Below are 51,727 nucleotides of genomic sequence, written 5' to 3' on the forward strand. Positions count from 1 at the left end.
TTTTTATGTTACCTTTATTTTTGAGTTCTACAGAAATAAGTCAGGAAAATAAAAAATTAAGTGATAATGCTTTATCTTTTTATCTTGGATCTAAAACAGCTATTGATTTTATTCTTTTCTTTCAAAAGAAAGAAAAAATAAATATTAAAATATTTGACACTAAAAATGAAAAAAAAAGGATTACAAACTTTATTAGTTCATATGATTTATCTAAAATTCATGCTATTATAGGTCCTTTTTTTCGTTCTTCTTTAGAAGAAGTTGCCAAAAAAAACAATAAAATCCCTATTATTTCTCCTTTTATATCTTCTGATTATTTAAATTTTTATCCTAATATTATTCAAGCTGAAACACAAGATATTTATCTAATAGAACCTATTTTGGATGAAATTAAAATTCATCATAAAAAAAACAAAATAAAAATTTTGTATCTATTAGGAGAAGAACCATCCCAAAAAATAAAAAATTTTATAAAAAAACAATTATTACAATGTAATCATCATTTTAAAATTTTTTATTTGAAAAATAATTTCTATAATATTAAAAAAAATATACCTTTTTTTGCAATTTTTTTAGGAGGAGATCCTATTTTAGGAAAAGAATTTATTGAATTAATTAAAGGGGTTCCTGTCAAAAAAATTATTCCTTTTGGAATAGGTTATAATCATGTTTACTATCAGAATTTATCCTTATTAAAAGAACATAAATTTTTATTTACAACTAAATATCATTTTAGTCAAAATGACCAAAATAAAAGAAAAATGTTTTTTTTTATTAGGAAAAAACTGGGAAATCATTTAAACAAATACCAATTATTAGGATTTGATTTATCTTGTGATATATTATATAGACTTATTGAAAATCATAATTTATTTGAAATCATAGATAAAAGACCTTTTTCAGGATTGGTAAGCAAATATAAATATGAAAAAATTTCTGATACAGAAGGATATATAAATAGAGGATTATGGGTTATTCGTTTATATTAGAATTTTTTTCTAATATAAGGATTCGGTTTGTTGATATTTCCTATGTTTATTTTTTTCATTTGTATTTTTATGATTTGAATTTGTTCATGTAATAAACCAGAAATATCCATTTTTTTTGCTTCTAACAATAAATTTTCAGCTCTTTTTTTATTTCCTTTTGATAACGATACTATCGCTAAATTTAGTTTAGCAATAGCTATATTTTGTTTAAATTTTAATCCCGAATCTAAAGCTTTCTGCATATAATTTTCTGATTTAAAAATATTATTTTCTGAATACAAAATTCCATTCAAAAAATAATAATAAGCCATTTGATTTTTAGTTAATTGTAATTTAGGATATTTAATGTATCCTAAATATTTTTTGAATCCTTTCATATCCTTTTTTTGTATTTTAAAAAAAGCTAATAATAAAAATTCATTTCTAAAAATAAAAAAAATAGGAATTAAACTCAATAGAAGAAAGATATATCCATATAAATAATTTTTGTTTAAAAATGATAAAACAGATCCTAAAAAGATGAACATGGATAATCCCATTTTTGAATATTTACTCATAATTTACGGAATCAATATGTTTTTCTCTAATCCAATTCATAAGATCTTGATAATTTTTATAACATAAAGTATGTCCAGATTCATATTCTTTGTAAAATAAAGAAAATATTTTCTTTTTTTTTATAAATTTCAATCCTTCTTTTGCCCAATTTATAGGAATTATGGGATCATATTTTCCATGAGATATAAAAAATTCTAAATCGTATAAATGATTAATTTTTTGGGGTAATATGCGATGTTCTAAATATCCACTTAAAGCGATTACTTTTTTTATTTTATCATGATTTTTTAATGCTATCGCATAACTTAAAATTGCTCCTTGACTAAATCCACATATCCATATTGGATTTTTTTTTAATTGATACTCTTTTATGGCTTCATGTATAAAAAACGATATTTTTTCAATAGTATTTTTGGCTTGCATGATATTAATAAAATTTTTTTTATTATCAAAATCTATATCATACCAAGAATATTTATTGACCCCAATAGAATATATACCTTGTATCCCAATTAGAAAAAAATCTTTAGGTATCTCTTCTTGAAGAGAAAAAAGATCTTTTTCATTACTACCATATCCGTGAATCATTAAAAATAAAGTATTTCCATTTACAGATTTCTTTATAATATGTTTAATAGAAAGTTGATTTTTTAAAATCATAGAATATTTTTATTTATGAATTTTGTGTATTCTTCCATTTTCTATTTTCAGTTTTTCATCCGCCATATTGGCTAATTGAAGATTATGAGTGACGATTAAAAAAGTTTGTTTTAATTGATAATTAAGTAAAGAAAAAAAATTATGTAATTTTTCCGCATTTTTTACATCTAAATTACCAGAAGGTTCATCCGCAAAAATAATTTTGGGATCATTGATCAATGCTCTAGCTACGGATAATCTTTGTTTTTGACCCCCAGATAATTCTTCTATTTTATAATTTTCATATTTAGATAAATCTAAGTTTTTTAATAAATCTTTAGCTTTTTTTTTCACATATTTTTTATTTTTTTTGATAAACCCTGGTAAACAAATGTTTTCTAATACAGTAAATTCAGGAAAAAGTTGAGGTGTTTGAAAAATAAAACCTATTTCTTGATTTCTCAAAATAGAAAGCTCTTTATCTTTCATAGATAATATATCTTTTTTGTTAATTTTTATAACCGTTTTTTTTTTATTTATAGTCGGTTTTTCTAAAGTACCTAAAATATGTAATAAAGTACTTTTACCAGCTCCTGATTCTCCTAAAATACACACAATATTTCCTTCTTTTACCGTTATGTTTATTCCTCTCAAAACTTCATCTTTTCCAAAAGATTTATAAATATTTTTTGCCTGGATCATTTTATTGTAAATTTAAAATTCTTCTTTCTAAGAAACTAAATTAGAAAGATAAAAAAATGTTTAAATAATTTTAGTTTAAATTTACTTTAAAAATTATTTTCAATGAATTTACATGAATACCAAGGTCGAGAAATATTGAATTCATTTTCAATTCAGGTTCCTGATGGAATGATTGCCTCTTCTCCTGAAGAAGCTGTAGAAATAGCTAAAATTCTTTTTAAAAAAATTAAAAAAAATTCTTTAGTTATTAAAGCTCAAATTCATGCTGGAGGACGAGGAAAAGCTGGAGGTATTCAAATAGCAAAAAATTTGGATGAGGTTTATGAAAAGTCAAAAAATATTTTAGGAAAATATCTCATAACCCCCCAAACTTCTAGAAAAGGAAAATTGGTTCGTAAAATTTTGTTATCTGAAGATGTTTATTTTTATGAACCAAGTCCTCCCATTGAGTATTATTTATCCATATTATTAAATCGAGATATAGAAAAAAATATGATTCTTTATTCAAAAGAAGGAGGAGTTAACATAGAAGATCTTTCAAATAAAATATACAGAGAAGTCATAGATCCGATATTAGGGATTCAATTATTTCAAACAAAAAAAATTGGTTTCAATTTAGGTTTAGAAATAACCGAAAATGATAAATCTTTAAAAAATTTTAGTCTTTTTTTATTTTCACTTTATAAAGCTTACATTAATTGCGATGCTTTATTATTAGAAATTAATCCTTTGATTAAAACATTTAATCAACAATTTATTCCAGTTGATATAAAAATTGTTTTGGATGATAACGCTTTATTTCGTCATAAAAAATACGATTTGATACATGATCAAGATGATGTTAATATAATTGAACAAAAAGCAGCTAATGTCAAATTAAATTTTTTAAAATTAGAAGGAAATGTGGGATGTATGGTAAATGGAGCTGGATTAGCAATGGCGACTATGGATATGATTAAATCTTGTGGAGGAGTTCCGGCTAATTTTTTAGATATAGGAGGATCAGCAGATCAAAAACGTGTAGAAAAAGCTTTTGATTTAATATTAAAGGATAAATCTGTTAAAACAATATTAATCAATATATTTGGAGGAATTGTACGTTGTGATACCGTTGCAGAAGGTATTATTAATTATTTTTCTAAAATTGATCAAAATATTGAAATTCCCATTGTTGTTCGTTTACAAGGGACAAATGAAAAAGTAGCAAAAAAACTAATTCAAAAAAGTTTATTACCTATTTATTTTACTGATTCTTTGAAAGAAGCAGCAGATAAAATACAAGAAATTTTGCATCTAAAATAAGATTTATTGATTTTATGAATAAAATTTTTTCTGTATTATCTGAAAAATATCAACCTTTAAAATGGCATGAAGTAATAGGACAAAATGATATAATTTTTATTATAAAAAAAGCAATACAAGAAAATCGTTTATCCAAAATTTTATTTTTTTATGGTCCTGAAGGAGTAGGAAAAAATACATGTGCACGAATTTTATCAAATGAATTAAATTCTTTTTCAAAATTCGAAAATTATTATTCGAACAGATTTGAATTCAATGGAGTTTTAAATGATTCATTAAAAAATCTTGATAAGATTATCAATAAATCTCGTGTTGTTCCTAAAATAGGAAAATATTATGTATTTATTATTAATGATATACATATGTTTTCTCAATACTTTTTCAATTTTTTTATAAGATTCATAGAAGAAAAACATCCGCATATATTATTTATTTTTTGTGGAACAGAAGAAAGAAAAATTCCAAAATTAATTTTATCACGTTGTCAAGTTTATGATTTTAAAAGCATTTCTGCAAAAGAAATTTTTTTCTATTTGAAAATGATTGCGGAAAAAGAAAATATAAAAATAGAAAATGAAGCGTTATTGATTTTATCAAAATATGTCAAAGGTTCTATTGGAAAAGCTATTTATTTATTTGATAAATTAATTTTATGTAATAATTATAAAATATCAAAAGAATTTATAATTCAAAAATTAGGAATTATTGATATAAAATACTATTTTGAAATAGTAGATTATCTTTTAGATCAAAAAATTCATAAAATATTTATTTTATTAGATAAAATTTTACAAGAAAAAATTGATTTTTATGATTTAATTATAGGTTTAACCAAACATTTTAGAAATTTATTTTTATCTAAAAATCATGAAACAATTTCTATTCTAAAATTTAGAAAAGAGGTAATGTTTTCTTATATATCACAATCAAAAAAAATATCCTATTTTTTTTTAACAAATGCTTTGAATATTTGTCTTAAATTGAAAAAAGAATATGAAAAATTTAATCGAAATTGTAGATTAACAATTGAAATTTGTTTCATACAGTTGGCGTATTTATTTGATCATTATAAAAATAAAAATTCTTCTTTTATGGAAGAGAAAAAAAAAAATGAAAAAATTCAATTTTTAAAAAAAACTTGGATCAAGTTTGTACAGAAATTTTCTGTAAAAAAAAGCACTATTTATTTATATTTTTTGAAAAATGAAATACAGTTTCAAATAAAAAAAAATAAAATATTTTTTTTTGTTCCATCTAAATTAGTGGATCATAATTTTTTATTAATTCAAACACATTTTTTTAAATATTTTAAAGAAAAATTTAATAATCCACATTTAGAATTTGAAATTGTGAATAAGAATTCAAGTATAATAGAGCAATATTATCTTTTATATCATAAAAATAAATTAGTAGAAACATTAATAGAACGATTGAATTTAAAAATTTCTTCTTCTTAGATAAGACAAAAAAAAGAAAAAATTTTTATAAACGATTTTTTTTGCATAATATTTCTATTCAAACTACTACTAGTTTGTAGAAATAAAAGAAATATTTTATCTTTTTTTTATTTATAAAATATTTTTAATGATTTTAATTTATGATTCATCATTATTCGTCAAACAGTATAAAAAAAATTTATTTTTCTTCTACTTATTCCGATGAAGATATTGAAAATGATAGCTCTACTTCTTCTTATGGATCTGGAGGAAGTGGAACTGGTTCTGGTTATTATGGAGGATCTTCAATCAGAAGTAAAACTCCTGTTTTAGATAATTTTGGAAGAGATTTGAATTCTATAGCTATGGAAGGAAAATTAGATCCAGTAGTTGGTAGAGATAAGGAAGTTGAACGTGTCTCTCAAATCTTGAGTAGAAGAAAAAAAAATAATCCTCTTCTTATAGGGGAGCCTGGAGTCGGAAAATCTGCTATTGCTGAAGGATTGGCTTTACGTATTGTACAAAAAAAAGTTTCTAGAGTTTTATATAATAAAAGAGTCGTTGTATTAGATTTAGCTAGTCTAGTTGCTGGAACTAAATATAGAGGTCAATTTGAAGAAAGGATAAAGTCTATTATTAATGAATCAGAAAAAAATGCAGGTCTCATTCTTTTTATAGATGAAATTCATACTATGATTGGAGCAGGAGGAACTACAGGTTCATTAGATGCTTCTAATATATTTAAACCCGCTTTAGCAAGAGGATATATTCAATGTATTGGAGCGACTACACTAAATGAATATAGGCAGTATATCGAAAAAGATGGAGCTTTAGAAAGAAGATTTCAAAAAATTATAGTGCAACCTTCTTCTGAGAAAGAAACTATAGAAATTTTAAAAAATATAAAAGGAAAATACGAAAGTCATCATAACGTTATTTATACAGAAAAAGCGATAAAAGCTTGTGTAAATCTTACTGTACGATATATTTCCGATCGTTTTTTACCAGATAAAGCGATTGACGCTTTAGATGAAGCTGGATCCCGTGTTCATATTAAAAATATAAAAGTTCCACAGGAAATAGTTTTTTTAGAAAAAGAATTAGAAAGCATTCGTAAAGAAAAATCTAAAGTTGTTAAAAGTCAAAAATATGAAGAAGCAGCGCGTTTACGTGATACAGAGAAACGTATTGAAAAAAAATTAATAAAAGCCCAAAAAGAATGGGAAGAATCGTCTAAAAAAAATAAAGAAATAGTATGCGAAGAAAATGTTGAAGAAGTGGTCTCAATGATGAGTGGAGTTCCTGTAAATAAAATAGCTCAAGCTGAAATGAAAAAATTGAGTAAAATGATAAATATATTAAAAGAAAAAGTAGTAGGTCAAAATGAAGCCGTAGAAAAGATAGTTAGAGCAATTCAAAGAAATAGAACTGGATTGAAAGACCCTAATTCACCTATCGGTTCTTTTATTTTTTTAGGACAAACAGGAGTAGGAAAAACTTATTTAGCAAAAATTTTTGCCAAAGAATTATTTGATTCAGAAGAATCATTAATTCGTATAGATATGAGTGAATATATGGAAAAGTTTTCTGTTTCTAGATTGATAGGGGCTCCTCCAGGTTATGTCGGTTATGAAGAAGGAGGGCAATTAACAGAGATTATACGTCGTAAACCTTATTCTGTAATATTATTGGATGAGATCGAAAAAGCACATTATGAAGTATTTAATATTTTGTTACAAATATTAGATTATGGATGTGTAACAGATAGTATTGGAAGAAAAATAAATTTTAAAAATACCGTAATTATTTTTACTTCCAATACGGGGACTCAACAATTAAAAGAATTTGGTCAAGGAATAGGTTTTCACACTCAAGCAAGAAAATTAAATAATTACGTTAAAAATGTATTCGAACAAGCTTTAAAACGAACTTTTTCTCCTGAATTTTTAAATAGAATAGATGATATTATTATTTTTAATTCGTTAACGAAAGAAAATATATCCAAAATAACTTGTATTGAATTGAAAAAAATAATTTTTCATGTATATCATTTAGGTTATGAATTGGTATTATTCCCTGAAGTCATAGATTTTATTAAAAAAATAGGATTTGATCAAAAATATGGAGCACGTCCTTTAAAAAGAGTGATAGAAAAATTTATCAAAAATCCTATATCAGAATATATAATTAGTGAAAAGTTAAAAAAAGGAGACAAAATTTCGCTAAAAATGAATAAAAATAATGACAATGTAGAAGTATTGATTCATCAAAAAAAATGAATTTCATTTCAAAAAAAATAAGAATTATTGAAAAAATATTGGATGATTTATTTCCAAATCCCACTAGTACTCTACATTATGTTAATGAATATACTTTATTGATATCCATTTTATTAACTGCTAGAAGTCAAGATAAAAAAGTTAATGAAATTACAAAAATTCTATTTAGAAAAATAAAGAACCCTATGGACGTAATTTATTTTTCTATTGAAAACATAAAAAACATTATAAAAAGTATAGGACTTTACAATAGAAAATCTAAAAATATTTATGATTTATCCATTATACTCATAAATAAATATAATGGGATTATTCCTAAGAATATTTCAAAATTAAAATCTTTACCTGGAGTAGGACATAAAACAGCTTCTGTTTTTCTATCGCATGTATGCGATGAATTTGTATTTCCTGTAGACACTCATATTCATAGAATGATGTTTCGTTGGAAACTAAGTAATGGAAAAAATGTACAACAAACAGAACAAGATGCAAAACATGTTTTTAAAAAAAAAAACTGGAAAAAGTTACATTTTCAAATTATTTCTTATGCTAAAAAATACTCCCCATCTCGAAAATGGAATTCAAAAAAAGATATTATATATCAAGAATTAATAAATCATAATTTATTGTGATATAATTAAAAAAGGAATTAAAAAGGTAAATCATCAAAATCATCAGAAGATAAAGAAGGAGTAGTGGAAGAAGCTTTGTTTAAAGTTCCTGTATAATTAGATTCTATTTTCCATCCTTGAATAGAATTAAAATATCTAATAATTCCTTCAGGATTTGTCCATTCTCTTCCCCGAAGATTAATAAAAACTTTTATTTTATCTTTTGGTTTTATATTTTCTAATAAATCGACTTTATCTTGAATAAATTCAATTAATATATTTTGAGGATATGGTTCTTCAGTGGTAATAACTATTTCCCTTTTTCGAAATCCGCTATCAAATTTTTGAATATCAAATAATTTTTTGACTATTCCTGTAATTTCCATGAAACTTAAATTTTATTTTTTTTATTATTATTCTTTTTTTTAAGAGTTTCTCCAATTTGGTTCGAAATATTAAATGAAGTAATCATGTTATTTAACATTTCACTAGCTGATCCCGGTGAGTTGGGTAATAAAATTAAATTAGTTTTTCCATTTTCTCCCATAGATTGAAGAGTATCATAATGTTGAGTGACAACTATCAAAGCAGAAGCTTCTTGTGAATTAATTCCTGCATTATTTAATACTTCTACTGATTCTAAAATTCCTCTAGCTATTTCTCTACGTTGATCTGCTGTTCCTTTTCCTTGTAATTTTTTACTTTCAGCTTCTGCCTTTGCTTTGGCCACAATTTTAATTCTATCAGCTTCTGCTTTATATTCAGCAGCTACTTTTTCTCTTTCCGCCGTATTAATACGATTCATAGCCTGTTTGACTTGTATATCTGGATCAAGATCTGTAACTAATGCTTTAATTATAGAATATCCATAATCTAACATAGATCCTTCTAATTCACCTTTGACGGCAAGAGCTATATGATCTTTTCGTTCAAAAACATCATCTAAACGCATTTTTGGAACTTCTGCTCTAACAACATCAAATATATAAGAAGTAATTTGAGTGTGAGAATTATCCAGTTTATAAAAAGCTTCATATACTTTGTTTTTGATAACTTGGAACTGAACCGATACTTTTACTTTAACAAAAACATTATCTTTTGTTTTGGTATCGACTAAAACATCCAATTGTTGAATTTTTAATGTAAGTTTTCCTACGATATTATCTACGATAGGAACCTTAAAATTTAATCCAGCATGACGAATACTATGAAATTTACCCATTCTTTCAAGAATCGCAGCTGTTTCCTGATTCACTATAAAGATAAAACTAGAAAAAATAGATAATATCAAAAGAATCAATATTATATAAAATAATAAACTGAAAATACTCATATTTAAAAATTTATAACAAACCTAATTCTAAACGAGCTTCTTCACTCATAAACTCCTTACTCCAAGGAGGATCAAATGTTAAAATTACATCCACTTCTTTTATTTCCTTTATAGATTTAACTTTTTCTTTAACTTCCAAAGGTAAACTTTCTGCTACTGGACAATTAGGTGTAGTTAGAGTCATTACTATTTTTACTTTATTTTTTTTTGAAACTTGAACATCGTAAATTAAACCTAATTCATAAATATCTACTGAAATTTCCGGATCATATATATTTTTTAATATAGAAACAATACGTTCTTCTAAAGAATAATCTTGATTCATTTTTTTTCTTTTAAAGATCCAAATTGATCAAAATAACGAATAGGATAACCTAATTTTTTTATATTAGGTAATATATCACTAGCTTTTCCAACTATTATAATTCTACCATTTTTTGTGAAAAAAAACTTTCGGCATGATTGATAAATATCATTTATCGTAACTGATTCAATTTTATTTAAATAATTTTTATAAAATCCATTTGGAAGATTATTTTTTAATTCACATATGAAAATATCACTAATTCTATTGGGATCTTCAAAATCAAGAATAAATTGACCACTGATCTCTTTTTTCTTAATATTCAATTCTTCCAAAGAAATTTTTTTTTCCGTGATTTTAAAAATTTCTGTAATAATATCTTTTATCGCTTTTTCTGTAACTTCATTTCTGACTTGAGTATAAACTGAAAAATAACCGATATTTCTATCAGATTTTAAAATAGAGTAAGCTCCATATGTATAAGCTTTTTTTTCTCGAAGTTTTAAGAATAAACGACTTTGAGGTCCCCCTCCCAAAATTCCATTTGCTAATATAGATGAAAAATATTGAGGATCATTTTTTTTAAAACAAACCGGTCCACCAAAACAAATAGTAGATTGGGTTAAAGAAGGAATATCCACTATGTCTATTTCTATTTTAGATGGAAGTGTATACTCCTTAATTATAGGATTATCTGTATATGCTTTTTTTTCCCATTTAGAAAAATAAAGATCACACAATTTTTCTGCTTCTTTTTGGGATATATCTCCGATAAAAGAAAGATAGGATATATTGGGTATATAATATTTCTTATATAACTTTTTTAAATCATGAAGTGTTATGTTTTGAATTGTATTACGAGTTTCGTACTCTCCATAAGGATGATTTTTTCCAAAATATAAAACATTTCGTACGGTTTGTAAAATAGCATTAGGATCTTTTTCTGAAAGTTTAATATCTATAATCCTTTGTTTGATGATCTTATTTAATTCCTTGGAATTATCAAATTTACTATTCATCAAAATTTCACTCATGATAGAGACAGATTTATTCAAATATTTTTTCATAGTGAATATAGATATTTCAGAAAAAGAAGTATATAAACTACATCCCATATAATCAATAATATCATCTAGTTCTTCTTTAGTATAATATTTTGTTCCAGAACGTAGCATTTGACCAAAAACCTTTTTTATTCCAGCTTTATCTTTCTCCAGAAAATCTTTATAATCTAACTCTAACCCAATTCTAACTAAAGGTAGTTTATGATTTTCAACAATTAAAACTTTTAACCCATTTTTCATTTGAAAAAATTTGGGCTTTTCAATGTTTATAGTTGTCTTTCTTTTTAGAGACTTAGGGGGAATATTACGATTCAATGTATGAGCAAACATAATTATTGTATGAAAAAAAATTATTATAGCAAGGATAATTTTTACTAAAAATCTAGTTATCTGATTGATCTGGAACATTATATAAACGGACTCTATTATTTTTATTTAAATATTTATTAGCAACTCTTTTTATATCTTTTATAGTAATTTCTTTATATTTTTCTATATCTGTATTAATTAAATCAGCATCATGATAATATAAATAATAATGAGATAAATTTGCAGTTATTCCACTCATTGAATAATTATCGGAAATAAATTTTTTTTCGAAATAATTTATTTGTTTTTCCAATTCATATTGTGTGATTCCTTTTTCTTTTAAAAGGTCAATTTCCTCATCTATCATTTTGGTTAATTGATCTAATGTAATTCCAGGATTAATTAATCCATATACTATGAATATCCCATAATCTTCCATTGTATCTAAAAATGAACCAGCATAAGATGCTATTTGCTTTGTATTTACAATACTTTTCATAATTCTAGAACTTTCTCCAGAAGATAACACGTGATCAATAATTTTTAATATATATGAATCTTTATCCGTTAATCTAGGTACTCTATATGATAAAAATACTCCAGGAACTTTAGTATTTTTATCTATAAACGTGTAAAATATTTCTTTATCCATCGGATCTTCTTCTATTTTTTTCATGATGAAGTTCCTTTTTCCTTTTGGAATAGATGAAAAATATTTTTTAATCAATTTTCTAGCTTCATTCATATTAAAATCACCGGACACCACTAATACAGCATTGTTTGGTACATAATAAGTTTTATAAAACTCTTTGTAATCATTTTCAGTAGCGGCGTCTAAATCTTGATCAAATCCAATGATTGGATATTTATATGGATGTTTTTTGAATAATAAAGAAGGAATTATTTCAGTAATAGCTTTAACATATGGTTGATTTTCTACACGCATTTTTTTTTCTTCTTTGACTACTTCTCTTTGTATATTAATGCTTTCTTCGTCTACTTTAGCATGAAGCATCCTTTCAGATTCTAACCATAAACCTAATGGAAGTCGATCTGATGGTAATATTTCGTAATAACAAGTTTCATCATGATTTGTATAAGCATTATTTTTTCCTCCATTAGAAGCTATATATTTAAAATATTCTCCTTTTTTAATATTTTTAGATCCTTCAAACATGAGATGCTCGAAAAAATGAGCAAAACCAGATCTACCGGGTGTTTCATTTTTACTTCCCACATGATATAAAACGGAAATAGAGACTAAAGGATTTGTGTTGTCTTGATGTAAAATAACATGTAGTCCATTTGATAATTTTTCTTCGAAAAATTTAATTTTATATAACTTTTTAAAATTTAAGTTATTAGAACTTAGATCATTCATTGTCATAATTGTTAGCATTAAGAAAAAAAAATAAAACCTGAACATGTACATGAAACAAAATTAAAGACTCACAAAATAAATTTACGAATTTTTTTTTCCAAAAAATGAAATTTTTTTCTTTTATTTTATTTTTGTTCATAATGTTCATAACATAAAACGATCTATAATGAAAAGAATTTTGATTTTCATTTTTTCTTTTTCTTTTTTTTTAATAGAAAAAATATATGCGGATAACATAAAAGGAGACATCGAAAACGGTATTGATCTTTTTAAAAAAAACTGTACTGCATGTCATTCCATGGAATTAAGTAAAAAAATGATAGGACCAGCTTTGCATGGCGTCACTGAAAAAAGAAGTCGTAAATGGTTACATCAATGGATTAAAAATAATAAATCTTTAAGAGAAAGTGGAGATAAGGAAGCTATAGCGATTTATAAAGAATATGGAAACATAGAAATGAATTCATTTCCTCAATTATCAGAAAAACAAATAGATGATATATTATATTTTATACAAAATCCAGATTTAATAAAAAAAAAAGAAAACCATGAAATAAATCATAATGATGATGAAAATAATACGGAAAAAAAAGAAAATAAATTTTTAGTTAAACTCATTATTTTTTGTTTTAGCATTTTATCTTTAATTCTAATTTGGATTTTATATAGAATTCAAATTTTAATTAAGTTAGTTAATGAAAATGAAGGAAAAATAAAACCCTCTATTTTTATAAAGGAAAATTTTATAATAAACATTTTATGTAAAAAAATATTAGGATATGACAAAAGAAAATGGTATTTATTTTCCTGTTTTACAGGATTATTTTTGCTATTGGGAATATATGAATGTTGGAATGTTTTAATGAAAATAGATGTAAATAAAGGATATAAACCTAAACAACCTATTCATTTTTCTCATAAGATTCATTCTGAGATTAATAAAATCGATTGTCAATATTGTCATTCTTCTGCGAAATATGGAAAAATATCTGGAATTCCTTCTCTTAATATTTGTATGAATTGTCATATTACCATTCATGAATATAATGGAGATTATTTAGAAAAAGGAAAAAATAGAGATGAATATAATCAAGAAATCCAAAAAATTTATCAAGCTGTAGGATGGGATCCAGAAACAAGAAAATATTCTAAAAAAACTCATCCTGTTCAATGGATTCGTATTCACAATATGCCAGACTTTGTTTATTTCGATCATTCTCAACATATCATAACAGGAGAAAAAACAATAAAAAAATTAAAAAAAGTAAATTTAGTATGTAATGCTTGTCATGGTGAAATCCAAAAAATGGATACAGTAAAGATGTCCAATGATTTTACCATGGAATGGTGTATTTCTTGTCATAGAAAGGTTGAAATAGATGTTCAAAATAAATATTACAAAGAATATTTTCCTAACAAAAATAAAAACAACAAAATAACTGTTGATATGGTTGGAGGAACAGAATGCGCTAAATGTCATTATTGATAAAATAAATAAGATGAAAGCGATTAACAAAAATTATTATGAAATCAAATAAAAAAGAAATCATATTTGAAAATTACAAACCGATGAAAGATCTTATAAATGGAAAAACGTCTAGACGTGATTTTATTAAATGGTTAGGGTTCAGTACAGCTTCCGTTACTTTAGCCGCTTGTAAAGGTCCAGTTATAAAATCTATTCCTTACATAGTTAAACCAGAAAGTATTACTCCAGGAATTCCTAATTATTATGCATCAACTATGATTGATTCTTTTGATATAGGAAGTGTTTTAGTTAAAACAAGAGAAGGACGTCCCATAAAAATAGAACCTAATTCTTCTTCTGAATTTTTTCATACAACTTCTGCTAGAATACAATCTTCTTTGTTATCTCTTTATGATGAAGAAAGATTAAAAAATCCTTTCTTAAAAGGTCAAAAAAGTTCTTGGAAAAACATAGATAATTATATCATTCAACACTTAAAATATTTATCCAAAACAAAAAAAGATATAATTTTTCTTTCTTATTCTTTTCCAAGTTTTTCTACAAAAAAATTGATTCAAGATTTTAAAAAAAAATATCCATCAACTAAATGGGTCATTTATGATCCTATTTCATATTCTAAAGTTTTAGATGCTTCGAAAAAAATATTTGGAATTCGTGGTTTTCCTGTCTTTGATCTAAAAAAATCAGAATTAATCATTTCATTTGATGCAGATTTTTTGGGTGATTGGTGTCCAGAAAATATGGCTCAATCTTATGTTTTTAATAGAAAACCTAAAAAAAATATGATGCAACATATTCAAATAGAAAGTAATATGACTATAACTGGAGCAAATGCAGATTTCCGTTTATCTAAAAAACCTTCTGATATAAAAAAAATATTGATTGAAATATTTCAAAACATTTTTTTCGGAAAAAAAATAAAGGATAAAAATGCAAAAAAAATAATTTCATTAATAAAAAAAATGGGATCTAAATGCGTTATTCTTGCGGATGGAGATCAGGAATCTTATGAGATATCTTTTTTAATTAATATAAAAATTAATAGTCTCGCTTTACAAGAAAAAAAATATTTTTTATCTAAAGAAAGTAATGACCATGAGTTTAAAAATTTTTTAAAAAGTTTAGAAAAAGGAAATATTGGAGCATTATTTATTCATAATGTGAATCCTATTTATAGTCTTCCATTATCCATTTCTAAAAAAATCATAGAATTTATAAAAAAAATTCCTTTAACTGTTTCTTTTTCGACAAATAAAGATGAAACCAATGAAATAATGGATGTTTTAGCTCCTATTCCTCATTGGTTAGAAAGTTGGGGAGATACTTGTCCCGTTACTAATGTTTGTACATTAACTCAACCTACTATTCAACGTATTTTTAATACAAGACAATTTCAGGATTCTTTAATCATTTGGAGTGGGATTAAAGAAAAAAATTATTACGAATATTTGAAAAAAGTTTGGGAAAAAAATATTATTCCTCAATCTAATGTTGCTTCTTTTAATGAGGCTTTATTTCATGGAGTAGTAACACTTACAAAAAATCATAACCATTCTTCATCTTCAATTTTAATTAATGAAAAAATACAAGAATATGGAAAAAGAAAAAAAACAATTGACCCAAAAATAAAAAAAAGTTTTGAACTTAGATTATATACTAAAATCAGTATGGGAGATGGTTCTCAATATAATAATCCTTGGTTACAAGAACTACCGGACCCCATTACTCGTACTACATGGGATAATTATTTAACTATATCATATTTTGACGCAAATAAAATAGGATTGAAAAATTGGAATTCTGGAGATGGATCTTTAAATGGAAACTGTGTTAATTTAATTAAAAATAATAAGATAATCATTCAGAATCTTCCTATTTTTATTCAACCTGGACAAGCTGTAGGATCTGTGGGATTAGCTTTTGGTTATGGTCAAAAAAAAGGAAAACTATCTCATATGATTAACGGAAAAAATGCCTATAAATGCTATGAAAATTTTCACATTATACAAAATGATATACAAATAGAAAAAGTAGACAAAATACATAAATTTGCTTGTGTACAACTGCATCACACCACAGTAGGAAGAAATTTAGTGAAAGAGACAGATTTGGACGTATTTTTAAATAATCCAAAAGAAATTTGGAATGAGGAAGAAAAAGTTTTAACTCATAAAGGAATGCTTCCTACAGAAAAAATTTCTATTTGGAATCAAAATCATAAAAAAGAAAAAAACGGACATCATTTTAATTTATCTATAGATTTAAATGCTTGTATTGGATGTGGAGCATGTATAATTGCATGTCACTCGGAAAATAATGTTCCTGTTGTTGGAAAAAAAGAAATAGAAAAATCTAGAGATATGCATTGGTTACGTATAGATAGATATTATTGTGCAGATAAAAATGAAGAAAATAATCATGAAGAAAATATTTATAAAAATCCAAAAGTAGTTTTTCAACCAATTATGTGTCAACATTGCGATCATGCTCCCTGTGAAACTGTATGTCCAGTTGGAGCAACTTCTCATGGAGAACAAGGTCAAAATATGATGACTTATAATCGTTGTATAGGAACTCGTTATTGTGCAAATAATTGTCCTTATAAAGTAAGGAGATTTAATTGGTTTAATTATGCTAATAATTCCAAATTTGATTTTAACATGAATAATACTTTGGGTAAAATGGTTCTAAATCCAGATGTAGTTATCAGAACCAGAGGAGTCATGGAAAAATGCTCTTTATGTATACAAAGAACACAATATACTATTGGTGTTGCAAAAAAAGAAAATAGAAAAATTAAAGATGAAGAATTTGAAACAGCTTGCAGTACTTCTTGTCCTACCAAAGCCATTACTTTTGGAGATGCGAACAATTCTAATAGTCTTATTTATAAAAAAATAAATAATTCTAGATCTTATAAACTTTTAGATTTTATAGGAGTAAGACCTAATGTATCTTATCAATTGAAAATCAGAAATAAAAGAAAAATGGAATAGAAAAAATGAAAATGAAAAAATTATGTTAAATCATTATGATTCTCCTATTAGACAACCCTTAGTTTTGGGAAAAAAAACATTCAAAAATATTACAAATGATATTTTAAATCCTATAAAAAATAAAGCAGGAAATCTATGGTGGATATCTTTTTCCATTTCTATTTTAGCTTTTTTATGGGGAGTGGGGTGTATTTTTTATACAATTTCAACAGGTATAGGGGTATGGGGTTTAAATAAGACAATTAATTGGGCATGGGATATAACCAATTTTGTTTGGTGGGTTGGAATTGGTCACGCTGGGACTTTGATTTCAGCTGTTTTATTGTTATTTCGACAAAAATGGCGTTTATCGATTAATCGTTCAGCAGAAGCAATGACAATTTTTGCTGTCATCCAGGCTGGGTTATTTCCAATTATTCATATGGGAAGACCATGGAATGCACATTGGGTATTACCTATTCCTAATCAATTTGGATCTTTATGGCCAAATTTTAATTCTCCTTTATTATGGGATGTATTTGCTATTAGTACTTATTTTTCTGTTTCTACAGTTTTTTGGTTTATGGGGTTAATTCCAGATTTTGCAATGATACGAGATCGTATTTCAGATCCTTTTCAAAAAAAAATTTATAGTATTCTCAGTTTTGGTTGGGGAGGAACATCAAAAGATTGGCAAAGATTTGAAGAAATTTCCTTAATTTTGGCGGGTTTATGTACCCCATTAGTATTTTCTGTACATACCATAGTTTCTTTTGATTTTTCTACTTCTGTAATTAAAGGTTGGCATAGTACAATATTTCCACCTTATTTTGTAGCAGGCGCTATATTTTCAGGTTTTGCAATGGTACAAACTTTGTTAGGGGTAGCCAGGAAAGTTCTTTATTTAGAAAATTATATTACCCGAAATCATATTGAATATATGAATATGATTATTTTATTGACAGGATGGATTGTATTATTAGCTTATATTTCAGAATTTATTCTTGCTTGGTACTCAGGAAATCCTTTTGAAAAATTTATTTATTTTTCTGTAGAAGCATCTAAAGGTCCTTTTTGGTGGGCTTTTTGGACTTTGATTATTTGTAATATTATTATTCCTCAATTTTTATGGTTTAAATCTATACGGAGAAGTTTTTTTTGGTCTTATGTGATAGCTATTATTATAAATATAGGAATGTGGTTTGAAAGATTTGATATTATTGTTTTAAATCTAAGTCATGATTATCTTCCTTCTTCTTGGACTGGGTTTATCCCTTCATTTGTAGATGTTGGAATTTTTATAGGAACAATTGGACTATTTTTTATTCTTTATTTATTATATATACGTGTTTTTCCTGTGATTTCACAGTCAGAATTAAAAACAATATTGAACCCTGATTATCCTGATCATAATAAAAAATAAAATGAAAGTAAATGTCCATGCATTATATAATAATGATAATACGTTAATAAATAGTATTAAAATTATACAGTCTCATAATTATGATATACATGAAGTATATTCCCCTTTTCCTATTCATAATCTAACAGAAATATTAAAACTAAAAAAAACAAATTTGTCTTTTTTATCTTTTATATATGGATTATTAGGTTTTTTTATAGCTTGTATATTAACCTGGTATGTTATGATTTGGGATTGGCCTCAAAATATTGGAGGGAAACCCTCTTTTTCTTGGATTAAGAATATGCCTTCTTTTATACCTGTAATATTTGAATTTACAATTTTTTTTTCTGCACATTTTATGTGTATCAGTTATCTCATTCAATGTAAATTATATCCAGGATGTATGCCAAAAAATCCGGATTCAAGAACTACTGATAACATGTTTTTAATAGAAATTCATACTGAAAAAAATACGGAAAAATTAATAGATCTATTAAAAATACATGGAGCAATAGAGGTTTCTATAAAAAAAAATGTGAAGTAATATGAAGACTAAATATTATTATGAAATAATTTTCAATATGATTTTGTTAGTTATTTTAGAATCTTGTTGGTTTGATAAAACAAAACCTAATGTAGTATATATGCCAGATATGTATTATTCAGAAGCATATGAGCCTTATTCAGATCCTTATTCCAATTATAAAAAAGTTAAACAAATTCAAATTCCTTTTTTTTCAAAAGAAAAAACTTCTTCATTGTCTCCAGTCAAAGGAAGTATTTCTAGAAATCATTCATTTTCTATAGATAGAAAAAATTACAAAAACATAATTCAAAATCCATTATACAATAATCATTACGAAAAAAAAGAAATTACAATCAAAAAAGGAGAAAGATTATATCAAATCAACTGTTCTATATGTCACGGTAAAAATGGAGATGGACAAGGTGATTTGGTCAAAAATGAAAAAATTTTTGGAATTCCTAATTATAAAGATAGAGATTTAACTATTGGAAGTGTTTATTATGTTATTACATATGGGAAAAATAATATGAGTTCTTATGCTTCACAATTAAATGAAATAGATAGATGGAGGGTATCAGAATATGTTTTGTTTCTCAAAAAAAAATAAACATGAAGAAGTTATATAAAATTAATAAAAAAACTATTATTATTATGATAATAATTATAGGTTTTATTTTTATTTTTTTCGATAAAATATTTATCGAAAAAAAACAAAATTTTTCATTTTTCACAGAAAAAGAAACAATTAATTCTACATTAATAAATCATAACCCTTGTGCCGTATTATATATTTCCATTTTTTATTTTACCTCTATATCTATGGGAACATTGTTTTTTTTGAGTATACAAAATATATCAAAATCAGGTTGGTCTGTCATTCTTCATCCTATTATGGAAGAAATATCTTCTTTTATACCATACGGTTGTTTTCTTATTTTTATCATTTTATTGTTAAATACAATAGATATTGTACATATATTTCATTGGATGAATTCTGATTTGTATAATCCTACTTCGTTAAAATATGACAAAATCATTGCAAACAAAAGATTATTTTTGAATATTCCATTTTTTTTAGGAAGAAGTATAATATATGTATTAGGATGTAGTTTTTTTTATGCAAAAATTAAAAAAATATCTCGTAAATTGTATATATCTCATTCTTTGAATGATTATAATAATTTGTATTTTAAATCTGTCATTTTTGTTATATTTTTTTCTTTCATTTCTATATTTATGATATGGGATTGGGTTATGTCTTTAAATCCACACTGGTTCAGTACTTTATTGAGTTGGTATGTTTTAAGCAGTTTTATTATAACAGGAATAAGTACTATCACAATAATCACTATTTTTCTTCACAAAAAAGGATATTTTCCTTTATTTAATAAAAGTCATTTACATGATCTTAGTAAATATTTATTTTCTTCCAGTTTATTATGGACTTATCTTTGGTTTTCTCAATTTTTTCTTTATTGGTATGGAAACATTCCAGAAGAAATTACATATTTTATAAAAAGAGAACAAACATATAACTTTATCCATTATTGGATGCTCATTCCTAATTTTATAATTCCTTTCTTAGGATTAATTAGTAGTAAAAGGAAATCAAATTACAAAACAGTATTTTTCATATCTTTAATATTGCTTATTGGCCATTACATTGATATATACAATTTAATAGCGCCAGATGTTAATGATGGGCTCCATTTTTGTATATTTGAAATAATAGGTTCTTTATTAATCATAGGAGGTTTTTTTATTTATATTTTATTTTCAAATTTTAATAAAAGAAAATTTTGTTCTTCTGAAGGAAATCCTTTTTTTCGGGAAAGTAAAAATTATAAGTATCCTTATATGTAAATAATTTTTGTAAAATTTTATTAATAAAATAAAACTTTTTTTTAGGTAAGTTTATTCGATTTTTATAATATTTTATAATTGAAAATCAAATAATTACATAATAATTGTAAAATTATATATTTTATTACGTAGTACTTTTTTTCAATAAATAGGAGACTTAAAAAAGTTGTATAAAATCTATTAATTATTTTTATATGAATATTAATCGATTGTATTGTTATTTTTTATCTTTCACAAAATTCATGATCGATTTGTTAGATCCAAAAAGAGTTAATATATCTCCATTTTTCAAAACAGTATCCCCCGTAACTAATCCTATGACTCGTCTTGTAGTAGACTTTTTGGAATACGAAGATGTTGTATTATTAATGTCTCGTATAACAGTAATTAAAGAAACAGAATATTTTTGTGTCAATTTTAAACTTTTAACAGATTTACCATTAAAAGAGTATGGAGAAAAAACTTCTGCTATAGAATGCTTATTATCTACTCGAAAGTAATCCAAAGCATAATTAAAAGATATTTGTTTAGTTAATCGAAATGCAGCATCTTGTTCTGGATGAATGACGTCATTAATTCCCATAGCTTCTAATATCGTGTCATGTATTTTAGATAAAGATCTACTTACGATTCTCAAATTTTTATATTTTTTTAATATAGCTGTAGTTACTATTGACGAACCTTCGTTTTCTCCAATAGCTACAATTCCTAAATCCGCTTGTTGAATAGGTAATACTTTATAAGCGGCTTCATTATTTGCATCCATACATACTACATTCGCTATATGATCTTTTAGTAAATCCACTTTTTCCATTTTATGATCTATTCCAAACACTTCATGTCCATTATCTGTTAAATTAAGAGCTAAAGATCTTCCAAAATTTCCTAATCCAATAATTATAATTTTCATATTTTTCTTAATTAATCAGAATATTTCCTTTAGTATACCTGTAATAATGATGAGAACTAATTCTGTTTTTTCTTAACAAACCAATCATCACATTCAAAACCCCTATTCTCCCTAATAACATTAAAAGTATTAAAACTAATTTACTTCCACTTGATAAACTCGAAGTTATTCCTAAAGATAATCCTGTTGTAGAAAAAGCGGAAAATACTTCAAAAGAAATCGATAGAATATTTTCTTTTGGATCCAAATAAATTATTATTAAAATACTGATATATATCACTATTATAGATAACATAATGATTGAAAAAGATAATTGAATTAATTCCGAAGGAATTTCTTTTCTTTGTATTTCTAATCTATTCTTTCCCCTAGACAAAGAAATAATATTCATTAAAGCCAATGCGAAAGTACTTGTTTTTATCCCTCCTCCAGTAGAAGCTGGAGAAGCTCCTATCCACATTAAAAAAATAGTCAAAAAAATGGTAATTGGAGTTAAAGTGTTCATATTTAATACATGAAACCCCGCTGTTCTAGATGTAGCTGAAGAAAAAAACGAAACGATCCATTTTCCATAAAAAGAAGAATGTTCTGAAAGAGAAGAATGATATTCACTAATATAATAAAAAACGGTACCGAAAATAAGCAAACAAAATGTTGTCGTTATAACAATTTTGGTATTCAAAGTAACTACATGTGCGGGATATCGAAAATCTTCATATTGAAAAATTTTAAAGAAATATTTTTTTATAGTGAACCATATATATGTAAAAAAATTGAATAAAATATTAAAACCTATTCCACCTAATATTAATAAAAAAGAAATAATTAATTGAAATAGATAATTGAATCTCACAGATGGTGAATATAAACCTTGACTTAAAGTTGAAAATCCACTATTACAAAAAGCAGATATAGAATGAAAAATAGAAAAAAATAAAATACTATCAGATTCTATTGTATTTTTATCTTTAATAGAAAAATAAATTAATAAAGCACCTATAACTTCTATTGATAAAGTAAATAATACTACTTTAACAGCTAAACTAAGAACATTATTTGTTGTTTTTGTGTTTAAAAAATTACTAACAAAAATAGCTTCTTTAAAAGAAAAACCGTTTCTAAAAAAATAACTAAAAAAAGAAGTAATGGTTAAAATACCTAATCCTCCTAATTCTATTAATGTAAGTATAAAAATTTTTCCTAAATATGTAAAATCTTTGGACGTATCTAATACTCCTAGTCCTGTGACACATACAGCGCTAGTAGAAGTAAACAAAGCATCTATAAATGATATTTTATTGACTGTAGAGGCGGGTAGCATTAATAAAATAGAACCCAAAAAAGATAGAAAAACAAAACTTATAATAAATATAAAAGCAGGATTATGAATCTTAACGTATACTATTCGCATAAAATAAGTAATACGAATTAGAATATATATAATTAAACTAACAAGCGTATATATTTTTACGTCTGAAGTGATATTTCTATTATCAAAAAATAATATTTTTACAAAAGAAAAAATAAAAGAAATAAATAATATCAAAAAGGATAATATGATCATGGATCTATAACCCTTTTCAAGATTTTTATTAAAAAGAATAAAAAAGTGTAATAAACATATTATTAATATAATTCCTAAAAAAGTTTCGATATTTAAAAATCGGAAGGGTTTCCATCCTAAAGAAAAAATTATATAAATAAATATAATTGGAGTGAGAATATCCAAAAAATTTTGTAATCTAATTTGGATCATTTTAGTTTTAAAATTTCTTGATCATATCGAAATTCGATTGTTACACCATAAAATTTTATATTTTTCAATTTTATTGATATTTTTATCAAATTAATCATAATATGATAACGATTTTTCAAAAAAAATTTTTATAACTTATAATAAAAAAATAGATAAATTATATTAAAATGATTTGATATTTTATAAAGGATTTAATACAAAATCTATTTTATGTTGAACTTGAAACAGATAAAGGAATATTTTAGTATTAAATTTTTTTCATAAAAAAACCTTATTTATAAAAAGGAATAAATTTTTTAATATCATGAAATTTTTTTTTGCAAAATTCTTTGTAAGAAATTAAAGACATATCCGTTGCAGATGGCCTTATATATAAGAATTCATTTTTTCTCATAAAAAAAAATAATTTTTTATCTTTTACGGGAAAATTTCCTATGAAATATACTTTTTTATCTTTAGATAAAGATTTAACAAAGTCATAATCTAGTTTTTTTATACAAATAGGATTTAATCTTTTTTTTGATTCATTAAATAATGAAGTATAGAAAAAATCGGATTTAATATGTATCATGGGAACCAGTAATCCTTTTTTTATATTGATTCTATAACACATAACCGTTAATGTATCTATAGATAACAAAGGAATACCTAAAGAATAACATAATCCTCTAGCAGCTGATGCTCCTATTCTTAAAGAAGTATAGGACCCTGGACCTTTATTCACACAAATAGACTTTAATTCATTAATATGAATACCGGAAATATTTATGGCATATTGAATAAATGCATGCAATTTTTCTGAATGAGTATGTTCTTTAGAACATTCTTCTATAGAAGTTAAACATATTCCATTTTTAGCAATACTGACTGAACAATTTTTAGTAGAAGTTTCTAAATTTAGAATGAAAGACATATTATATCAAATTTTTTTTAAAATTAATATATTTAAAATAAAATGATCAAAGTCGAAAAAATAATTAGATATATTGTTTCTTGGTTGAAAAAGTATATTCAAAAATCTAAATCGAATGGATTTATTATTGGAATATCTGGAGGGATAGATTCTTCAGTTGCATCTACTTTAGTTGCTATGACCGGATTTCCTACTATCATATTAGAAATGCCTATTTTGGAAAAAGAAAATTTTTTATCTATAAAACATGCAAAATTTTTGACCCAAAAATTTTCAAATGTTCATTATCTTGTAAAAGATTTATCTATATTATTTACCACTTTTTTTCATACAATTAATGATATCGATAACTTGAAAGAATCTTTATCATCAGTGAATGTAAAATCTCGTATTCGTATGTTAACTCTATATTATTATTCTAATGTAAAAAATCATCTTGTTGTTGGGACCGGAAATAAAATAGAAGATTTTGGGGTGGGGTTTTTTACAAAATATGGAGATGGAGGTGTAGATTTACAACCTATAGCCGATTTAACTAAAAGTGAAATTCGTCTTTTAGCCAAAAAATTAAATATTTTTGATGAAATTCAAAAAGCAAAACCAACAGATGGACTTTGGGAAGATAAACGTTCAGATGAAGAACAATTAGGAGCTACTTATGAAGAACTAGAATGGGCTATGGAAATTTTGAAAAAAAAAGATTGTTCTAAAATAGAAAATCCAATTTTAAAAAAATATCAAATATTACATCAAAAAAATAAACATAAAATGATTCCTATTCCTATATGTAAAATACCTAATGATATAAAAAAATAAACATCTTTTGTTGATTAAATCATACGAAATCGTTTTCGTAATTTTGTTTTTCATGGACTAAGTTTATTTTTTATGTTTATGATGGAAGGAAAGTATAAAAAAATTAAAAAAAAAAAAAAATTAAATCAAAATTCTATTTTAAATCACTCTATCAATAATCGAAATTGTATTTTTCGTAATAATGTTTCTTATATGAATGATGAAGAAAAAATAGATAAAATTAAAAAACATTTTTTTCAAATAATGAAAATTTTAGGTTTAGATATGAATGACGATAGTTTACGTAGAACACCTAAACGGGTAGCAAAAATGTTTATACAAGAAATATTTAGCGGTCTTAATCCGAAGAATATACCTAATTTTTCCATTTTTGAAAATAAATATAAATATAAACAAATGTTAATAGAAAAAAATATTACAGTTTATTCTACATGTGAACACCATTTTCTTCCCATAATAGGGAAAGCTCATGTGGGTTATATTTCTAATGGAAAAGTAGTAGGTCTTTCTAAAATCAATAGAATTGTAAATTTTTATGCAAAAAGACCGCAAGTTCAAGAACGGTTAACAATACAAATCGTTCAATCATTGCAAAAAATGTTAGAAACAAAAGATGTTGCTTGTGTAATAGAAGCAAAACATTTATGTGTCAATTCTCGTGGAATTAAAGATATAGATACTAGTACGGTTACAACTGAATTAATAGGATCTTTTAAAAATGATTCTGAGATTAGAAAAGAATTTTTGCATTATATTGGAATTTCTTAAGTAGGAAAAAAATGGAGGAAAAAAGTTTTCAACAAAAAAATCGTAATGATATCAAGATATATAATTCTTTAACAAAAAAAAAAGAATTATTTCATCCTATTCATAAAGAATATGTTGGTATTTATGTATGTGGCCCTACAGTTTACAACCATTTACATTTGGGAAATTGTAGGACTTTTATATTATTTGATATTGTTTTTCGTTATTTTAAACATTTAGGATATAAAGTTCGTTATGTTAGAAACATTACTGACGTTGGACATTTAGAAAATGAAGATTTCGATACAGAAGATAAAATTACTCAAAAATCTCGTATAGAAAGACTTGAACCTATGGAAATCGTACAAAAATATACTCTTTCTTTTCACAATTTATTAAATATTTTAAATATATTACCTCCAAGTATAGAACCGGTAGCTACAGGTCATATTATAGAACAAATAGATATGATACAAGAATTAATTTCCAAAAAATTGGCATACGAAATAAATGGATCTGTATATTTTGATTTAAAGAAATATAATACCATACATCCTTATGGTATAATAAGTAAAAATAAAATAGAGAAACTTTCTCATAATAATCTCAAATTTTTGAAAGAAAAACGTGGATTTCAAGATTTTTCCCTTTGGAAAAAAGCTAATTCAAATCATATTATGAATTGGAATTCTCCATGGGGAAAAGGATTTCCTGGATGGCATATTGAATGTACAACTATGAGTACAAAATATTTAGGAGAAACTTTTGATATTCATGGTGGAGGAATGGATCTAAAATTTCCTCATCATGAATGCGAATTAGCACAAGCGATAGGGGTTTATAATAAAAATTGTTTTGCACATTATTGGATGCACACGAATATGCTTACTTTAAATGGAAAAAAAATGAGCAAATCTACAGGAAATTTTTTGGAATTAGAAGATATTATTCACAATGAAATTTGTGAAAAAAATTATTGTCCTAATATTTTTAGATTTTATATCCTACAATCTCATTATAGAAATATTATGGATTTTTCAAAAAAAGGACTAATGGACGCTAAAAAAGGATATCATAAGCTCATGAAATCCATAAATTTACTCAAAAATTTTGAACCTAAAACATCTAAAAATAGATTAAATAATCACAATATATTTGATATTCATTATTGGATCAATATTTGTTATAAAGCTATTAATGACGACTTTAATATTCCTTTATTAATTTCACATTTATTTCAAGCTTCTACTCACATTGTAAATCATTCTCTTTATGATATAGAGGAGTCTCATGTTCATTTATTAAAAAAATATATGATTTATTTTGTTTTTGATATTTTAGGAATTCAAGAAATTCATTCTCATGAAGAAAATTCTAAAAAATTAGAAATACTTATAAAAAGACTAATCAAACTTCGTACAGAAGCAAGGAAACAAAAAAATTGGATTATATCAGATAAAATTCGTCAAGAATTATCTCATATAGGAATTTCATTACATGATAATAAATTATTATAGTGATTTTAAGGCTTGATCAATATCTTCTATGAGATCATCTGCGTTTTCTATTCCCATAGATAAACGTATTAGAGAATCTTGTATTCCTGCATTTTTTCTGATTTCTAAAGGTGTAGATTTATGTGTCATAGTTGCGGGATGACAAATTAAACTTTTTGTTCCACCTAAACTTTCTGCTAACTTGAACAACTTTGTAGAAGTTACAATTTTTTTAGCGGACTCGATTGTATCCATCTTAAGGCTAAAAGAAACAATTCCTCCAAAATATCGCTGTTGTTTTACTGCAATAAAATGATTTTTATGATGAGATAATCCAGGATAATAAAGTTGATCAAGTTTATTATTTTGTTTTTTTAAAAAAGAAGCAATTTTAAATGCATTTTGAGATTGTTTTTTTATACGTAAATATAACGTTTGACTTCCTCTGATGGTCAACCAACAATCAATAGGAGATAAAACTCCTCCAGTTGTATTTTGAATATATTTTAATTTTTCATACAAATCTGTATTTTTTACAGTAATTAATCCAGCTAAAACATCTGAATGTCCTGCTAAATATTTTGTAGCACTATGAACTACGATATCTGATCCTAATTTTAAAGGATTTTGAATGGCAGGAGAAGCAAAAGTGTTATCTACAACAACTAAAATAGTAGAATTTTTATTTTTAGATTTTTTACTAATGTATTCTATATCAGATATTTTTAATGTAGGATTAGTTGGTGATTCCAACCAAATTAGTTTGGTTTTATCAGAAATAGCAGAAATAGTTTTTTCTGCATTTGTTGTATCTACAAATTTAGTATGAATTCCTAATTTTTTGTACAAATTTAGAACACGAAATGTTCCTCCGTAAATATCATCTACAGCAACTATTTCATCTCCACATTTTAATAATTTTAATATAGCATCTATAGATGCTAATCCAGAAGAAAAAGCTAAACTTGCACAACCGTATTCTAAATTAGTTATTAAATTTTCGAGTATTTTTCTCGTAGGGTTATTGGTTCTCGTATAATCGAATCCTTTATGAACACCAGGAGCTTCTTGTACATAAGTTGATGTTTGATATATTGGAGTAGATATAGCACCTGTAAGAGGATCAGATAATATATTTTGAATAAGCTTTGTTTCTTTCTTCATTGTTATCGTTATAATAAATAATACAAATTATTGTAATTGTAATTACATGCAAATGTACTAAAAATGAAAATACAATTATGTTAAAAATTTTTTTATAAAAACAATATTGTTTTTGAAAAAAATATAAATTTGTTTTTTATTTTTTTTCTATCAATGATTTCAAAAAAAATCATATATCTGTTATTCTTTTTTTTGTTTTTTTTATATGTTTATTCTTCTGATCAACATCAGAATAAAAATGATCATAAAAAAAATGATAAAAACATAGATATAGCTAATACTATTTTAGATCATGTAAGTGATTCTCATGAATGGCATATTGTAGGAAATCATAATCGGGGAATTATTTTTTCTTTACCAATTATTTTGTGGAATAACGGATTAGAAATTTTTTCTTCTTCTCAGTTTTCATGTAAAAATGTAGTCAAAGGAAAATATGGATATTATAAAATGTTTCGAGAAACAATATATCAAACAAATCATATTGGATTACTATATATGGATTCAAAAGGAATTCCAAAAAATAATAAACCTTGGGATTTTTCTATTACGAAAAATGTAGTATCCATTTTGATATCTTCTTTTTTATTATCTTATTTTTTTATACGAATGAAACATAGTTATAATAACTATCAAATTAAATGGAATTTGGGAATTTTTTTAGAATTTCTCATTCTATTTGTACGAGACGAGATTGCAATTCCTAATATTGGAAATAAAAAATATAAAATATTTTTTCCTTTTTTATTAACATCCTTTTTTTTTATATTATTTAATAATTTAACAGGATTACTTCCAGGATTTCCAAATGTAACAGGTAATATAAACATTACATTAGTATTAGCTATCATGACATTTATTATGACTAATATAAATGCTAATATGAATTATTGGAAACATATTTTTTGGATGCCAGGCGTTCCAGTAGGCGTTAGATTATTATTAGCTCCTATCGAATTTGTTGGAATTTTTATTCGTCCATTAACTTTGTGTATTCGATTATTTGCTAATATTACTGCTGGACATATAATTATTTTAAGTTTTATTTGTCTTATTTTTATCTTTAAAAATTTTTTGATAACTGGTTTTTCCATAATTTTTGGTTTTTTTATTTCTATATTAGAAATTATGGTTGCTTTTTTACAAGCTTTTATTTTTACAACTTTGTCTGCCTTGCTTATAGGAATGTCTGTGAAAAATTATGATTAAACATATACTAAACTAAACTGATATAATATGGATATAGATTTAACTTACTCTGGTTTAGCCGCCTTAGGATCTGGTCTTGCTGTCATAGGAGCAGGATTAGGAATCGGAAAGATTGGAAGTTCTGCTATGGATGCGATTGCTAGACAGCCTGAAGCCTCAAATAAAATACAGAATGCTATGATTATAGCTTCTGCTCTCATTGAAGGTGCTGCATTATTTGGAATAGTCACAACATTGTTAGCTGTATTTAAATAAAATTTAAATGGATTTAGTTACTCCTTCAATTGGATTAATTGTTTGGCAAACAATAATATTTATTATACTCATGTTTTTTCTTTCAAAATTTGCTTGGAAACCTATCATGAATTTTATTGATCAAAGAGAAGAAAAAATTAGAATTTCTATTGAAAGAACCGATCAAATTAAAAAAGAATTAAAATATATAGAAAATCAAAAAAATAAAATTTTGAAAGATACTCGTATAAAAAGAGATATCATATTAAAAGAAGCTATTCAAATGAAAGAAAAAATAAAATTTAAAGCTAAAGAAGAAGGAATGAAAGAAAAGAAAAAAATTATAGAAGAAACAAAGAAAAATATTCAAATAGAAAAAGAAGTTGAATTTCATAAATTCAAAAATAAAATAGGATGTATTTCTGTTCAAATAGCCGAAAAAATATTAAAAAAAGAATTAGATCAGGTTTATAAACAAAATAAATTTATAAAAGAATTAGTCGATCAATTCTATTAATATATATAGAGAATCGTATAGGAAATGTTTTTAAAAAACAAAATCATACAACATTATGCTAGAGTTTTTTTGGAATATTCTATTATCAATAGAATAAATAGTGAAATATTTTATCATAAAATAAAAAAAACATCTGATTTATTAAATAACAATACATATATATGTCAAATTTTATGCACTCATTTAATAAATAGTGAAAAAAAAATAAAAATATTTAAAAATATATTTTATAATTTTGATATCTTACTTTTTCAATTTGTTAAACTTTTAATTATAAAAAAAAGAGAATCTTTTTTGAAAGAAATTCTTTTAGAATACCAAAAAATATACGAAAAAGACCAAAAAGGAATTGTAACCCCTGTTATTATTTCTGCTTATTCTTTAAATAAAGATATTCAAGAGATGATTGTACAAAAAATATTAAATAATAATAAAAATAATAATAATAATAAAAAATTTCATATTATTAATGAAATTGATCCATCTATTATTGGAGGTTTTATATTTCGTATAGAATATAAAGAATGGAATTTTAGTATTCAAAAACAGTTGTTTCATATAAAAAAAACATTTCAAAATTTTTAAAAAAAATCTTTTATTTTCATATGTCAGATTTAAAATATTCTGAAATATCATCAATTCTTAAAAAAGAATTATCAAATTTTCAATTTGAATCGAAATTATCCGAATTTGGTGTAATTGTTCAAATAGGAGATGGAGTTGTTAGGTCTTTTGGATTAAATTCTGCTTTTTATGGAGAATTAGTAGAATTCCATGATGGAAGAATAAAAGGTATGGTTTTGAATCTTGAAGAAGATCATGTCAGTATCGTTTTACTTAGTCCATCAAAAAATTTAAAAGAAGGAGACATAGTAAAAAGAACTGGAAAAATTTTATCTATCAAAGTCGGAGAAAATATGTTAGGTCGTGTAGTCGATGTATTAGGTAATCCTATAGATGGGAAAGGGCCTATAGATGGGCCATTATTTGAAATGCCTTTAGAAAGAAAAGCTCCCGGTGTTATTTACAGAGAACCCGTAAAAGAACCTCTTCAAACAGGTATAAAATTTATAGATTCTATGATTCCTATAGGAAGAGGGCAAAGAGAATTAATTATTGGAGATAGACAAACTGGAAAAACAACTATAGCTATTGATACAATTATCAATCAAAAAAGATTTTTTCCAAAAAAAAAACCTGTTTATTGTATTTATGTAGCTATAAGTCAAAAAGGTTCTACAATAGCAAGAATTTCAAGAATTTTGCAAGAAAAAGGAGCTATGTCTTATACAATTATAGTTTCTTCAACTTCTTCAGATCCAGCTTCTATGCAAGTTTTTGCTCCTTTTTCTGGAACTGCGATAGGAGAATATTTTCGAGATACAGGTCGTTCTTCTTTAATTGTATATGATGATCTTTCAAAACAAGCAGCTTCTTACAGAGAAATATCTTTATTATTACGACGTCCGCCTGGTAGAGAAGCTTATCCAGGAGATGTTTTTTATTTACATTCTCGTCTTTTAGAACGATCAGCTAAAATTATAAAAGACAAAAAAATGGCTGAAAAAATGAATGATATTCCATCTTCTATTAGAAAAAAAATACAGGGAGGGGGGTCTTTAACTGCATTACCTATTATTGAAACTCAATCTGGAGATATATCTTCTTACATTCCCACTAATGTAATTTCTATTACAGATGGACAAATTTTTTTAGAAAAAGATTTATTCCATTCTGGAATTCGTCCTGCAATTAATGAAAGTATATCTGTTTCTCGTGTAGGAGGAGCCGCACAAATTCAATCTATGAGAAAAATATCTGGAACTTTAAAATTAGATCAAGCTCAATTTAAAGAATTCGAATCCTTTTCAAAATTTGGTTCTGAATTAGATTCATCTACTATGAATATTTTAAGAAAAGGAAAAATTAATATAGAAATATTAAAACAAACTTCTCATACTACTTATGATATAGCCGATCAAATCGCTATTATATATGCTGGAACTAAAAACTTACTCCAAAAAATTCCTATTGATAAAATTTCAGATTTTGAAAAAGAATATCTTTTCTATTTAAATGAAAAACATGAAAATATTTTAAACGCTTTAAGAAATGGTATTTTTAACGAAAAAATATCTGATGTTTTAGAAACAGTAGTTTCAGAATTAAGCGATAAATACCTTTCTTAAATTTTGATTATGTCGAATCCAAAAGAAATTAAGAGAAAAATATTATCCATAGAATCAGTTGTAAAAACTACAGAAGCTATGAAAATGATTTCTATAGTGAAATTACGAAAAACAAAAAATTTTTTTATGCAAGTAAAAATCTATATGGATTTTATAGAGTCAATTCTTTTAGATCTTTTGTCTGTAAGAGATAAAAAAATTTTTGAAGAAAATCAATACTTTTTAAGTAAAGGAAAAATAAAATTATTTATTATATTGACTTCGGATCGAGGGTTATGTGGGGCTTTTAATTCTTTAATTTTCTCAAAAATTAATCATATTTTCAAAAAAAAAGAAGATTTACATAATGAATATATGTTTCTTTCTATTGGAAAAAAAGGATTTGATTTTTTATGTAGAAATCAAGAATATTATAATATGTACAATAAGAATTGTATTGAAAGTAATTTATCGAATCAAAAAATTAAATTTTTAATGTCGGAGTTAATTTTAGATTTTTTAAAAAAAAAGTTTTCTTCAATTTATTTAATATACAATCATTTGAAAAAATCTTCTTTTCGAGAAGTAGTTATAGAAAAATTACTTCCAATTTCCATTGGAAATGAGATCAAAAAAACGTCAGAAATTTCCCACATTTTAGAACCTTCTCAAAAAGAAATATTAAATTTTATAATTCCAAAATTTTTAAATGCAAAATTTTTAAAGATTTTTTGGGAATCTATTACAGCAGAACACACATCACGTATGAGATGTATGCATCAAGCAACAGAAAATGCATATAAAATTAAACATGATCTCATATTGCATTATAATAAAGAAAGACAAACTACAATTACTAAAGAAATACTTGAAGTTATCAGTGGATTAGAGTCTTTAAAATAAGAAAAATTTCAATAAAATAAATTATTTCAAATTATACATTTATTTACAAAAACGTAAAATATAATATTTATGGAAATAATGTTAACAGGAATCAGAAGCACAGGAACTCCTCATTTAGGTAATATTTTAAGTGTTATTATTCCATCTGTATCCATGTCTAATAAAAATACAAAACATTCTTCATTTATATTTATAGCAGATTTACATTCTATGGTTCAAATAGAAAATATAAAAACAATCAAAGCAATCAAAGATAATACTTATAAAATAGCAGCGACATGGTTAGCTTTTGGATTAAATATAGATAATTGTTTATTTTATAGACAATCAGATGTATCATCTGTCACTGAGTTAGCTTGGTATTTCAATTGTTTTTATCCATATCAAAGACTTGCATTGGCTCATGCTTTTAAAAATGAAAACAAAAAAATAGATAAAGGAAAAATAAGTGTAGGTTTATTTACTTATCCTATTTTGATGGCTGCTGATATTTTACTTTATAACGCAAAAATTATTCCAGTCGGAAAAGATCAATTACAACATATAGAAATAGCTCGTCGTATCGCAAATTTTTTTAATAAAAAAATAGGTCAAAAATTATTCATATTACCTAATGCTTTTTTGCATAAAAAAAATATGTTTGTTCCAGGAACAGATGGAAAAAAAATGAGTAAATCTCAAAAAAATTATATTAATATTTTCTCTTCAGATGAAATTTTAAAAAAACAAATTATGAGTATTCGGACAGATAATAAATCTGTAGAAGAAAAAAAAAATCCTGAAACTGATTATATTATGCATTTATACAGTTTAATAGCTCCTATGGATAAAATAGAAATTATGAAAAAAAAATATATAAAGGGAGGATATGGATATTATGAAGCAAAAATTGCATTATATGAGTATATTATTCATAAATTTTCGTCAGAGAGAAAAAAATTTATTTATTTTATGAAAAATAAATCTTTATTAGATCATATTTTAGTTTTAGGTTCTAGAAAAGCAAAAAGTATAGCTGATGAAAGATTAAATTGTATTAGAAAACATTTGAATTTCAATTCTATAATTTAATTGATATAAATCAATTAATGTCATTATGACATGATTATAATTTATGGCAAATTTTTTGCTAATCCATAGAATTTGAAAATATTTTTTATATTATGGATATCAATCAAAATCAAACTGAAAAAGAGTCAAAATCATCTAATGATGTAGATGATAAAAAATCTTCTTCTTATCAAGAAGAAATATATGATTCATTAAAAAAAGAACTAGAAAAAGAAAAAGATAAATTTTTACGTCTTTTTGCAGAATTTGAAAACTATAAAAAACGTATTCAAAAAGAAAGATTTGACATTTTTAGAAATATTCATGAACAAATTTTGATAGACTTAATTCCAGTTTTAGATGATTTTGAAAGAGGAATTAAAGAATTAAAAAAATATAAAGAAGAACATCTTGTAAAAGGAGTTTTTTTGATACAAGAAAAACTTATTAATATTTTAAAAGAAAAAGGATTAAATAAAATAAAAACAAAAAAAGGAGATGATTTTAACACAGATTTTCATGAAGCCATTACACAAATTCCAGCTATTACAGAAAATTTAAAAGGAAAAATTATAGAAATAATAGAATCTGGCTATATTCTAAAAGAAAAAGTTATACGACATGCTAAAGTCATTACCGGAAAATAATTCATAATTTTTATCTTCATGATGAAAAAAGATTATTACGAAGTATTAGGAGTATCTAAAAACGCTTCTACAGAAGAAATAAAAAAAGCTTATAGGAAACTAGCTATCAAATATCATCCAGATAAGAATTTAGATAATAAAAAGAAAGCAGAAGAAAAATTTAAAGAGGCAGCTGAAGCTTACGAAGTTTTAAGTAATCCAGAAAAGAGACAACGTTATGATAAATTTGGACATTCTGGAATAAAAGGAAGTGGAAGTAGTTCAGGAATGAATATGGAAGATATTTTTGCAAACTTTGGAGATATTTTTGCCGATGCATTTGGAGAAGGTTTTTCAAGCTTTGGATTCGGAAGATCCGATAAACATAAAACCATTAAAGGAAGTGATTTAAGAATTAGAGTAAAACTTTCATTAGAAGAAATAGCGAATGGGGTAGAAAAAAAAGTTAAAGTTAAAAGACTTAAAATCGCTAAAGGAATTCAATTTAAAAATTGTTCATATTGTAATGGAACGGGTCAAGTCGTTCGAGTCACAAATACGATTTTAGGAAGAATGCAAACAACTTCTCAATGTGGATCATGTTATGGAACTGGAAAAATTATTGAAAATATTCCTTATGGAGCTAATAAACATGGATTAATTAAAGAAGAAGAATTAGTAAGTATTAAAATCCCCGCAGGTCTGACAGAAGGAATTCAATTAAAAGTTTCTGAAAAAGGAAATGAAGCTCCATTTGGAGGAATTCCTGGAGATTTAATCGTATTAATTGAGGAAATTCCTCATACTAAATTAAAAAGAGAAGGAAGCAATCTTCATTATGATTTATATATATCATTTCCAGATGCAATATTAGGTTCTTTTAAAGAAGTTCCTACTATTAATGGAAAAGCTAGAATAAAAATAGATCCAGGAACACAATCAGGCAAAACTCTTAGATTAAAAAACAAAGGGTTACCTAATCTTGAAGGATATGGATATGGAAGTCTTCTAATTCATGTTAATGTTTGGACTCCAAAAAAAATTAATGAAGAACAAAGAAAATTTTTTGAAAAAATGAGAAAAAATGAAAATTTTCTTCCTCATCCTGGAAATTCAGAAAAATCGTTTTTTGATCGTGTAAGAGAAATGTTTTCTTAAAAAAAACCAATTATTTTATTGATTCAAAATATCAATTATTCATAATCTTTTACTAATAATAATATGAAAAAAGTAGTCGTTGGTCTTTCAGGTGGAGTTGATTCTAGTGTTGCTGCATTAATTCTTAAACAAAAAGGATATGAAGTCATTGGCTTATTTATGCATAATTGGGAAGAAGAAGATTCTAATAATAAATGTTCTTGGAAAGAAGACAGTATTGATGCTCTGTTAGTATCCAAACAATTGGATATCCCTTTTCAAGTAATTGAAATGAAAAATGAATACAAAAAATATGTCATAAACTACATGTTCAAGGAGTATAAATCAGGAAAAACTCCTAACCCAGATATTTTGTGTAATAAAAAAATAAAATTTAACATTTTTTTGAAAAAAGCCCTTGATTTAGGAGCAAATTTTATTGCTACAGGGCATTATGTAAATAAAGAAAAAATTGTAAAAAATAGAAAAACAATTTATCGTCTTTTAACAGGAAAAGATCTTAATAAAGATCAATCATATTTTTTATGTCAATTAACGCAATATCAATTGGAAAAATCTTTATTTCCATTAGGTTTGTTGACAAAAAATAAAGTGAGAAAAATAGCAGAAATACATAAATTGTGGAATGCTTCTAAAAAAGATTCTCAAGGTTTATGTTTTGTAGGTAAAATTCATTTACCTAATTTTCTTAGAAAAAAAATTACTCCAAAAAAGGGAGAAATAATTTTTATTAATTCTAATGCCTCAATATATAAAGAAAAAAAATTCTTTCTTTCTAAAGAAGAAGAATTATTTTTTCTATCAAAAAAAAAGAAATACAAAAAATCAGATGGAAAAATAATTGGATATCATCAAGGGGCATCTTATTTTACTAAAGGACAACGTAAAGGATTAGCATTAGGAGGTTATAAAGAAGCTCTTTTTGTTATAGATACCGATGTAAAAAAAAACATCGTTTATACAGGTATGGGAAAAAAACATCCAGGATTGTATAGAAAATCTTTATTTATTCAGGAGAATAATATTCATTGGATACGGGAAGATCTTATGCTTTCTGCAGGTGAAAAAATGAATGTATTTTGTAGAGTTCGTTATAGACAACCATTACAAAAATCAAAATTATATAAAATAAGAAAAGGAATGTTTATCGAATTTGATCATATGCAATGTGCTATTACGGAAGGACAATTTGCTGTTTGGTATCTTGGACAAGAATTAATAGGATCAGGAATCATTTCTATTATTTTATATTTTTTTTATAAAAATTAAATATATTTTAAAATATAATTTTTTGTTTTTATATTTTTTTTAAAAAAAATGATTTTTTTTGATAAAAACTCAAAAATAGGTTATTCAAGTAATTACTCATTGAAAACTTTACAATATATTCATTAATAAATCAAATAATGATAATATTATAAAAATAAATACATAAAAACTGCTTTTATATAATCTATTTTTTTCATATTTTTGCATATTATATAATTTAAAAGTTTGTATAGTTTTACGATAAAACTATTCAAGTTCGGTGTTTTTTTTTATCCCTACTTGATGACTCAGTAGGGCTTTTTGATTTATTAAAATATTTCAAATTTTTCATGAAAAAAAGAATTAACAATTTTAGTGCAAAAATAACGAAAGAATCTAATTTACCGGCAGCACATGCTATGTTATACGCCGTAGGAATGAAAGAGTTAGATTTTTGTAAAGCACAAATAGGAATAGTTAGCAATTGGTATGAAGGAAATCCTTGTAACATGCATTTAAATAAAATGTCTCAAAAAATAAAAGAGTCGGTTACATCTAAAAATTTAGTAGGATTTCAATTTACTACTATTGGAGTGAGTGATGGTATTACTATGGGGACATCAGGTATGAGATATTCACTTCCTTCTAGAGAATTAATCGCAGATAGTATAGAAACTGTAGTGAATTCTCATTATTATGATGGAGTCATAGCAATACCTGGATGTGATAAAAATATACCAGGAGTTATGATGGCTTTGCTAAGATTGAACAGACCATCCATAATTGTATATGGAGGAAGTATTTCTTCCGGTTATTACAATGGAAAAAAATTAGATGTAGTCTCTTCTTTTGAAGCTTTAGGAAAAAAAAATACAGGTCAAATTACTGAAAAAGAATACAAAAATATTATAAAAAATTCTTGTCCAGGACCAGGAGCTTGTGGAGGAATGTATACTGCAAATACAATGTCTTCTGCTTTCGAAGCTATGGGAATGATGCTTCCTTATTCATCCTCTTCTCCTTCAACAAGTGAAAATAAAAAAATAGAATGTGAAGAAGTTTCTATATATATTAAAAATCTTTTAAAAAAAGGAATCAAACCTAAAGATATCGTCACAAAAACTTCTATTGAAAATGGAGTTAAACTCGCTATGTCTTTAGGTGGATCAACTAATTTAGTTTTACATTTTTTAGCTATTGCTAAATCAGCCAATATTGATTTTTCTTTGAAAGATTTTCAAAAAATTAGTAATCAAGTCCCTCTTATTGGAAATCTAAAACCCAGTGGAATTTTTTTAATGGAAGATATTCATATGTATATAGGAGGAATGCCCGTAATTATAAAATATTTATTAAATGAAGGGGTATTGTCTGGAGATTGTTTAACCGTTACTGGAAATACGTTATCTGAAAACATGAAAAAGATTCCTAACATAACTTTTAATCAAAAAATTATTCATTCTTTAAATAATCCCATCAAAAAAAACGGACATATTAGAATTTTGTATGGAAATTTATCTCCAGAAGGAGCTATAGCTAAAATTACGGGAAAAGAAGGAACAATTTTTAGAGGAAAAGCTAATGTTTTTAATTCAGAAGAAGAAGCAAATCAAGCAATTTTGAACAATAAAATTCTTCCTGGGGTAGTCATTGTTATTCGATATGTTGGTCCAATTGGAGGCCCAGGAATGCCAGAAATGTTAAAACCTACATCATACATAATGGGTTCTGGATTAGGAAAACAAGTAGCTCTTATTACAGATGGTAGATTTTCAGGAGGATCACATGGGTTTGTTGTCGGACATATTACTCCCGAAGCACAATTGGGAGGATTAATCGCTTTAGTCAAAAATGATGATTTTATTAAAATAGATACGGAAAATAACACGATTACTCTTGAAATAAAGGATGAAGAAATACAAAAAAGAAGGAAATTATGGACTCCTCCTATATTAAAAGTCAAAAAAGGATATTTATATAAATATACAAAAATGGTATCTACAGCTTCTGAAGGATGTATTACAGATCAATTTTAGTTGTATATGGAAAAAAAGTTATTATCGGGTTCAGAAATTGTAATAAAAGCACTTCTATATGAAAAAGTCGAATATATATTTGGATACCCAGGCGGAGCAATTATGCCCATATATAATTCTTTGCATGATTACTTAAATTCTATTTCGCATATTCTTATGCGTCATGAACAAGGATCGATTCATGCCGCACAAGGATATGCTCGAGCAACTGGAAAAATTGGTGTATGTTTTACTACCTCAGGACCAGGGGCTACTAATTTAATTACTGGATTGGCAGATGCTTTTATTGATAGTACTCCTATTGTTTGTATTACTGGACAAGTCACATCTCATTTATTAGGAACTGATGCTTTTCAAGAAACAAATATTATTGATATTTCGATTCCTGTCACTAAATGGAATATTCAAGTTTTAAAAGCTAAAGATATTTGTGAATCAATTCAAAAAGGATTTTTTATAGCTAAAAAAGGGAGACCTGGACCTGTATTAATTGACATCACTAAAGATGCTCAATTTCAAAAAACTATATTTCATTATACACGTTGTAAATATATAAAAAATTTTAATCCATATCCTTGTATAGAAGACCAAAGAATAATAGAAGCTGCAAATCTAATAAATTCATCTGAAAAACCTTTGATTCTTGTCGGTCAAGGAATAATTTTAGCTGAAGCAGAAAAAGAATTTAAAGAATTTGTTGAAAAAACTGGAATTCCAGTAGCTAGTACTTTATTAGGATTAGGAGCGTTAAAAACTAATCATCGTTTATATGTTGGAATGTTAGGAATGCATGGAAATTACGCTCCTAATGTTTTAACTAATCAATGTGATATTCTCATTGCGATAGGGATGCGATTTGATGATCGTGTAACTGGAGATATTAAAAAATATGCTAAACAAGCTAAAATTATTCATTTAGAAATAGATTCTTCCGAAATCAATAAAAATATTTTATGTCATGTCCCAATTTTAGGAGATTGTAAAATATCTTTAAAAAAATTAATTTTTTATGTTAACAAATCCGTTCATCAAGAATGGATTGATAAATTTTTTCATCTTAAAAAAAAAGAAAAAGCTTTAGTCATACAAGGTGATTTAAATCCAAAAAAAAAGGGAATAACTATGGGTGAAGTGATTAAATGGATTAACCAATACAAGAAAAAGAATGCAATTCTTGTCACGGATGTGGGACAACATCAAATGATAGCTTCAAGATATTTTAATTTTACTTGCACAAAAAGTCAGATAACTTCTGGAGGTTTGGGAACTATGGGTTTCGCTTTACCAGCTTCTATAGGAGCCCAATTAGGTGCTAAAAATAGACAAGTTATTTGTGTCGTAGGAGATGGGGGGATTCAAATGACAATACAAGAAATGGGAACAATTTTACAAAATCAAATTTCTATTAAGATTATACTATTAAACAATAATTTTTTAGGAATGGTACGTCAGTGGCAAGAACTTTTTTTTGACAAACGTTATTCCTGTACAGAATTAGTGAATCCAAATTTTATAAAATTATCCAATGCTTACAATATAAAAGCAAAAAAAGTGATTAAAAGAGAAGAATTAGAAAATTCAATTAAAAAAGCATTAAATCATAAAAAAGCTTTTTTATTAGAAGTTGTAATAGAAAAAGAAGATAATGTTTTTCCTATGATTCCTACAGGAGCAGCTGTAGATGAAATTCGCTTAACATAATTAATGACAAAAAAAATAAAACACTATGAAGAATCAATTCAGAATAATAATTTTAGGAGAAAAAGAAATAAGATTGTTGAGTAGAATCCTTATTATATTAAATCGAAGAAATTTAAAAACCAGTCATATTAATGTATCTAATAATAATGAAAATATAAATAATATTCATATTGACTTAGAATGTAAAGAAGAACAATTATTTAAAATCAAAAAATTTATTGAAAAACTAATTGGAATTATTCATGTTTATTATTATAAACTAGAAAATCAAAATTCAAGACATACTTCATGTAAAAAAATGAATTTACCACTAGCTACAACATATTAACTTACTTAAATTTAAATAAAAATTATGAAAATTAAATTTGGATCTGTAGAAGAAACTATTATTACAAGAGATGAATTTCCATTATTTAAAGCGAGAGATATTTTGAAGGAAGAAACTATTTCGGTCTTAGGTTATGGAGTTCAAGGCCCTGGACAATCTCTTAATTTAAGAGATAATGGATTTCAAGTGATAGTAGGACAAAGAAAACATTCTTTTTCTTGGGAAAAAGCATTAAAAGATGGTTGGATAGAAGGTAAAAATCTTTTTTCTTTGGAAGAAGCCTCTGAAAAAGGAACTATACTTATGTATTTATTATCAGATGCGGGTCAAATTTCGTTTTGGCCTATTCTTAAAAAATATTTAACAGAAGGAAAATCTTTATATTTTTCACATGGATTTGGATTAACTTTTTGTGATCAGACAAAAATATATCCCTCTAAAAATATAGACGTTTTTTTAGTAGCTCCCAAAGGATCTGGAACCAGTTTAAGAAGACTTTTTAAACAAGGAAAAGGGATCAATTCAAGTTATGCTATTTATCAGGATTATAGTGGTAATAGTTTAAATAAAACTTTATCAATTGGAATTGGAATAGGATCTGGATATTTATTTGAAACAAATTTTAAAAATGAAGTATACTCGGATTTAGTAGGAGAAAGAGGGACTTTGATGGGAGCGATACAAGGAATTTTTGCCGCACAATATCAAATGTTAAGAGAAAAAGGTCATTCTCCTTCAGAATCTTTTAACGAAACTGTAGAAGAATTAACTCAAAGTTTGATGCCTCTAGTATCGGAAAATGGAATGGATTGGATGTATTCAAATTGTTCTACTACTGCGCAAAGAGGAGCTTTAGATTGGTGGATAAAATTTAGAGATGCGACTCTTCCAATTTTTCAAGAATTATACCATGAAGTATCATCTGGAAATGAAGCAAAAAGAATCATTAAAGTTAACAGTGATCTAAATTATAGGGAACAATTACAAAAAGAATTACAAAATCTTAGAAAAAGTGAATTATGGAAAGTAGGATCCCAAATTCGTAATCTTAGACCAGAAAAAAAAGATTCAAATTAAGTCACTCATTTTTATTTAAAAAAGATTGAAAAATAAGTTCAAAGGATATTTTCCTTCTTATCAAGAAATAATTAAAGCTAAAAATATCTTAAAAGATATCATTTATGAAACTCCATTACAAAAAAATTCTCTTCTATCAGAAAAATATAAAGCTAATGTTTTTCTAAAAAGAGAAGATTTACAAATTATACGTTCATACAAAATTAGAGGAGCTTATAATAAAATCAAAAGTTTATCTCATAAAGAACTGAAAAAAGGAATTGTGTGTGCTAGTGCAGGAAATCACGCACAAGGAGTTGCTTATTCTTGTAACATATTAAAAATATCGGGAAAAATATATATGCCAAGTACTACTCCTAAACAAAAACTAGAAAGAGTCAAAATGTTTGGAAAAGAATATGTTGAAATTCTTTTGACTGGGGATACTTTTGATGCCGTTAGTTATGAAGCAATCAAAGATTGTAAAAAAAATAAAAAAATTTTTATTCATCCTTTTGATGATATTAAAATTATTGAAGGACAAGCTACTGTTGGTTTAGAGATTTTACAACAATATACTTCCAATATAGATTATGTTTTTATTCCCATTGGTGGAGGAGGATTAGCTTCTGGTGTCAGTAGTCATTTTCAAGAACTTAGCCCTAAAACTAAAATTATAGGAGTAGAACCTCAAGGAGCTCCTTCTATGAGTTGTTCTTTAAAAAAAGGAAAAATTGTTGAATTAAAAACAATAGATAGATTTATTGATGGGGCTTCAGTTAAAAAAGTGGGAAAATTAAATTTTGATATATGTAATCAAACATTATTTGATATCAAAACTGTTCCAGAAGGAAAAGTTTGTACAACAATCTTAGATTTGTATAATTTAGAAGCTATTATTGCAGAACCAGCTGGAGCTCTTTCAATAGCAGCTTTAGATTTTTATTCTTATGAAATAAAAGGGAAAACAATTGTTTGTATTTTAAGTGGAGGTAATAATGATATTACCAGAACAGAAGAAATCAGAGAAAGATCTCTTTTGTATGAAGAAAAAAAACATTATTTTATTGTTAAATTTCCCCAAAGAACTGGAGCTTTAAAAGAATTTGTGAACAATATTTTAGGACCAAAAGATGACATTGCTTATTTTGAATATTCTAAAAAAACTTCAAAGGAAGAAGGGCCCGCAATAATAGGAATAGAATTATCAGATAAAAACGAATTTTCTGGCTTAATAGGAAGAATGAAAAAATATAAAGTTCATTTTCAATACTTAAATAAAAACCCAGATTTATTTCGTATTCTTATATAAAAATTTAATAATTTGTACCCACGACTGGATTTGAACCAGCACATCCAAATTGGATACCACCCCCTCAAAGTGGCGTGTCTACCATTTTCACCACGTGGGCTTTTATTTTATCAAATATAGAATTTATTGGTATTTCATCAAAAATAAATATAAACTATATTTGAATGGAATTCTGTTCAAGTCAAATAAAATAATATATGAATATAGCGATAATAGGATATGGAAAAATGGGAAAAACTATAGAAAAAATAGCTAAAATTAGAAATCATAAAATTTCATTATGTTATGATGGAACTCCTTCTTTGCATTTATTGAATAATTCAAATTCAGATGTAGCAATAGAATTTAGTCAACCACATTCTGCATTTAACAATATAAAAATTTGTATAGAAAATAATATTCCTATAGTATGTGGAACTACAGGGTGGTTAGAAAAATTTGAAATTATTCAAAAAATATGTAAAGATAAAAATGGATCTTTTTTGTATTCTTCTAATTTTAGTATTGGAATGAATATTTTTTTTGAAATCAATAAAAAATTATCTAAACTATTACATTTATCTTCTCAAGATTATGAAGTGATGATAGAGGAAATTCATCACAAAGAAAAAATAGATAAACCTAGTGGAACTGCTGTTTCTTTAGCAAAAGATATAATAAACAATAAAATGAAAGAAACATGGATTTTGGATGAAAATAAAATGGATAAAAAAAAAATAAAAAATCAAATTTTGATTTTATCAAAAAGATTAAATCATGTACCAGGAATACATATTGTAAAATATAAATCTAAAATAGAGGATATTAAAATTCAACATAAAGCTCATAATAGGGAAGGATTTGCTTTAGGTGCTGTGATTGCCGCAGAATGGATACAACATAAAAAAGGTATTTTTTCTATGAAAGAGGTTTTAGAAATATAAACATTCTTTTCATGCATCAATATTTTATTTTTAACAGTATTTTTTTATTTCTTGAACATGTTATTCATATTTTAGGAACATGGAATTTTTATAAAAAATTAGGAATAAAATCTTGGAAAATTTTTATTCCCATATATAATATTTTTATTCTTTTAAGAATTTATAAAAGATCTATATGGTGGATTTTTCTGTTATTGATTCCGTTAACTAGCACAATATTGATTTTTATTTTATGGATGGATTTAATTTATACTTTTTTAAAAAAAACGAAGGTGAATCTTCTTTTATTTTTTTTATCTGCAGGTTTATATATTTATTATATCAATTTTTTTAAAAAAATTCAATTTTTAAAAATAGAAAATATAAAAAAAAAAGAAGATCATATAGGAATTTTATTAGCTGTTATTTTATCTTTTATCACTCATACTTATATAGTTCAACCTTTCGTAATCCCTACTTCTTCTATGGAAAGAACTTTATTGGTGGGAGATTTTATATTGGTTAGTAAAGTTCATTATGGATTACGTATGCCTATGTCCCCTATATCAATCCCTTTTACACATAATAATATTTTTGGAAATATAAAATCTTACATTTCTATTTTTCAATGGCCTTATTTTCGTTTTACTCCAATACAATCTGTACAAAGAAATGATATAGTTGTTTTTAATTTTCCTAAAGATTCTAATCATAAAATAATAGATCGAAAAGATCATTATATTAAACGTTGTGTTGGATTACCAGGAGATTTAATTTTAATTAGAAAAGGTATTTTGTTTGTTAATTATAAAAAAGAAAAATTTTTTTCGGAAAAGCAATATGCTTATTTTATTAAAACGGAAAATATTCCTTTAAACATAGAATATCTAAAAAATCAAATGGATATTGAAGATATTGAATTTTTTGGAGAAAAAAATGATGAATATTTTTATCAAATTATGTTAAACGAAAAAAAAGCATCTCAAGTACAAAATTTATTTGAAAATATAGTTTTTATAAAAAAGGATATTCTTCCTATTCATTTCAAGGAACATTATATATTTCCTAATCATTCTAATTGGAATAGAGATTTTTTTGGCCCATTACATGTTCCTAAAAAAGGGGAACTTATTAAGTTAAGTTCCAAAAATATTCATATTTATAACGAAATTTTAACTTATGAAAAAGTTAAAAAATTAGATCTCATTTCAAAAAAATATTTGAAAATAAAAAATAATTATTATTTCATGATGGGAGATAATAGGCATAATTCATCTGATTCTCGTTATTGGGGTTTTGTTCCCGAAGATCATATAGTAGGGAAACCTATATTCATATGGATGAGTATTGATTGGGATAGAGAAAATCCTTTAAATATATTTATGTGGAAATTTCGATGGGATCGTATTATGAGAACAATAGAAGGAAAACACTCTTATTTATCTTTATTTTTTTTATTTTCATTTGTATATTCGTTTTTTTTCTTATTTAAAAAAAAATAAAAAAAATTACAACTCAATAAAAAATTTTTTTTTCATTTTTTATCATAAAACTTACTATAAAATAACCAGATAAAAGACCTCCAATATGGGCAAAATGAGCAACTCCAGGTGCTAAATTAAAAATAGCTGAAATCAAACTTCCAAAAATAAAAATAATCATAGCTTTCCTAACTGCTACTGGAAAAGGAAAAGGTAAAATGAAAATTTTATGTTCAGGAAAAAATTTAGCAAAAGCTCCTACTATACCACTTACGGCTCCAGATGCCCCCATCATAGGAGAATACATAGAACTATAAAGATTTATTTTTTGTTCTTCATTTAAATAATCCAATGTTCTTTTAGCTTGTGAAAAATCAAAAGTTTGAACTAAGTAATATAAAACACTAGTATTAAAAATGATTTGGAATAGTGCAGCTAAAATACCTGATAAAAAATATATAATTATAAATTTTTTGACTCCTAAAAAAGTTTCTATCTGTCCTCCAAACATAAATAAAGCCAACATATTAAAAATTATATGCAAAAAAAGACGTTTAGAATGTACAAACATATGAGTCAAAATTTGATATAATTCAAATCGTTCATCTAAAGGATGATATAAAGAAAGAACGCTTTCTATTTTATATTGTGAAAAAACAAAAGTAGCTGTATACACAAGTATATTAATACTAATTAAATGTTTGACAGCATCTGAATTGAAATTTGTGTAAAAATTCACTTTTTAAAAAAAATTTTTGCTTAAAACAAAAAATATGGGATCTCCTGAATTCGTATAACTTGGATTATGACAGGAAAATAAATCTTTAATTATACATTCCATTTTTTCAGGATATAACTTTGTTCCGGATTTTATAGATCCGGATTTAGATATAATTTGAATAAGTTTTTTTTTATTGTTTTTTTCTCCTTGAATAAAATTATATGTTATAATATTTTGAATAATTTCAACCAACATGTTTTTTTGTATATTTTCAGGGACGGAATACAAATAAACTGATTCATCACAAATATATAAATGAAACCCAAAATTAATTAAATCGTTTTTTATATTATTCAAAGAAACGTATTCTTTTTTCAAAAGTCTAACTTTTATAGGAAAAAAAAATTGTTGACTTATGAAAGTTTTATTTTTTAAAAAAAATTCAAATAATATATTTTGATGAGCTCTATGTTGATCAACCAATATCATATATTTATTATTCAATACAAAAATTATGTATTTATTATCAATTTGTAGAGTTTCGATCTTCCTTTTATGATAAACATAATAAGATAACTCATTCATAAATTGAAAATTTTTTCTAAATACATCAGAATTATAGTCATTTATTTTATGAAATGAATTTTCTAAATTTTCTAGTTGAATGACTTTATCTTTATCATGGTTGAATAAACAATCTTTTTTAAGTAATTTATAAGATAATAAAAACTTATCATTTTTTAATTCTTTCTCTTTAACCTTATATTGATAAAATAGAATATTTTTGATTTCTTGTTGAATCATTTCACCAATCATTTCTTCTTCTTCTAATTTTACTTCTTTTTTTGTGGGATGTATATTCCAATTTACTAAACTATAATCTATAAAAATAAAAATAAAATAAGACGCTGTTTTAAAATCTTTTAAAAAGCCATTATAAGCATGAATAATTTTTTTATGTAAAAAAAAATGTGTAACACAACGTTGATTAACCAATATGAATTGATTTCCTTTTTTTACAGAAGTATCTGGAACGCTAACAAATCCTTCTACAAGAATTTTATTTTTTTTTATAAAAATTGGAACTAAAATTTTTTTTTCATTTTTAAAAATTTCTTTAATTCTTTCTATTAAAGAAGCTTTTTTAAAATAAAAAATAATTTTATTATTATGATAAAAACGATATGTTATATTTCTATGTGCTAAAATAATTTTATAGAATTCATAAATAACATGTTGAAATTCTACTCTTGAAGATTTTAAAAATTGTCTTCTGACAGGAAGTTTATAAAAAATGTTTTTTACAGAAATTCTTGTTCCTTTAAGCATATTTAAAGGTACTTGTTTTTTTATTTTTCCTTCTTCTATAAAAAGATGTATTCCTGCTACATTTTCTTTATTTTTAGTTTGTATTTCCAATTGAGAAACAAATGCTATAGAAGCTAAAGCTTCACCTCTAAATCCTTTTGTTTTAATTTTAAAAACATCATCCGTTGTTTTAACTTTAGAAGTTGCATGTCTTTGAATGCTCATCTTAGCATCATCAATACTCATTCCGATTCCATCATCTATTAATTGAATCAATGTTTTACCTGAGTCTTTGATAAAAACATCAATTTTTTTTGCATTTGCGTCTATTGCATTTTCCAAAAGTTCTCTTAAAACAGAAGAAGGACGTTGAATTACCTCTCCTGCAGCTATTTGTTGAATGATTTTTTCAGGTAAAAATTGAATAATATTTTTCATTTCAAAAATTTTCTAAACAAAGACATATATATAGCTGTTTTAGCACATTCTATCCCCTTATTTCCATTTTTACCGCCTGATCTATCAAAAGATTGTTGTTGATTTCTATCAGATAGAACACAAAATATGACAGGAACATCATATTTGATATTAATATCTTTAATTCCATGCGAAATAGCTTGACATAAGTATTCAAAATGAGGAGTTTCTCCTTGTATTAAAGATCCTATTGTAATGATTGAATCAAAGTTGTAACAATGAGCTATTTTTTTAGAAGAATAAATTAATTCAAAACTTCCAGGAACTTCCCAAGTTTTAATTTTTTCTTTTAATACTCCTAATCGAATTAAAGTTTCATAAGCTCCTTTATATAATCTACTTGTAATTTCTTTGTTCCATAAAGAAACTATAATAGCCAATTTTAAATTGGCGTTTTTTATTTCTTTTTTATTTAATAAATAAATAGGATTGGTCTTCATATATAAACATAATTTATAACTTATTTTCAATAAACATTAAATATTTTTCAACATTTTCTTTATATAAAAAAAAGGGATATTTTTTTTCTATTTTTTTAAAAAAATATTTAGAATCTTTATACTTTTTCATATAAAAATTTAATAATGCAGCTTTGTAGTAATAAAGAGGAGTTGTAATTTCATTTTCTCTTATACTTGCTGCAAATATGTAATTTTTTAAAGCTTCTTTTTGATTTTTTATTTGAATAAAAGCATCACCTATAATTCCGTATTTGATAGAAGATAAAATTTCATCTTTTGCTGAAAAATTTTTCATCATTTTGATAGATTCTTTGTAATATCCCAATTTATAATAGCAAATTCCTGCATAAAACTTAGAAATGTTTCCTGCTTTAGTAAAAGGAAATTTAGACGCTATACCTGAAAATCCTAAATAATTAATTTTAACATTTTTTCTATTTAAGGCTTTATCTATATTTCCTTTAGAAAGATATTGTTGAGCGTAACTCAATTCTTTCATCGCTTTTTCTTCTAATGGATTAAAAAAAAATTTATTTAAACAAATATATGTTACAGTTACTATGATTATCATCAATATAATTGAAAAAAAAATTGTATTTTTTTTCATGTTATGACACTTATTTATTGAATTGAAATAAATATAATTTAATTTTTTTCATTTTAATTCATTTTTTCTAATGACCTCTACAGTTTTTATCCTTTTGTTATCAATGCTCTTTATAATAAAAGAATAATTAATAAAATTTATTTTTTGTTTTTTTTGAGGAAATTCTTTATTTATTTCCATAATAAATCCTCCTAAAGTATCTGCCTCCCCTTTTCGATTTTCAAAAAAAACTTCTTCTCCCTCCTCAATATCCATAATTCGATAAAAATTAATTAAAGATGTTTTTCCATCAAATAAATAATTATTTTGGTTTAATTTAGAATAAGACATATCTTCTTCATCAAATTCATCAATAATATCTCCTACTATTTCTTCAATCACATCTTCAAGAGTTACTAATCCACATGTTCCTCCATATTCATCGACCACAATAGCTAAATGTATTTTCTTTTTTTTAAAATCACTTAAAAGATCATCAATCTTTTTTTTTTCTGGAACAAAGAAAGGAGTATGAATGAGTTTTTTCCATTGAAAATTTTTTTCATAAATAAATGGAAGAAGATCTTTGGCGAAAAGAACTCCTTCTATATCATCAATACTATTTTTATAAACAGGAATACGAGAGTATCCTTGATAACGAACTAATTTTAATACATCATAAAAATTTTTATTGCTATTTAAAGCAAACATATCTATCCTTGGAGTCATAATCTGATGTATTTCTGTATTTCCAAAATCAACAATTCTTTGTAAAAATTTACGTTCTTGAATATTTTTGGTATTTGAAGATGTAATTTTTAAAGCTTTTGAAAGCTGGTCAACAGAAATCATATGCTTTTTTTTGATTACTTTTTTTTCTATAGCTTTTGAAATAAAAATTATAATTTTGCTAATCGGATCCAATATTTTACTTAGGATCATTAAAGGTTTTGCCATAAAAATAGCAAAACGAAAATTATTTTTACTAGCATATATTTTAGGTATTATTTCTCCAAATAAAAGTAAAATAAAAGTAAGAACTCCAACTTCTAAAATAAAATTGATAGGAATATGAAATTTTTTATAAATAACTAAATATTTATTTTCTAAAAATTCTGCAATTAAATAAGAACTTAATATAACAATTCCAATATTAGAAAAATTATTAGATATTAATATTGTTGCTAATAATTTTTTTTTCTCTCTTAAAATTTGAAATACAATATTTCCTTTGGATGATTTTTTTTTTCTTTCTCTATCGAGGGTTTTTTTTTTAAT

The 51,727-nt window shown here is 24.9% G+C and carries 48 protein-coding genes and 1 tRNA gene (1 of these 49 running past the window's edge); 31 read left to right on the plus strand and 18 right to left on the minus strand.

Features of this window, described 5'->3' with window-relative positions; genetic code table 11:
* On the plus strand, window positions 1–989 hold the 3' portion of the coding sequence (locus H0H66_RS00230; RefSeq protein ID WP_185857993.1) for a type 1 periplasmic-binding domain-containing protein. It extends 127 nt beyond the left edge of the window; the window shows 989 of its 1,116 coding nt (coding positions 128–1,116); its start codon lies beyond the left edge, outside the window; its stop codon occupies window positions 987–989.
* Here the strand turns inward: H0H66_RS00230 and H0H66_RS00235 are convergent.
* From H0H66_RS00235 to H0H66_RS00245, 3 genes are read right to left on the minus strand one after another with little or no spacing between them, the layout of a single operon-like run.
* The gene (locus tag H0H66_RS00235) at window positions 986–1,546 is read right to left on the minus strand and encodes a hypothetical protein (RefSeq protein WP_185857994.1); all 561 of its coding nucleotides are present in this window, start codon (window positions 1,544–1,546) and stop codon (window positions 986–988) included. The two genes, H0H66_RS00230 and H0H66_RS00235, sit on opposite strands and share 4 nt — an antisense overlap.
* Window positions 1,539–2,207, minus strand: a complete 669-nt coding sequence (locus H0H66_RS00240; protein WP_185857995.1) for an alpha/beta hydrolase — start codon at window positions 2,205–2,207, stop codon at window positions 1,539–1,541. The genes H0H66_RS00235 and H0H66_RS00240 overlap by 8 nt, the downstream gene beginning before the upstream one ends.
* A gap of 9 nt (window positions 2,208–2,216) precedes the next feature.
* Window positions 2,217–2,888 carry an ABC transporter ATP-binding protein gene (locus tag H0H66_RS00245; protein ID WP_185857996.1) on the minus strand — a complete coding sequence of 224 codons (672 nt, stop codon included), beginning with the start codon at window positions 2,886–2,888 and terminating at the stop codon, window positions 2,217–2,219.
* Between the two features lie 102 nt (window positions 2,889–2,990).
* Between H0H66_RS00245 and sucC the strand changes: the two genes are divergently transcribed.
* The 4 genes from sucC to H0H66_RS00265 all read left to right on the plus strand — a co-directional run bounded on the left by sucC (window position 2,991) and on the right by H0H66_RS00265 (window position 8,537).
* On the plus strand, window positions 2,991–4,190 hold the full coding sequence (gene sucC, locus H0H66_RS00250; protein ID WP_185857997.1) for an ADP-forming succinate--CoA ligase subunit beta: 1,200 nt from the start codon (window positions 2,991–2,993) through the stop codon (window positions 4,188–4,190).
* Window positions 4,191–4,204: 14 nt separating this feature from the next.
* The gene (locus H0H66_RS00255) at window positions 4,205–5,647 is read left to right on the plus strand and encodes an AAA family ATPase (protein WP_185857998.1); all 1,443 of its coding nucleotides are present in this window, start codon (window positions 4,205–4,207) and stop codon (window positions 5,645–5,647) included.
* 140 nt (window positions 5,648–5,787) lie between these two features.
* Window positions 5,788–7,905 (plus strand): ATP-dependent Clp protease ATP-binding subunit, encoded by a 2,118-nt coding sequence (locus H0H66_RS00260; protein ID WP_185857999.1) that lies wholly within the window; start codon window positions 5,788–5,790, stop codon window positions 7,903–7,905.
* Window positions 7,902–8,537 carry an endonuclease III domain-containing protein gene (locus H0H66_RS00265; RefSeq protein WP_185858000.1) on the plus strand — a complete coding sequence of 212 codons (636 nt, stop codon included), beginning with the start codon at window positions 7,902–7,904 and terminating at the stop codon, window positions 8,535–8,537. The genes H0H66_RS00260 and H0H66_RS00265 overlap by 4 nt, the downstream gene beginning before the upstream one ends.
* Window positions 8,538–8,554: 17 nt before the next feature.
* Here H0H66_RS00265 and H0H66_RS00270 read toward each other — a convergent pair whose 3' ends face one another.
* Genes H0H66_RS00270 through H0H66_RS00290 form a run of 5 tightly spaced genes read right to left on the minus strand, consistent with a single transcriptional unit; the run spans window position 8,555 to window position 12,907 of the window.
* Window positions 8,555–8,902 (minus strand): DUF3127 domain-containing protein, encoded by a 348-nt coding sequence (locus H0H66_RS00270; protein ID WP_185858001.1) that lies wholly within the window; start codon window positions 8,900–8,902, stop codon window positions 8,555–8,557.
* A gap of 5 nt (window positions 8,903–8,907) precedes the next feature.
* Window positions 8,908–9,849 (minus strand): SPFH domain-containing protein, encoded by a 942-nt coding sequence (locus H0H66_RS00275; RefSeq protein ID WP_185858002.1) that lies wholly within the window; start codon window positions 9,847–9,849, stop codon window positions 8,908–8,910.
* A gap of 10 nt (window positions 9,850–9,859) precedes the next feature.
* Window positions 9,860–10,174 (minus strand): iron-sulfur cluster assembly protein, encoded by a 315-nt coding sequence (locus H0H66_RS00280; protein ID WP_185858003.1) that lies wholly within the window; start codon window positions 10,172–10,174, stop codon window positions 9,860–9,862.
* Window positions 10,171–11,547 (minus strand): M16 family metallopeptidase, encoded by a 1,377-nt coding sequence (locus H0H66_RS00285; protein WP_394366940.1) that lies wholly within the window; start codon window positions 11,545–11,547, stop codon window positions 10,171–10,173. The genes H0H66_RS00280 and H0H66_RS00285 overlap by 4 nt, the downstream gene beginning before the upstream one ends.
* A gap of 52 nt (window positions 11,548–11,599) precedes the next feature.
* Window positions 11,600–12,907 carry a M16 family metallopeptidase gene (locus H0H66_RS00290; protein ID WP_238785059.1) on the minus strand — a complete coding sequence of 436 codons (1,308 nt, stop codon included), beginning with the start codon at window positions 12,905–12,907 and terminating at the stop codon, window positions 11,600–11,602.
* Window positions 12,908–13,073: 166 nt separating this feature from the next.
* Between H0H66_RS00290 and H0H66_RS00295 the strand changes: the two genes are divergently transcribed.
* The 6 genes from H0H66_RS00295 to H0H66_RS00320 are packed head-to-tail and all read left to right on the plus strand — an operon-like array spanning window position 13,074 to window position 21,165.
* Window positions 13,074–14,393 (plus strand): c-type cytochrome, encoded by a 1,320-nt coding sequence (locus H0H66_RS00295; RefSeq protein ID WP_185858006.1) that lies wholly within the window; start codon window positions 13,074–13,076, stop codon window positions 14,391–14,393.
* Between the two features lie 38 nt (window positions 14,394–14,431).
* Entirely contained in the window at window positions 14,432–17,392 is a 2,961-nt protein-coding gene (locus H0H66_RS00300; protein ID WP_185858007.1) for a 4Fe-4S dicluster domain-containing protein, read from the plus strand.
* Between the two features lie 22 nt (window positions 17,393–17,414).
* Window positions 17,415–18,794 (plus strand): NrfD/PsrC family molybdoenzyme membrane anchor subunit, encoded by a 1,380-nt coding sequence (gene nrfD / locus H0H66_RS00305; protein WP_185858008.1) that lies wholly within the window; start codon window positions 17,415–17,417, stop codon window positions 18,792–18,794.
* A 1-nt stretch (window position 18,795) separates the two neighbouring features.
* Window positions 18,796–19,320 (plus strand): DUF3341 domain-containing protein, encoded by a 525-nt coding sequence (locus H0H66_RS00310; protein WP_185858009.1) that lies wholly within the window; start codon window positions 18,796–18,798, stop codon window positions 19,318–19,320.
* A gap of 1 nt (window position 19,321) precedes the next feature.
* On the plus strand, window positions 19,322–19,909 hold the full coding sequence (locus tag H0H66_RS00315; protein WP_185858010.1) for a c-type cytochrome: 588 nt from the start codon (window positions 19,322–19,324) through the stop codon (window positions 19,907–19,909).
* Between the two features lie 2 nt (window positions 19,910–19,911).
* The gene (locus tag H0H66_RS00320) at window positions 19,912–21,165 is read left to right on the plus strand and encodes a hypothetical protein (RefSeq protein ID WP_185858011.1); all 1,254 of its coding nucleotides are present in this window, start codon (window positions 19,912–19,914) and stop codon (window positions 21,163–21,165) included.
* Between the two features lie 217 nt (window positions 21,166–21,382).
* Here the strand turns inward: H0H66_RS00320 and H0H66_RS00325 are convergent, their stop codons facing one another.
* The 3 genes from H0H66_RS00325 to tsaB form a co-directional block, all read right to left on the minus strand.
* A complete protein-coding gene (locus tag H0H66_RS00325) occupies window positions 21,383–22,075 on the minus strand; it encodes a potassium channel family protein (RefSeq protein ID WP_185858012.1) in 693 nt (230 codons plus the stop codon).
* A 7-nt stretch (window positions 22,076–22,082) separates the two neighbouring features.
* On the minus strand, window positions 22,083–23,831 hold the full coding sequence (locus tag H0H66_RS00330) for a TrkH family potassium uptake protein (protein WP_185858013.1): 1,749 nt from the start codon (window positions 23,829–23,831) through the stop codon (window positions 22,083–22,085).
* Between the two features lie 271 nt (window positions 23,832–24,102).
* On the minus strand, window positions 24,103–24,744 hold the full coding sequence (gene tsaB / locus H0H66_RS00335; RefSeq protein ID WP_185858014.1) for a tRNA (adenosine(37)-N6)-threonylcarbamoyltransferase complex dimerization subunit type 1 TsaB: 642 nt from the start codon (window positions 24,742–24,744) through the stop codon (window positions 24,103–24,105).
* A gap of 42 nt (window positions 24,745–24,786) precedes the next feature.
* On the opposite strand from tsaB, the gene nadE reads away from it, so the two are divergent.
* The 3 genes from nadE to cysS all read left to right on the plus strand — a co-directional run bounded on the left by nadE (window position 24,787) and on the right by cysS (window position 27,824).
* Window positions 24,787–25,560, plus strand: coding sequence for an NAD(+) synthase (gene nadE, locus H0H66_RS00340; protein ID WP_185858015.1), 774 nt, complete (start codon window positions 24,787–24,789; stop codon window positions 25,558–25,560).
* Window positions 25,561–25,638: 78 nt separating this feature from the next.
* Window positions 25,639–26,328, plus strand: coding sequence for a GTP cyclohydrolase I FolE (gene folE, locus H0H66_RS00345; RefSeq protein WP_185858016.1), 690 nt, complete (start codon window positions 25,639–25,641; stop codon window positions 26,326–26,328).
* An 11-nt stretch (window positions 26,329–26,339) separates the two neighbouring features.
* Window positions 26,340–27,824 carry a cysteine--tRNA ligase gene (gene cysS / locus H0H66_RS00350; protein ID WP_185858017.1) on the plus strand — a complete coding sequence of 495 codons (1,485 nt, stop codon included), beginning with the start codon at window positions 26,340–26,342 and terminating at the stop codon, window positions 27,822–27,824.
* Here cysS and H0H66_RS00355 read toward each other — a convergent pair.
* On the minus strand, window positions 27,819–28,967 hold the full coding sequence (locus tag H0H66_RS00355; protein ID WP_185858018.1) for a trans-sulfuration enzyme family protein: 1,149 nt from the start codon (window positions 28,965–28,967) through the stop codon (window positions 27,819–27,821). The two genes, cysS and H0H66_RS00355, sit on opposite strands and share 6 nt — an antisense overlap.
* A 153-nt stretch (window positions 28,968–29,120) precedes the next feature.
* Between H0H66_RS00355 and atpB the strand changes: the two genes are divergently transcribed.
* From atpB to ilvA, 15 genes are all read left to right on the plus strand, one after another.
* Window positions 29,121–30,176 (plus strand): F0F1 ATP synthase subunit A, encoded by a 1,056-nt coding sequence (atpB, locus tag H0H66_RS00360; protein WP_185858019.1) that lies wholly within the window; start codon window positions 29,121–29,123, stop codon window positions 30,174–30,176.
* Window positions 30,177–30,203: 27 nt separating this feature from the next.
* Window positions 30,204–30,431 carry an ATP synthase F0 subunit C gene (gene atpE, locus H0H66_RS00365; protein ID WP_014726400.1) on the plus strand — a complete coding sequence of 76 codons (228 nt, stop codon included), beginning with the start codon at window positions 30,204–30,206 and terminating at the stop codon, window positions 30,429–30,431.
* 7 nt (window positions 30,432–30,438) lie between these two features.
* Window positions 30,439–30,927, plus strand: coding sequence for a F0F1 ATP synthase subunit B (gene atpF / locus H0H66_RS00370; RefSeq protein ID WP_185858020.1), 489 nt, complete (start codon window positions 30,439–30,441; stop codon window positions 30,925–30,927).
* Between the two features lie 24 nt (window positions 30,928–30,951).
* Window positions 30,952–31,512: an ATP synthase F1 subunit delta gene (atpH, locus tag H0H66_RS00375; RefSeq protein ID WP_185858021.1), complete on the plus strand. Its 561-nt coding sequence runs from the start codon at window positions 30,952–30,954 to the stop codon at window positions 31,510–31,512.
* Window positions 31,513–31,532: 20 nt separating this feature from the next.
* A complete protein-coding gene (gene atpA, locus H0H66_RS00380) occupies window positions 31,533–33,116 on the plus strand; it encodes a F0F1 ATP synthase subunit alpha (RefSeq protein WP_185858022.1) in 1,584 nt (527 codons plus the stop codon).
* A gap of 9 nt (window positions 33,117–33,125) precedes the next feature.
* Complete coding sequence (gene atpG, locus H0H66_RS00385; protein ID WP_185858023.1) at window positions 33,126–33,998, plus strand: ATP synthase F1 subunit gamma; 873 nt, start codon at window positions 33,126–33,128, stop codon at window positions 33,996–33,998.
* Window positions 33,999–34,067: 69 nt separating this feature from the next.
* Window positions 34,068–35,069, plus strand: a complete 1,002-nt coding sequence (trpS, locus tag H0H66_RS00390) for a tryptophan--tRNA ligase (RefSeq protein WP_185858024.1) — start codon at window positions 34,068–34,070, stop codon at window positions 35,067–35,069.
* A 92-nt stretch (window positions 35,070–35,161) separates the two neighbouring features.
* Window positions 35,162–35,695, plus strand: coding sequence for a nucleotide exchange factor GrpE (locus H0H66_RS00395; protein WP_185858025.1), 534 nt, complete (start codon window positions 35,162–35,164; stop codon window positions 35,693–35,695).
* An 18-nt stretch (window positions 35,696–35,713) separates the two neighbouring features.
* A complete protein-coding gene (gene dnaJ, locus H0H66_RS00400) occupies window positions 35,714–36,832 on the plus strand; it encodes a molecular chaperone DnaJ (RefSeq protein ID WP_185858026.1) in 1,119 nt (372 codons plus the stop codon).
* Between the two features lie 63 nt (window positions 36,833–36,895).
* A complete protein-coding gene (mnmA, locus tag H0H66_RS00405; protein WP_185858027.1) occupies window positions 36,896–38,101 on the plus strand; it encodes a tRNA 2-thiouridine(34) synthase MnmA in 1,206 nt (401 codons plus the stop codon).
* A gap of 329 nt (window positions 38,102–38,430) precedes the next feature.
* Window positions 38,431–40,116, plus strand: coding sequence for a dihydroxy-acid dehydratase (ilvD, locus tag H0H66_RS00410; protein WP_185858028.1), 1,686 nt, complete (start codon window positions 38,431–38,433; stop codon window positions 40,114–40,116).
* Window positions 40,117–40,122: 6 nt separating this feature from the next.
* Window positions 40,123–41,817 (plus strand): biosynthetic-type acetolactate synthase large subunit, encoded by a 1,695-nt coding sequence (gene ilvB / locus H0H66_RS00415; protein ID WP_185858029.1) that lies wholly within the window; start codon window positions 40,123–40,125, stop codon window positions 41,815–41,817.
* A gap of 25 nt (window positions 41,818–41,842) precedes the next feature.
* Entirely contained in the window at window positions 41,843–42,145 is a 303-nt protein-coding gene (locus tag H0H66_RS00420) for an acetolactate synthase (RefSeq protein WP_185858030.1), read from the plus strand.
* Window positions 42,146–42,169: 24 nt separating this feature from the next.
* Window positions 42,170–43,222 carry a ketol-acid reductoisomerase gene (ilvC, locus tag H0H66_RS00425; protein ID WP_185858031.1) on the plus strand — a complete coding sequence of 351 codons (1,053 nt, stop codon included), beginning with the start codon at window positions 42,170–42,172 and terminating at the stop codon, window positions 43,220–43,222.
* 25 nt (window positions 43,223–43,247) lie between these two features.
* Window positions 43,248–44,513 (plus strand): threonine ammonia-lyase, encoded by a 1,266-nt coding sequence (ilvA, locus tag H0H66_RS00430; RefSeq protein WP_185858032.1) that lies wholly within the window; start codon window positions 43,248–43,250, stop codon window positions 44,511–44,513.
* 15 nt (window positions 44,514–44,528) lie between these two features.
* Here ilvA and H0H66_RS00435 read toward each other — a convergent pair.
* Window positions 44,529–44,613 (minus strand) — tRNA-Leu (locus H0H66_RS00435).
* A 97-nt stretch (window positions 44,614–44,710) separates the two neighbouring features.
* On the opposite strand from H0H66_RS00435, the gene dapB reads away from it, so the two are divergent.
* Window positions 44,711–45,436 carry a 4-hydroxy-tetrahydrodipicolinate reductase gene (gene dapB / locus H0H66_RS00440; protein ID WP_185858033.1) on the plus strand — a complete coding sequence of 242 codons (726 nt, stop codon included), beginning with the start codon at window positions 44,711–44,713 and terminating at the stop codon, window positions 45,434–45,436.
* An 11-nt stretch (window positions 45,437–45,447) separates the two neighbouring features.
* On the plus strand, window positions 45,448–46,917 hold the full coding sequence (gene lepB, locus H0H66_RS00445; protein WP_185858034.1) for a signal peptidase I: 1,470 nt from the start codon (window positions 45,448–45,450) through the stop codon (window positions 46,915–46,917).
* Between the two features lie 13 nt (window positions 46,918–46,930).
* On the opposite strand, the gene H0H66_RS00450 is transcribed toward lepB, so the two are convergent.
* The 5 genes from H0H66_RS00450 to gldE all read right to left on the minus strand — a co-directional run.
* Entirely contained in the window at window positions 46,931–47,635 is a 705-nt protein-coding gene (locus tag H0H66_RS00450; protein WP_185858035.1) for a rhomboid family intramembrane serine protease, read from the minus strand.
* A gap of 3 nt (window positions 47,636–47,638) precedes the next feature.
* Entirely contained in the window at window positions 47,639–49,363 is a 1,725-nt protein-coding gene (gene mutL / locus H0H66_RS00455) for a DNA mismatch repair endonuclease MutL (protein WP_185858036.1), read from the minus strand.
* On the minus strand, window positions 49,360–49,842 hold the full coding sequence (gene ribH, locus H0H66_RS00460) for a 6,7-dimethyl-8-ribityllumazine synthase (protein ID WP_185858037.1): 483 nt from the start codon (window positions 49,840–49,842) through the stop codon (window positions 49,360–49,362). The genes mutL and ribH overlap by 4 nt, the downstream gene beginning before the upstream one ends.
* Window positions 49,843–49,855: 13 nt before the next feature.
* The gene (locus H0H66_RS00465) at window positions 49,856–50,470 is read right to left on the minus strand and encodes a tetratricopeptide repeat protein (RefSeq protein ID WP_185858038.1); all 615 of its coding nucleotides are present in this window, start codon (window positions 50,468–50,470) and stop codon (window positions 49,856–49,858) included.
* 48 nt (window positions 50,471–50,518) lie between these two features.
* Window positions 50,519–51,727, minus strand: a 1,209-nt coding sequence (gene gldE, locus H0H66_RS00470) for a gliding motility-associated protein GldE (RefSeq protein ID WP_185858039.1), incomplete at its 5' end; no start/stop codon positions are given.

Source organism: Blattabacterium cuenoti (assembly GCF_014251595.1).
Taxonomy (GTDB): domain Bacteria; phylum Bacteroidota; class Bacteroidia; order Flavobacteriales; family Blattabacteriaceae; genus Blattabacterium; species Blattabacterium cuenoti_Q.

Bases quoted from the DNA above. Each gene is read 5' to 3' on its own strand.
- atpE (WP_014726400.1), top strand. From the start codon at position 30,204: ATGGATATAGATTTAACTTACTCTGGTTTAGCCGCCTTAGGATCTGGT.
- H0H66_RS00315 (WP_185858010.1), top strand. From the start codon at position 19,322: ATGAAGACTAAATATTATTATGAAATAATTTTCAATATGATTTTGTTA.
- H0H66_RS00290 (WP_238785059.1), bottom strand. From the start codon at position 12,907: ATGAATGATCTAAGTTCTAATAACTTAAATTTTAAAAAGTTATATAAA.
- H0H66_RS00235 (WP_185857994.1), bottom strand. From the start codon at position 1,546: ATGAGTAAATATTCAAAAATGGGATTATCCATGTTCATCTTTTTAGGA.
- mnmA (WP_185858027.1), top strand. From the start codon at position 36,896: ATGAAAAAAGTAGTCGTTGGTCTTTCAGGTGGAGTTGATTCTAGTGTT.
- mutL (WP_185858036.1), bottom strand. From the start codon at position 49,363: ATGAAAAATATTATTCAATTTTTACCTGAAAAAATCATTCAACAAATA.
- H0H66_RS00275 (WP_185858002.1), bottom strand. From the start codon at position 9,849: ATGAGTATTTTCAGTTTATTATTTTATATAATATTGATTCTTTTGATA.
- H0H66_RS00355 (WP_185858018.1), bottom strand. From the start codon at position 28,967: ATGAAGAAAGAAACAAAGCTTATTCAAAATATATTATCTGATCCTCTT.
- atpA (WP_185858022.1), top strand. From the start codon at position 31,533: ATGTCAGATTTAAAATATTCTGAAATATCATCAATTCTTAAAAAAGAA.
- H0H66_RS00270 (WP_185858001.1), bottom strand. From the start codon at position 8,902: ATGGAAATTACAGGAATAGTCAAAAAATTATTTGATATTCAAAAATTT.
- H0H66_RS00420 (WP_185858030.1), top strand. From the start codon at position 41,843: ATGAAGAATCAATTCAGAATAATAATTTTAGGAGAAAAAGAAATAAGA.
- atpB (WP_185858019.1), top strand. From the start codon at position 29,121: ATGATTTCAAAAAAAATCATATATCTGTTATTCTTTTTTTTGTTTTTT.
- H0H66_RS00265 (WP_185858000.1), top strand. From the start codon at position 7,902: ATGAATTTCATTTCAAAAAAAATAAGAATTATTGAAAAAATATTGGAT.
- H0H66_RS00330 (WP_185858013.1), bottom strand. From the start codon at position 23,831: ATGATCCAAATTAGATTACAAAATTTTTTGGATATTCTCACTCCAATT.
- H0H66_RS00280 (WP_185858003.1), bottom strand. From the start codon at position 10,174: ATGAATCAAGATTATTCTTTAGAAGAACGTATTGTTTCTATATTAAAA.
- sucC (WP_185857997.1), top strand. From the start codon at position 2,991: ATGAATTTACATGAATACCAAGGTCGAGAAATATTGAATTCATTTTCA.
- cysS (WP_185858017.1), top strand. From the start codon at position 26,340: ATGGAGGAAAAAAGTTTTCAACAAAAAAATCGTAATGATATCAAGATA.
- atpF (WP_185858020.1), top strand. From the start codon at position 30,439: ATGGATTTAGTTACTCCTTCAATTGGATTAATTGTTTGGCAAACAATA.
- lepB (WP_185858034.1), top strand. From the start codon at position 45,448: ATGCATCAATATTTTATTTTTAACAGTATTTTTTTATTTCTTGAACAT.
- H0H66_RS00245 (WP_185857996.1), bottom strand. From the start codon at position 2,888: ATGATCCAGGCAAAAAATATTTATAAATCTTTTGGAAAAGATGAAGTT.
- ribH (WP_185858037.1), bottom strand. From the start codon at position 49,842: ATGAAGACCAATCCTATTTATTTATTAAATAAAAAAGAAATAAAAAAC.
- H0H66_RS00240 (WP_185857995.1), bottom strand. From the start codon at position 2,207: ATGATTTTAAAAAATCAACTTTCTATTAAACATATTATAAAGAAATCT.
- H0H66_RS00465 (WP_185858038.1), bottom strand. From the start codon at position 50,470: ATGAAAAAAAATACAATTTTTTTTTCAATTATATTGATGATAATCATA.
- H0H66_RS00300 (WP_185858007.1), top strand. From the start codon at position 14,432: ATGAAATCAAATAAAAAAGAAATCATATTTGAAAATTACAAACCGATG.
- H0H66_RS00320 (WP_185858011.1), top strand. From the start codon at position 19,912: ATGAAGAAGTTATATAAAATTAATAAAAAAACTATTATTATTATGATA.
- H0H66_RS00395 (WP_185858025.1), top strand. From the start codon at position 35,162: ATGGATATCAATCAAAATCAAACTGAAAAAGAGTCAAAATCATCTAAT.
- ilvD (WP_185858028.1), top strand. From the start codon at position 38,431: ATGAAAAAAAGAATTAACAATTTTAGTGCAAAAATAACGAAAGAATCT.
- atpH (WP_185858021.1), top strand. From the start codon at position 30,952: ATGTTTTTAAAAAACAAAATCATACAACATTATGCTAGAGTTTTTTTG.
- ilvB (WP_185858029.1), top strand. From the start codon at position 40,123: ATGGAAAAAAAGTTATTATCGGGTTCAGAAATTGTAATAAAAGCACTT.
- H0H66_RS00325 (WP_185858012.1), bottom strand. From the start codon at position 22,075: ATGAAAATTATAATTATTGGATTAGGAAATTTTGGAAGATCTTTAGCT.
- nadE (WP_185858015.1), top strand. From the start codon at position 24,787: ATGATCAAAGTCGAAAAAATAATTAGATATATTGTTTCTTGGTTGAAA.
- dnaJ (WP_185858026.1), top strand. From the start codon at position 35,714: ATGATGAAAAAAGATTATTACGAAGTATTAGGAGTATCTAAAAACGCT.
- H0H66_RS00295 (WP_185858006.1), top strand. From the start codon at position 13,074: ATGAAAAGAATTTTGATTTTCATTTTTTCTTTTTCTTTTTTTTTAATA.
- atpG (WP_185858023.1), top strand. From the start codon at position 33,126: ATGTCGAATCCAAAAGAAATTAAGAGAAAAATATTATCCATAGAATCA.
- ilvC (WP_185858031.1), top strand. From the start codon at position 42,170: ATGAAAATTAAATTTGGATCTGTAGAAGAAACTATTATTACAAGAGAT.
- H0H66_RS00285 (WP_394366940.1), bottom strand. From the start codon at position 11,547: ATGTTTGCTCATACATTGAATCGTAATATTCCCCCTAAGTCTCTAAAA.
- trpS (WP_185858024.1), top strand. From the start codon at position 34,068: ATGGAAATAATGTTAACAGGAATCAGAAGCACAGGAACTCCTCATTTA.
- folE (WP_185858016.1), top strand. From the start codon at position 25,639: ATGATGGAAGGAAAGTATAAAAAAATTAAAAAAAAAAAAAAATTAAAT.
- H0H66_RS00260 (WP_185857999.1), top strand. From the start codon at position 5,788: ATGATTCATCATTATTCGTCAAACAGTATAAAAAAAATTTATTTTTCT.
- H0H66_RS00310 (WP_185858009.1), top strand. From the start codon at position 18,796: ATGAAAGTAAATGTCCATGCATTATATAATAATGATAATACGTTAATA.
- H0H66_RS00255 (WP_185857998.1), top strand. From the start codon at position 4,205: ATGAATAAAATTTTTTCTGTATTATCTGAAAAATATCAACCTTTAAAA.
- dapB (WP_185858033.1), top strand. From the start codon at position 44,711: ATGAATATAGCGATAATAGGATATGGAAAAATGGGAAAAACTATAGAA.
- nrfD (WP_185858008.1), top strand. From the start codon at position 17,415: ATGTTAAATCATTATGATTCTCCTATTAGACAACCCTTAGTTTTGGGA.
- tsaB (WP_185858014.1), bottom strand. From the start codon at position 24,744: ATGTCTTTCATTCTAAATTTAGAAACTTCTACTAAAAATTGTTCAGTC.